The organism is Alteromonas sp. KUL42 (genome assembly GCF_006538325.1).
In the GTDB taxonomy this organism is placed as follows: Bacteria; Pseudomonadota; Gammaproteobacteria; order Enterobacterales; family Alteromonadaceae; genus Alteromonas.
Window position 1 is genome coordinate 173015 of the sequence record NZ_BJKK01000007.1, and the last position, 40496, is coordinate 213510.

Below are 40496 nucleotides of genomic sequence, written 5' to 3' on the forward strand. Positions count from 1 at the left end.
AATTACGGGTTGTCTTGATCCCTGTATATAGCGAAATAGCCAGAATGAAAGCGAAAAAGGTTACTGTGGGTAACCCAAGATAATTTGGCATGAACAAGTAGCGATGAAAATCTCGGAAGAACCGCTGTACGGTAAGAATGGGAATATCACCGGTGACTTCGTATGTGTATTGATCTACATGTATAAAGCGATCTTTCCCATCGGGAAATTGCGCTCTGACTCTGTAAGTAAAGTTGTCGTGGCCCATCGACGAAATAGACTTTATCTTTGCTTGTTCAGCGTTGCGTAAGGCAGCTTGATATATATTTGTCCACTTAACTACTTCATTATCGGTTTCTTGCTCGTTTGGTAAAGGCGTATTGAAAGTACGCATTTCCTCAAACACTAGCCAATCAATTTCATTGGATATTGTTGCGATGGTGCCGGTAGCTAAAATGATAAAAAGTACTATCGACAGTTGAAAGCCCACCCAAGCGTGCAGGTTGTATAATTTCTTTCTGTGTTTTCGTTGCGCTGTATTGTGGTTACTCATGAAGTGCTAATGTTTAAAGTGTAAGAGAGATGCCCAGCCAGGTACTGGGCGTGCGATAAAACTATGTTCTTAAAATTAAAAATCACGTTTAGAACACGTTGTTTGTTACCACTTATAGGTAAACTCTACAAAGCCGTTTCTTGGGTTGCCTGGGAAATGACCTGTGCGCTCGATGAAGCCCGATTCTGCATACTCTTTATTGAAAAGGTTGTCTATTCTAAATAGCACGCTGTAGTTATCTACTTCCCATGTTACTGACGCATCAGCAATGAAATATGACTTAACATTTTGTCCAGACAAACTCAGTTGCTCGTCAACATAATTTCCCCCAATAGCAAAAGCGACATTCCATTCAGGCAACTGGTAGCGGGTCCAAAAGCCAAGCTGGTTTTGAGGAGCATTGGCAAAGCGGTCGCCAACACTGTTTCGAATACCACCGCTACCGTTGTCAGCGGTAATTCGAGCATCATTGTAGGCGTATGCCACGCTCAATATCCAATCTGGAGTGATGTCTGTAATAACCTCTATTTCAAAGCCATCACTGGTGACTTCTCCTACTGGGGCTACATTGTCAATACCATCGCCTTCAGGATCTTCACCAGTAGTTTGAAGAATGTTTTGCCTCGTAATTTGATAAACGGCTAATCGCAGTAAAGTGGTTTCATCAAATAACTCTGCGTTAACTCCACCTTCAATGATATCTCCAGTAGTTGGTTCAAAAGGCCCGCCAGCTTGCTGAGCTTGGTTGCCTACTGACTGAGGTTCATAAGAGTCTGCCCACTGACCATACAGTGATATTGATGGTGTAATTTTATAAATACCCCCTAAGCGATAGGTGATGCTGTTGTCGTCGAATCTTGTGCCGTTGGAATTATCTTCAAATGTATCGTAACGCACGCCCGTTACGAGAGTGAACTTATCCCATGCCAGTTCATTTAGCACATATGCGCCGTTTCTCTCTTGTTCAGTAGCTCGTGGTGCCCTGAATTGAACATTGTATTTATCAGGCTGCGAAGCACCGTAGTTAGGAGAGTTTAATTGAAGCGGTATGATATCTGACTCAAGAGAAGTTCCGTTCAAATAGCGCAGTACAAAGTCAGAATTGAAGGCGGTACCACCTAACAATGCGTCTTCTTTGCCTTTATATAAATCAATTCCAAAAGCAACACGTTGACTGGCACCAAATGCTTGGCCTTCGTACGTGAAATTAGCTCCGAAGCTGAACTGTTGTTGCTCTCGCAGTTGATCTCTAAACTCTCGGCCAACAAGGTCAATAGCACCGTCGCCGTCAGAGTCAATTAAAGCCCTGGGTTCATGATAATTTTGCTCTTGCTCGTTCTCAATATATCGAAGTTTTGTATCATAGGTTATTGATGGCGAAACCTGACCTTCAAGTGAAAATTGTAGAACGTCTGAACGCAGGTTCAAAAAGTCACTTGGCTCATTGTGGTTCCAAGAACGGTTTGTCAGGAAATTACCGTTATCATCCGTAGGAACCCCCCGTAATCTGTTAGCATCTAAGTCTTGAGAATAATGCGTGTATTGCGCCGTAAAAAGGTGATTATTTAAATCGTAGGTATAACCAGTGTCAAAAATGAATACTTCGCTGGCGCTATTGTCGCGAAAGGTACCTTGTTCTTCGTAAAACGCGCCTAATCGTCCGTTTTGGTTATCAGTTAATGCACCAGTTATTTCACCAGAACCTCCTGTACGAGAATGCGAGCCGGCAATGGCGCGAACGTTTGCACTAAATTCTGGCTCTGGCTTTTTGGTTATATAGTTAAACAGGCCACCAGGTGCTCCAGCACCGTAAAGCATTCCTGCAGGTCCTTTAAGAAAATCGAGACGTTCAACATTGAACAGCTGAGGGACATTAAAACCAACATAAGGGTCGCCACGAAGTCCATCGAAGAAGATCTCTTCTTGTCTAAAACCACGGGCCGTAACACCAGCATAGCTAAACTGACTGACACCAGCGATATTGCGATAGATATCTTTCGCGTTTCGCGCGCCCTGATCTCGAATTAAGCTCTCGTTGATCGTGGTGATTTGCTGTGTTGAATTGAGTGGGTCGACACTGAGTTTACCTGTTGATGAATTCCCATTGCGATAAAGGTTAAGCGCTCTACTAGTAACTACGACTCGCTCTACGTGAGCTGATTTCGAGGCTTCGTTTGTATCTTGTAATACTTTTATGTCCTGTGAAAGAGCTGGAGAGGCCAGCGAAGCTGCAATTAACGCGGCTAGATATTTCATTGCAAATACATCCAAGTTTAGTGTGGAGATTAAAAAAATGATAATTACTTTTTATTTAATCTAAATGATAACAGTTTTTATTATTATTTATCTAGTGGAGGGTTAGCGAGTATGAGGGGAAAGTGAGCAGAAGTTAGTACTTTAAGCTATTTGACACACACAGCGAAAACGGCTGCGTACTGTATTTGCCTATGCAGCTAACTTTAGACCAATGTAGATGGAAACTTCGCCATTTTAGAGTATGGTTAAGCTATAGGTTTGATTTGCAACAATACAACGCAGACTCTTGTTGTCTATTATATCTATTTAGCACTTGGGTAATTCTAGTCATTGGGTAGTTAAGGGCGTTACTTTTTATGAGAAAAGTTGTTTATTTATCGCTGGGGCTATTTTTACGCTGTTAGGAATAATAGGCGCATTTTTACCTATCATGCCCACCACGGTTTTCCTCATTGGTGCTTTGTATTGTTTTACCCAATCCTCTCCTAAACTTGAAAACTGGTTATTAACTCACCCCAAATATGGCTCAAGCCTTGTTGCGTGGCGCAAGCATGGCGCTATATCCAAAAAGGTTAAGTGCATCGCGTGTTGTAGCATGCTGTTGAGTTTTATTTTTGTTTGTTTATTTGCCTCTATGCCCATTCCAGCATATATCGGCATAGCTGCGTTTATGGGAATAGGCGCGTATTTTGTAGTTACGCGCCCTAATTTACCGGTTGCAGAAGCATAGTCGCTGTTAAGCGTTCCTAAATTTGTATCGGTTATCTGTTTCTTCCTAGTCGTTCGTGGCTGCTTACCCATTCATCTGCCACCACTGCAGAGGCTAACGATAAGTCGCCGCACAGAACAGTAGCTGCAACAATTTCAGCGAATTTATTTACTTTGCCTTGTCCTGTGCAACCTAGCACATTTAAACACTCGTTTTGTGTTGCCAACCCAGTTCCGCCGCCGTACGTTGCAACGATAAGAGACGGAATAGTGACCGAGAAATAATAGTCGCCGTTAGGTGTAATTTCTGCATAAGTGAAGCCTGCCGAGGATTCGGCCACATTGGCCACGTCTTGTCCGCAAGCAATAAACATAGCGGTAATACCATTGGCAAAGTGTGCACCATTGCTCACACTGCCTGCCATAAGCGCCCCCATGTTGGAATACTGGCGCTGCTTAAACAAGGCTTCGGGCGGGCAATGCATGATCTCTGTCATCAGCTTTTTGGGTAGGGTAACTTCTGCTACAACCCGTTTGCCTCGTGTGTGCAACGAGTTTAAATGAGAGTGTTTCTTGTCGGTATCTAAATTAGCGGCTAATACGAAGTGCTCTACCTTGCCTGGGTAATTCGCCAATATCCACTCACAGCCCGCTTTCGTGGCTTTACTCACCATGTTCTGACCTGCGGCATCGCCACAGGTGTAATTAAAGCGAAGCCAGCGAAGTTTCGATGCTGCGTATTGTTCGATATCTCTTAATCTGCCCACGCTGGTTGTGGCGTCACTAGCGGCTTTAATGCCGTCAAAATGTTGTGTAACCCATTTGCCAAACGCAAGGGCCTCTCTGGCATCGGCGAAGGCAAACATGGGGGCGCGCTGCATGGCATCATCAATTACTGTGGTGGTTACACCGCCGGCTTCTCGTGTTAAGCGCATGCCTCGGCTATAACTTGCCACAAGGGTGCCTTCTGTTGTGGCCATAGGAACGTAGAATTCTCCTTTCGCATGCTCACCATTAACGACCATGGGGCCAGCAAAACCCACGGGAACTTGAGCGACACCAGCAAAGTTTTCAATATTGCCAGAAAGCGTAGCAGGTGGAATTGAATAATGACCTAGGTGAGAGAGCGGTGCGCCTGTTTCAGTCTCAATAAATTCGCGACGAGTCTGGCTCATCTCTTGGGTGTAGTCGTTTTCATTCGAGCGTGGAATTTTAGCCATAGGAGTCTCCTTTTTCTTTCATAGTAGGAGGGCTGGCACGTGAAGGGAACCCGTTGGGCTTTATACTTTTAAATAATTTGTGTGAATATAATGTTAAATTTTTGATAAGTGCAGCGAGGGTTAACTCGCTGCATTATTGGCTGGTTTTTAGCTTTTTTGCGCTATTTTCGCTTCTAGTTGCGCAATTTCTTGTCGTCTTCCTACATCTGCTAATGGGCGTTCTAAGCGTGCTGGCGCTAGCTTTGCCTTTTGTGCATATTCACGCGCTTGCGAATATTTTCCATTGTCGAATAAGAATTCTGCGTAGAAATAGTTTGGATCAATGCCATCAGGGTTAACTTCAAGGGCGTGTTTTAGAAGTTTTTCGGCGTTTTTTATCACTGCCAAAGCTAATCGGCCAGCCGGGAAGCTTGTGATATAAAACACCTAAACTTGTCATTGCCGAGCCTGATAAAGCGTTCTCATCAAGACGCATGGCTTGTTCGAAACTTTTACGTGCTGCTTTGGCAAAATCCAGCGCACCTAAGCCGCCCTTAGCTCCTGCCGTACTCGACTGAATAATACCTTGCCAAATGAGTAGCTCGGCATTGTCTGGCGCTTCATTTACAAACGCTTTTGCTTTTGCAATTAAGGCAATAAACGCGTCTTCTTTTTGGTCATCTTCCAGCTCGTAATTAATGTGTGCCCATTCGTGTTGTAACTGAAGTAAAGGTGTTTGTTCCATTTGCGTTTGCACGTGTGCTAATTCAGTCTGTGCTTTACTGCTCTCATCTGCCTGGGCAACAGACGCTATGGTAAATCCAACACTGGCATATATTAGGGTGGCGGTTGTTAACAGCGTTAATCGTTTCATGTTCATGATACCTCGTATTAAACCAACTTGTTTGATAGCGCTTCGGCATTGGGCGTCTTATCCTCACTTTGACAAGGCTTAGGCTCATCAAACGTAAGGCGCTTTATTGTCGATAGCTTTTTAGCTAATGCATTGTCAACAAGTGCTGGAAACAGTGCATTAAGCTTTGCAAAAAAGCGTTCTGCAAAGCCAAGAGAAAGGCGACTTTTGTCTTTCTCTAATAGTGTTATAAGTGCCTTGGCAACCACCTCTGGTGAGTCTACTTGGTTGCCTAATGCGGTATTCAGCGCAATGGCGCGCTCATCATTAATGGCCGTGTCTGTGGCCCTGGGTGCAAGGTAATGAAAGTGAATATTACTATCGTGATATTCGCGTAACATCGCTTCAGTCCAGCCTTTTATTGCAAACTTAGATGCACAATAAGTACTGTGGGCGGCAAAGCCTATGCTGCCAAATGCCGAACCTACATTAACCACATGAGGGTGTGGGCGCATGGCAAGTAAAGGTAACAAATCCTGTGTTAGCAACATGGGAGAAATAACATTGGTCGAAATTACCGACTCTACTGGTGCGTTATCAAACTGCCCTACATGTGTTGTACCAGCATTGTTAATCAAAATAGACACGGGCCAGCGTTTACACACTTCAACTATTTTATTACGCCCCTCTAAGGTCGTTATGTCTGCCGTAACAAGGGTGTGATCATGCACCAGTTCACGTTGAAGTTGCTTAAGTTTGATGTCATTTCTGCCCGCGAGAATAAGGTGGGCCCCTTTTTCATCGAGGGCTTTCGCCATCGCATTTCCTATACCACCGCTAGCGCCGGTAATAAGAACAACTTGGTTTTGCCATTGCATTGTCATAATGTGCTACCTTCTAAGCTACTTTATTGGCGGCGCTTTAAGCGACTTTAGCAAGTCCGTGCTCAGTGGTTAGTTCACGGAAAATATCGCCGTATAAACGATAGAACATATTCGCACTGTGAATAATCATCTGCTGTTCTGCTGGGTCTGTAATCTTGTTCATCAGCCCTTCAAAAAACACAATATGTTCTTGGTCTAAGGCGCCGTGTGACGTTAAATAGCTAAAAGCCGCTTTAGGTAATGTGAGCTTATCTTTTATCTGCTTCGCGGCAGCATCTGCCAAAGCAATACTCGTACCTTCTAAAACAAAAACCATACCGAAGAAGTAAAGCGGATTTTTACGTGCAATGGCGTCAAATGCATAAGCCACCATAAGCTCTGTTGCGGGGGCAGGGCTGCTTGCGCGCGCTTGCTCTTTGTCTACACCACATGCTGCTAAATCGTTGAGGATCCATTCTTGATGCCCCATTTCTTCTTCAATATATTCGCCAACAGCTTCGCGTAGCCATTCTTTGCTCTCGTCTAGCTTTGCACCAGTCGCCATAAGCAGTGGAACCGTATACTTAACGTGGTGATAGGCTTGTTGTAAGAATGCAATGTAGTCATTAAGCTCAAAATCACCGCTAAAGCAGCGCTGAATAATAGGGGCCTGAAGGAAAGTCTGTCTTGCTTGTTCTGTACTGCTTTGAAGTTGCTGATAAAAAGACATAGTTGCGTCTCCATTAATAATTTGTTGAGTTGATTCGTTTTGAACTTTCTCTATTGGTGCTATCTCTTTTGGTGCTGCCTCTTTTTGAGAGGAATAGAGCGCTGCCAATAGGTTGTCATAATGCTGTAAGGTGTCTGCGCGTTTTATCTTTCCAGTTTCGGTAAGAAGCCCATTTTCGGTTGTACAAGGTTCAATGACCTTAAAGCCATTCACTTGCGCATAGTCTGGGAGTTGTTGATTAACTGCTTCGATAGCTCGTTGTATATCATCACAGCCAATTGCTGGTGAAATTGGTGCAAATAGCGCAACACAGTAAGGTTTAGCTTCGCAATACACGATAGCTTGGCGGAATAAACCCGTACCTAATAAAAGTGATTCAATCCACTCTGGTGAAACGTTTCTTCCAAAGCTATTCACCATGATATTTTTCTTACGGCCAGTGAGCGTTAATACACCATTGTCAATGCTGCCTAAATCTCCGGTTCTAACTTGCGTTGGGTAGAAAGAATCAGGTTGATTTAAATAACCTAGAAAGTGATTGTCTGTAACCACAACTTCGCCGTTATCAATGTGCAGCTGGTTATGGCCTAGTGCTTCACCAGCACTACCAATCATATTCGCTTTGGGGGTGTTCAACGTAGACACAGACACCGCTTCTGACAACCCATAACCTTCATAAACAGGGAGCCCTTGTGCGTGTGCTTGAGCTAGTAATGCTGGTGAAACATGTGCGCCACCTACTGCAATAAACGATAAAGTAGATGGTGGAACCCAGCCTTGACTGCACGCATGTAATAGCACCATGAGTAAATCGGGTACTAATATAATGGATGTTGGCTGCGCCTTTTGAATAAGCGTTAGCATTGCTTGTGGGTTAGTAAGACGGCTACCTTCAAACCCTCTTTCTTTAGATGAGGCAAGCTCAATAGTGCCGCAGTGCAACAATGGTGCATAAATACCAGCGATGTTTTCAAGCAGTGTAGAAAGTGGCAGTAAACAGAGATGATTAACGTCGTCTTGCTCGATAACGCGGTTAAGCGATTCAGCAACTTTCCATTGCGAGTCAGTCGATAAACAAACTCCTTTGGGGGCACCCGTTGAGCCAGATGTGAACGTGATTTTATTGGTTCCGTTTGGCATCTGAACAGAATTTTCAGACGTTAATGCACGTGCATAAATGTCATAGTCACTGGCTATAGCAAGCATAGAAGTTGTGCTTTTTAATGCTATGGCGTCTGAGGTAAGTAAATACTCACACTGGCTTTCTTCTATGATATGACGCTGTTGTGCTTCACTAAAAAATAAAGGAAGTGGTACACAGCATACTTCTGCTTGCTGACAAGCAAGGTCAACGATAACCCATGCAAAGCTATTGTCGAAGGCCATAGCAACGCGCGAAACGTTGTTCTGAATTAACCACGTCGCAACGCACGCAATTGCCTCATCAAGTTCACCATAAGAAAGTGTTGTAGTTTGGCTTTTTGCCTCACTTGGGTTGCTGATGCTGTGTTTTAATGCAATAGCATTTGGGTTATATGCCGAGGCTAATCTCGATTGCAGATATCTAGGCACCTGATTAGGTATTAGACTAGGCAGATCGCCAGTAGAGTGAGTAGATAAATGATTAGGCGACATGCGAAGTCTCCTTTGACAAACAAGATAAATATGCGTTTGTGGAAAGTGCTGTGGCATTCTCACTAATCAACCCAATAGCTTGTTGATAGTAACTATTCAGCGACGCCGAATGGGTAACGTGATGTGTCACTGACTTTAAAGAAATAGCCACCACTTCTGGTGCTGTGTCGTAATAAGTGCCCCAGTTGTTTGCACTTGGTGCTAGTTTTGATGCATCTGCACATGCCAGAGATACCAATTCTATTCCTGCGCCTTGCAATAATTGTTTTAGCTGCGTGGTTGCACTAAAAACCAGGTATTCACTGCCGCATTGTTTCAGCATAAAAAAGAGTGAAAGCAGTAGGGGCAGTGTGTAACGTGAAGAGCTACTAAATAAATTGCCCACTTCTACAATATGCTGTCTTTGAACATTAATGCCTTTGTTTGTAAGGGCTACTTCAACGGGATGTTCAAGGTATTGTTCAATGAAAAGCATTGCCGGCATGTTATCTTCAACACCAAATCGAGCGCCAACAGCTGCTTTTACGCCCTTTACTTCAAGGGCAAAAAGAACTGGCAAAAATGTTGATGGTGACAAAGCTGCGCCGTAATGCGTAGCAAAACCATTGGCGATGAAAGTTTCAATTTGCTTTCTTGCCAAGTGACTGGTGTCAGCAGCAATAAGAGAAAGTGATGAATCTCTTCTGTTGCTAATTGGCGATGTATTTTTAGCCGCTACATTGACTGACGCTAATGACGTGCTTGATGTTAAAACGTGGCTCATACTGTTGCTCTTTGGTTTTGCGATGGTATGAGTATTAAACACGCACCTTAAGTAAACCTTAAGCAAACATAATATTTTTAAATTTTTTCTATCATACTGAATTTAGTGTGTTTTTATGTGTTCTGAATGGCTCGGGGTGAGCACGGGTGGATAAATAGGGCCTGTTGAAGATAACTCACAGGTAGAAAAAGCCGCAGTTTCAGGAATGAGTAACCATTCGTCGCGATGGGCTACGCCCATTGATGCTGCTTTCGACAAGTTAGCACACTGAAATTCATAGTCTTTGGGCGCAAGAATAAAACGCATGGTAGAGGCGGCTCCGGTCCTCGCTGCCGTTAGCCATGCCCACGCGGTGCCGTTTTCAGTGGCCTTGGCGGTATGGTAGCCAAAGTGCGTTATGCCAAATGGCGCGTACAGCAAATACTGTTCTTTGAAATCGACAATCCCTATCTCAATATTTGAAAAATCCAATAGTGGATAAGTCTGCGATATTGCTGATGCTGTTTTATCTAACAATTGCGTAGGCGTGCGAAAACTATTGAGCTGTTGGCTTAGTAGCGTTGATGGAATGATGCTCATGACCATAATCCACAGTACTAATTGCATACCAAGTGGTGACGCCTTCACCGCCATGCTTTGTGTTGGCACAGTTGGATGCGCTTCATTTTGCGGCTTATTTACAACATAAATAATATGGGTGGCTAAACCCAATATTCCTAAAATTACTAATATAACTGCTAGTTGAGTGAGAGTCTCTGCGTCACTGTGATAGCGGGTAATAAGCTTATTAGCCAAAGACTCATTAAAAATGAGCACTACACCCGCGACTGAAATAATTAATGATAAGGAAAAAGTAAATAGGCGTGCCGTTATCGCAAGTATTTTAGGTACACCAAAACGGGCAAGTAATAGCCCCGCAACCATTGATATTGCAGGAAGTGCCGGCAATACATACACACCGCGTTTGCCTGAGCTAATACTGAAGAACGTAGCAACTAAGACAACCCATATGAATAAGGCCATGTAAGGAGGTCTTTCAGTTAATACATCTTTAAGCCGCTTGGCGTTGAAAGCTACAACTAAGACAGCGCTTAACCAAAAAGCTGGGATCACTTCTAACAAATAATAATACCAAGGTTCTATATGATGCCATGCGTTTGCATATCGCTGAGCAGTTTGCTTAAACAAAATGTTGGAGAGGTATTTTTGAATATCTGGGGCATTTTGAATAAAGCCTTGATAAAGCAGTGGACCTAGCCATGTAAATATCACTAACAGCATGACTAACGGGCCAAATGCTGAGCGTTTCTTCCAACTGCCTTTTAATAATTGGCGACGCCATGAAAAATAAGCAATTGGTATAAGCAGTAAAATAGGTAGAAAACCCACCCCTTTAGTGATGATCCCCAATCCCATAAAGGCCCAGACTGTAAAATACCAACGCCAGTTGTGTTGGATAAAAAAGTGCCGGACGAAACCGTAAACACCAATCCAAATGAAGCAGGCGACCATGGCATCAATTTGGGCAAATTTAGCTTGTATAAGAAATTGAGGGCAAAGCAATAAAACAAACACACTCAGTAGTGCTGTTTTTTCATCAGATAGAGAACGCGAAAGACGATATGTGAGCACCAGAGTAACTATGCTGGCAATAGCGTTGGGCAAAAGCATAGCAATTTTCATGTTACCTGTTATTAGGTAAACCAGTGCAATTGCCCACATGAATACAGGCGGTTTATCGGGGTAGATTTCTCCACCCCGCATGGGAATAAGCCATTGCCCTGTTTGCACCATTTCTTTGGCGACAAGCACAAACCTAGGCTCATCAGGTGGCCAAGCATCGCGAAAGCCGATACCTGTTAGAATAATGGTGACAGCGGCGAGAAAGAGCCATAACACTGCGTTGTCTTCACGTAGTTTCAACATTACGTCGTACTGCCCTTACGCGAAAAAACAGTGAGCGAAAGCAGTAAAAATACACTAACAACAAGGCTGGCAATTTGCATAGGTTGCTCAAATGTGTTGATAAAGGTTGAGCCACTACCTAATAGCGAAAACAGCAATGTTTGCGGCAGAAAGCCCAATAAACTGGCACTGATAAAAGGCAAAAACGGAACCTTTAATACACCAGCCAATGCATTGGTTACCAAGTTAGATCCTATTGGAAATAGACGAATAAACAATATATTACGAAAGCTGCGTTGGGCCAGTGCATCCTGAATTGATGTGAGTTTTAGACCGAGTAATTTCATTACCAACATTCGAAGTGGACCAGAAGCCAATAGATAGGCAATACAGGCAGACAGCCCTGTTAGAAGTAACGCAATGATAGTGCCTTGAAATGCACCAAATCCTACGCCACAAAAAAAGCTAACAGCTTGTCTGGGGAAGCCCATGGTCATCAGTACAACAAAGCAACTTAAAATGACGATTAACCATTGAGGTTCAGCTGAAGATATATAGGTCAACAGCCAGTCGGGGTCACTATTGTGATCCCACACTTCTGCCGTTATACGCAAAGACAAATAGCAGACAAACGCCAAGGTGCCAACACTGAGTGTGAATTGGCACAAACGAAGGATTAAATGGCGAGAGTTAAAGCGCTTACTTTTCACTTGAATAACCATCTAAAATATTATCTAGCTTGGTTCGGTACATTAACCAGCGCACGCCCATCATATCGATAAGGCCTGCCCAACCGCGGTTCCACGCTGTATAGTTCGACACACCTTCGGTACGTGGGCGATGATTTACTGGAACGCACACAACCTCCCCCCCTAAGCGTTTAGTAAGTGCGGGGATATAACGGTGCATATGGTCGAAATAAGGTAGTAGCAAAAAGGTACTACGGGGAAGCAGTTTTAAACCACAACCTGTATCGGGGGTATTGTCATTAAGGATCCACTGACGCACATTGTTTGCAATTCTTGATTGGAATTTTTTCCACGCGCTATCTTTGCGCTTTTGGCGATGACCAATTATGCAAAAGTGCGGAGTGTAAGTATGTTGTGCTTTATCAATAAGTTTAGGAATATCAGCTGGGTCGTTTTGTCCATCAGCATCTAACGTGACAATCCATTTTCCTTTTGCCTCAAGCACACCGTGATATACCGATGTACTTTGGCCACAACTTGTAGGGTGAACAATTACGCGACAAATAACGGGGAGTGTTTTGGCAATATTCTCAATAGAGATAAGTGTGTCGTCACTGCTCCCATCGTCAACTATAACGATTTCAGTACGCTTAGGAGAAACTGCATTGGCGATTTCTTTTAACAGGGTCGGTAAATTCTTACCTTCGTTTTTTGCTGGAAGTACAACAGTAACATCGAGCTCTTGTGCCGTTTCAAATGCCTTTTCGGGCTCTCGAGTTAATTTTTGCTCGGCTTCTTGTGTTAATTCTTGCATAGACAGTTAGCATGTTAGGTAAGGAACACGCTAACTTTACAAATTAAACCTTAAGGTAAGCTTAAGAGCATTATTGTCATATCAAAACTGCTCAAACTTTACTGTTGTAAGTGCAAGGCTGCCAGCTAAAGCGGGGGCCTCCAAAACTAGAGCGTTAAAATTCATACTCCAACGACATACGCAATGTATGGTCCTTACTATCGCCGTTTAATCCTGCAATAAAACCAAGCTCCCATTTTAATTGCTTTTGCCTGTCGAAGCGTTTAATTCCCATGAAGGCGGGGCCCACACCAATGAAGTCCTCGGCCACATACACTTCAACGCCCGGTTGAACCTCGGGCAACCAACGGTAACGAAATTTAGCCTTAAATTCACTTTCCCATTCATTGGGTACGGTTTCACCCCATTCGTAAACTAATGTTACATTGGTGGTGAGGCTAAATTGCCCGAACTCCTTTTCTGTTAACAGGCCAGCCTTTACTTCCCAGTCGTTGGTGTTGTGCTGTTTTTCAAGTTCAAACAACGTACCCCAGTCGGCCCAATAGCGACCTTGCTCCGTTATCATCCAACGAAGTTCGAGTTCGTATCCCTCTACACCAAAGTCTTGGTTTTCGTCTCTAGCCCCCACAATATAGGCTTCTAAAATAACGAATTCAGATAAGGCATGACCAAATGAAAAGCGCTGCATTAAAACATTGCCATTATCGTTTTGACGCGATGTAAATCGCCACTCAAACTCCCGTTCAAAAGGCAAAACATAAGGCTGATAAACCTTATCCACCGTAAAGTTATCAGCCTGTGCAGAAGTACACATAGCCATAAATACAACAAAAATAAGGAGAACATGTTTCATCATGCTACCTCCTGAGAACGGTTTGGATGAACTCGTACTGTTGCAAGTAGCCGAAGTGCAATGGGTACGATTAAGGCAAAGCAAAATACACATAAATAGCTCAGTGAAGGAGTGGCTTCGTAGCCAAATAACGCGTTGAATAAATGACCATATTCACTGTTGTCACTAATAATGTTGCTGCTGTCCCAAAGTAAATGAGGGGCAGGGAAAACGTCGGTTTGCTCAAGTAAAAGCGCAATATTGGCAACTTGTGCTGCAACAAACAGCGGCATGATAAAGTACATTACTCTCACACTGACAAAGTTAGTCAGGACAATATTGAGCAAAATTGCAATGCTAATACATATACCTAAGCCAATGGTTGTGCCAAGCAGTAACAATGAGCTGTCGCTGCTTCTGGCGAGTTGGGACACAAAATAAACCAGAAAATGTAAGCTGTTTGGTAAACATATACCCAGCATTAACAGAGAAACGCCGATGTTAAATCGACGGTGAGTAGTCAACACTGGAAGCGCGATCATACACATGCCTAACCAAGCAACGAAAAAGAGGGCTGATTTCAATAGTTCAAAGCCAGCGCCTTCTGCAAGTTGTGATATTGGGCCGAGTTGTAAGTAAAGAACGAACGAAATAACTGCAAGTACCGCAACGCGCCAAATCAAAGACCATCGACTTACACTAGGTAGAGCCAACAATACACTGATCAGTAAGAAAATAGGTAGGGTATCGCGTAAGAAAAGCACTACGGTGTTAATTAGCATGATCGCCCTCCTTTATATCGGCAACGATAACCTTTCCTACCGCGCTATTGGGGTGGAACTCACCAAAAAACGGGTATTCGCCGGGGCGTAACGGCCCGATAAATATAGATCCTTTACTATTCGCAAAAATAACCTTCTCGCGATTTAGTGAAAAACTGTCTATTTCTTCGGGGGAGTCGTCATAATTCACAAAGGTCAGCCGAACTTTTTTCCCCGCAGGGACAACCACCTCTTGTGGGTAAAAAAGGTGATCTTTTATCTCAACCACGACTTCGGGCAAAGCAAAGGCCTTTGGGGTGTGAATAACACAAAACCCAATGATGATAGCCAGTGATGATTTAAAGTATGCAATCATTGTGAAATGCCACTTTGACTTCTAGCCCGCCCAATGCACAATCGTGCAGTGATAGGGTGGCGCCATGAAGTTCAACAATTTGTGCGACAATAGCTAAACCTAAGCCGCTGCCAGTGGTTGATTTATTGGTTGATGCCCGTTGAAACCGTTTTAATACTTCAGCTCTTTGATTAAGAGGAATACCTGGTCCAGAGTCACACACTGCTAACACTATTTCATTACCTTTCTTAGACACTTGAATCTCAATTTGTGCCCCGTTTGGTGAATAATTGCTGGCATTGCTGATTAGATTTTGCAGCAAAGTGTAAAGCATAAAGTGTGAGCTTTGTAGCCACGCATCTTCGCCATCTAATGCCACCTCTTGTTGTTTGTTATCTATTTTTCCATACAAGTCACTGACAACTTCTTGGGCAACACTGTATAAGTTAACCGGTTCTCGTTGTTCAACAAAGGTTTCAGGGCTTGTGCGAGTAAGCAACAAAAACTGGTTCACAGCGTGAATCATTCTATCGGTATCACCTTGAAGTGTATCTAGGGCTTTGCCTTTATCACCCAATGCGTTGGCAATGTTGTGGATATTAATTTTCATCACACTTAGCGGCGTACGCAACTCATGTGCAGCATTAGATGCAAATTGTTGCTCCCGCTCAAAAGCGGAATTCAGGCGAGTAAACATCGAGTTAAGAGTGCGTACAACAGGAGTAAGCTCATTGGGCTCGCGAGATAGCGCAATGGTGGAAAAGTCGTTTCCTTGACGCTTTGCAAGTAAGTGAGACAGCTGCTTTAAGGGTGATAGCCCCCACGAGATACCAAAAAATAAGATGATGGCCAATAGGGGGACGCTAGCGATAAAAGGAGTAATGGCCGCAACGGTTAGCGCATCGGTAAGTGTATAACGGCTGGCAAGGGGGTGCGCTACCATGTACCATCTATTACTATCAGCAGTATATCGAGTGTGTACTCGCCACCGTGTCCCTAACACATTAACCTCTGAAAAGCCCTCTTCAAAGTCTGATAGGGGAGTATTTAAGCTTTCTGTTGAGGTACTCACCAATTGTTCGTCGTGCCATACTTGAAATAGCAGTCGATATTCTTGAGAGCGTTCACCACCATCAAAATAGACCATAGCGCGAGATAATTCGGTGAGGTCGTCATCAAGTAATCTATTTGAAATATCTAACGTCGCGCGATAACCATGCAGCGCCGCACTGAACACAACAAGCACCAATGCGCTGACTAAGGTTAAAATGAGGAAGCGACGAATTGACGACAAATCAATCCCCTGACTTGGAAATACAGTAACCTACGCCTCGAATGGTCTTTATAAAGTTCTCAGGCATTTTTTTACGCAAGTGGCTAATATGCACTTCAATAGTATTACTAGCCACTTCTTCACCCCACTCGTAGAGTTTGCTTTCTAGTTGATGTTTGCTGAGTATACGTCCAGCATTTTCTATAAGCGCTTTAAGTACCATCAGTTCGCGCCTTGGTAAGTGAACTTCGTTGCCATCAATTGTTAAGGTGTGATGCGCTGTGTCAAGGCTGACGTTTTTCACGTTAATTATACTTTGCGAAGCGGTGCCTAAACGTCTTTCAAGTACCCTGAGGCGGGCAAGTAATTCGTCAATCTCAAAAGGCTTGGGTAGATAGTCATCTGCACCAGCGTCTAAACCCGATATTTTATCTAAGGTTTTGTCCCTTGCAGTCAGAATTAGGACTGGAAGCGTGGTTAGACGTTTTCGAATAGACTTTAATACTTCTAACCCATCCATGTCAGGCAAACCAAGGTCCAGTATTACTATGTCATTTTCTCCTGCCTGCAAAGTCACAAGGGCATCATGACCGGTAAACACGCAGTCAACAACATAGTTGGCGTTTTGTAATGACACAGCGAGTGCATTAGAAAGTGGTTTGTCGTCTTCCACTAGAAGTACGCGCATAGGTCTCTCTTAAAAAAATGTCTATTTGAAATAGTGCACAATAAACCTTAAGCGAACCTTAAGTAATATAACTAGAATGAGTTCTGTATTTCGTGCGCCTATTGGATCTAGAGATTTCAAGTTGCAAGGCAATCACCTTATTCTATTTGCTCAATTTCACTATGCAGTGCATTGATTGCCAATAACTTGTTTTTATTCCAACGTGCATAGTTGAGTGTATATGGAATTGAAGGGTTGTCGAGGAAATGCACGCGACGGTGAGGTGAATCAGCAAGTGCTTCCGCTTGAGCATGGCTGTCGAACTGTTGAAAAATAGACTCTAATTCACCCGATTCTAATATTCTGATGAGGCCCAAGCGAAGCCTGTTTGCAAGTGCCTTATCATTGGGTTGTACAAAGAAATATTCGTAATTGGGGTACTCAAGCATATGATGTTTTTCTAACACGATTTGCTTGTCTTTATGTCTTGCCAAATCGCGACGCACTTCGATGATATTGCGGGGAAATGCGTCAACCAGCTTTCTTTCTACTAACGAGTACATCGATTGAAACCACGGGCTCCAGTCTTCGCCAGTTACATTGTATCCATTGAACTCTAGTACTTCTAAATCTGGCCAATCGGCGCCCTGTACATAAGTTAACTGCTTTAACGCTTTAACATCCGGAGTGTGATAAAACGTATACTGATTATCTGGGTGAATAACAAACACGCGATATCCTGCATAGCCTTTTAAAAGGGGAAGCCGTATCGGTATAAGCTTCTTTTCACGTTCACTGTTAGTGACACTCCACATTATATCGGCATCACCCTTTAATAAAGTAAGCAGCTGGCGACTTTGGCTCATAGGGTTAGGGTCGGGTTTGAGATTGGTTGTGCCATATTCGGGGGTTGCATTCAAGGCAGCTTGCAGCACGGCAACGTGGTAATGACCATAACTGTCATCAGCGAACGCGCGAGTAAATGTGATTTCATCCGAGCCGTTAGCGAAAGATACGCTAGAATTCATCGCCAAAACAAACAGTTGTATGAATATGTAGATACTGATCTTCATTCTACTTCTATTTTTTATACTGCCCCACTATCACGTTACCCCAATTTTGTTCACCTGTCATTGTTTGTTAATGGGTTGGGTGATGGATTTTTATTCAATTATTTTGATGTTAGGGGTTCGCATTTACATCAATTCCTGTATAATTCGCGCCCTGCCCAGTTACGCCCACCTTTGGGAAGGTGGAAGAATCGGCCGGCTCGAAGGGGTCATTGTGTTGATTTTAAGGTGATTTCTGGTGTTCAGAAATCAGTAACGACGATATTATTCGGGTGAATTTGAAAATGAAAACTTTTGTTGCTAAGCCAGAAACGGTACAACGTGACTGGTATGTGGTAGACGCCACAGACAAAACTCTAGGCCGTTTGGCTTCTGAAATCGCACTACGCCTTCGTGGTAAGCACAAGCCAGAGTACACACCTCACGTGGACACTGGTGATTACATTGTAGTAATCAATGCTGAGAAAGTGGCGGTAACAGGCCGTAAAGCGCAAGACAAAATGTACTATGCGCACTCTGGTTACCCAGGTGGTCTTAAAGAGACAAACTTTGAAAAACTAATTGCTCACAAGCCAGAAATGGTTATTGAAAAAGCAGTTAAAGGCATGTTGCCAAAAGGCCCTCTAGGTCGCGCAATGTTCCGCAAAATGAAAGTTTACGCAGGTGCAGAGCACAAGCACACCGCACAGCAACCACAAGTTTTGGACATTTAAGGAGCTATTAACATGGCAGATACTCAATACTACGGCACAGGCCGCCGCAAAAGTTCTACTGCTCGTGTGTTCCTACGTCCAGGCACAGGTAGCATTAAAGTAAACCAACGCGCTCTTGACGAGTACTTTGGTCGTGAAACAGAGTGCATGGTTGTTCGTCAGCCACTTGAACTTGTTGAAATGACTGAAAAGTTTGACGTATACATCACTGTTAAAGGTGGTGGTTCTAACGGTCAAGCGGGTGCAATCCGTCACGGTCTTACTCGTGCTCTTATGGAGTATGATGAAGCACTACGTCCAGCACTTCGTAAAGCTGGCTTCGTTACTCGTGACGCACGTCGCGTTGAACGTAAGAAAGTTGGTCTACACAAAGCGCGTAAGCGTCCACAATTCTCAAAGCGTTAATTTTTACGTTTTTTGTATTGCAAAAACCCGGCATATGCCGGGTTTTTTATTGTCTAAAATATATCGCTTAAGAGCTTCAGCCCACTACCTACCTATAATCTCGTATAGATATTCAAAATAACAAAGGTTTAATTTCTACTGTGTATTGGGTTAAAACAGCGGCAAAACCTTGATTTGCAGTATTTCCCAGTTTGATCTTAAATAAAGTTTTCCATTAAATTGTCGCTTAAATATCAGTAAAACCTTGTGTTTATAAGGGCTTTTCTTTTATCATTTGCGGTCGAAAAATTTGTAAACTTTCGTGAATGCGCAAACCAGTGAATTTTCGCTGTTTCGTCATTTTCATGACAAGCCATATGATGCCACGACACAAGCGTGAAATAACCAGTATAAGCTTGTGTTACACATCATAATTATCCAAACCTGGAGAAATGTGGATGAGCAATGTATCTGTAGATGCAACAGAGTCTGCACACAATGAAAACCAGCCAGAAAACAACACCCGTCGTCGGTTCTTGACCGTTGCCACGTCGGTAGTTGGTGGTGTGGGTGTCGTTGGTGCTGCTGTGCCTTTTATTGCGTCCTGGAATCCAAGTGCCAAAGCGAAAGCTGCTGGTGCTGACGTTGAAGTTGATATCAGCGGGATTGAGCCTGGACAACTAGTACGTGTGATGTGGCGAAGCAAGCCTGTATGGATTGTGCGTCGTACGCCGGAAATTCTCGAAGAATTGGGCGCCCACGAAGATAAGCTGAAAGATCCTAACTCTGAAGCAGAGCAGCAACCAGCCTTTGCTCAAAACCGTTTCCGTTCGATGAAGGAAGAGTACCTTATCCTAGTGGGTATTTGTACTCACCTAGGTTGCTCTCCACAGCATCTTAAAGACGGCGCATTCGAAGAAGTGGTGGAAGGCGTTCCTGACGGTTTCTTCTGTCCTTGCCACGGCTCTAAATTCGACATGGCAGGTCGTGTTTTCCAAAACGTACCTGCACCACTAAACCTTGTCGTACCGCCTTATCAGTTTGTTGATGACAAGACTGTTATCATCGGCTCAGAAGCGGAGGTAGCGTAATATGAATGCTTTTCTAGGTTGGATTGAAGAGCGCATCCCAATGATGCGTGTGGCGAACATGCACGCCATTCAATACCCTGCACCAAAGAACATGAACTTCTGGTACGTGTTCGGCTTCCTTGCCACTATTGTTTTGGTTAACCAAATTGTTACTGGCATTTGGCTAACCATGAACTTTGTACCTACATCAGAAGGCGCTTTTGCTTCTGTTGAATATATCATGCGTGAGATTGACTACGGTTGGATCATTCGCTACATGCACAGTACAGGCGCGTCGGCGTTCTTTATTGTGGTTTATCTGCACATGTTCCGCGGTATGATTTACGGCTCCTACCAAAAGCCACGTGAACTGTTGTGGTTGTTCGGTATGTTTATATACCTAGCGCTTATGGCTGAAGCCTTCATGGGTTACGTACTACCTTGGGGACAAATGTCTTACTGGGGTGCACAGGTAATTGTATCGCTATTTGGTGCTATTCCTGTTGTTGGTCCTGACCTTGTAGAATGGATTCAGGGTGACTATGTTATCTCTGGTGCAACACTTAACCGTTTCTTCGCACTACACGTTATTGCGTTGCCTTTGGTTATTGTAATTCTTGTATTCCTTCACATTATTGCACTTCACGAAGTGGGTTCTAACAACCCAGACGGTATTGCTATCAAACACAAGAAGGGTTCATTACCTGAGTCTGAAAAGACGAAGTACGAAATTCACGAGTACTACACAAGCAAGTACGATATTGCTGATGACGTATTGCCGTTCTTCCCACACATCGTATTGAAAGACCTTGTAGCGTTCTGTGTATTCCTAGGTTTGTTTACTTATGTATTGTTCTTCGCGCCAGAAATGGGTGGTAAGTTCCTAGAGCACCCTAACTTTGAAATTGCTAACCCGCTTAAGACACCTGAGCATATCTTCCCTGTGTGGTACTTCACGCCGTTCTACGCCATTCTTAAAGCGGTACCTGATAAGTTGTTCGGTGTACTTGCTATGTTTGGTGCGATTGCTGCGCTGTTTGCATTGCCTTGGTTAGACCGTGGACGTGTTAAATCATGGCGCTATCGTTGTGGGTTACACAGAGTGAACCTTATTGTGTTCGCAATTGTGTTTATCTTCTTAGGTTACCTAGGTGGTACTCCACAAGAAAATTGGAAAATCATCGCGTCTCAAGTAGCGACTGTGATGTACTTCGGTTTCTTCCTTGCGCTGTTCTTGTACAGTAAAAATGAAAAGACTAAACCTGTGCCAGAGAGGATTTCTAAATGAAAAAATTGATGTGCTTTTTAGCCTTCTTCCTACCTGGCGTAGCACTTGCGGCAGGTGGAAACGTACACCTTGATAAAGCGCCTATCGATTTAACCGATAAAGCGTCTTTACAGCGCGGTGCCCAATTGTTTATGAACTACTGCTTAGGCTGTCACTCAATGAAGTACCAGCGCTATCAGCGTTCTTTTAAAGATTTGGGTATTCCTGATGAGCTGGGTCAAGAGTATTTGCAATTTACTGGTGAGAAAGTGTCAGACTACATCACTCGTGCAATGCCTGAAGAAGCGGCCGCAGGTTGGTTCGGTGCTGCGCCACCAGATCTAACGCTTGTTGCGCGTGTTCGCGGTGAAGACTGGATTTACACTTATTTGCGCTCTTTCTATGTTGATGAAAGTCGTCCATTCGGTGTGAACAACACAGTTTTCCCAGAAGTGGGTATGCCGCATGTGCTTCAACCACTTCAAGGTACGCCAACACGTACGCATGAAGAACATATGGTTGACGGTGAAATGGTTGAGCGTTACGTGGGTATAAAGTCAGATGGTACTGGCTCTATGTCTCCTGACGAATATGACCAAGCGGTTGCCGATATTGTGAACTTCCTTGAGTACACAGGTGAGCCTTCAAAGCTTGAGTCTCACAAAATTGGTAAGTGGGTACTTATCTTTATTGCGGTATTGTTTATCTTCGTTTACTTATTGAAGAAAGAATACTGGCGAGAAGTGCACTAATCGCACAGATTTATGTATAATACCAAAAGGGGGCATCTCGCCCCCTTTTTTGGCATTTGTAATTCGCTCATTTATGATGAGCATAAACTTGTTTCTCGACGGAGGAAATTGAATGGCCGTAGCCGCGAATAAACGTTCTATTATGACGTTGTTCTCTGACACAATTGATATTTACAGCCACCAGGCGCGCATTGTGTTGGCAGAAAAAGGTGTGGGTGTTGAAATCAGCTACACAGATCCGAGTAATCTGTCTGAAGATCTGTTGGAGTTAAACCCTTACGGTACTGTTCCAACTCTAGTTGATCGCGAACTTGTACTTTATAAGTCGCATATCATCATGGAATACCTTGATGAGCGTTTCCCGCACCCGCCACTTATGCCGGTATACCCAGTTTCTCGTGGTCAAAGTCGTCTAATGATGCACCGCATTGAGCAAGACTGGTATTCACTCGCAGCACGTATTTTCCGTGGTGAAGGCGATGTGGAAGCTGCGCGTAATGAATTGCGTGAAGCGCTGCTGTCACTAGCTCCAGTATTTGGCGAAATGCCTTACTTCATGAGCGAAGAATTCAGCCTTGTTGATTGTTATCTTGCTCCACTGTTGTGGCGTCTACCAGCATTGGGCATTGAGCTTAATGGTGCAGGCAGTAAAGAAATCAACGCTTATATGAATCGCATATTCTCACGTAGCTCTTTTAAAGCGTCATTGACTGACCAAGAGCGCGAGATCCACAATCCATTATGACATCTATGACGTCGAACCAGCCCTATTTACTTAGGGCTTTTTATGAATGGATTGTTGATAACGATTTGACGCCTTACATCGTTGTAGATGCAACAAACGAGTTGGTGGAAGTGCCCCAAGAGTTTGTGAAGGACGGTCAAATTGTTCTAAATGTGTCACCAAGTGCTTGTGTTAACTTTTCTCTTGATATTGAAGGGTTATCCTTTCAAGCGCGCTTTGGTGGGCAGCCGCGTCGTTTAAGTATGCCCTGTGAGGCGGTCATTGCTATATACGCCAGAGAAAATGGCGCTGGTACTGTTTTTGCAACTGAAGAAGACATCGCTAGTGCTCAGCAGCGCAAAAGTGAGGATAATAAATCTACTTCACAACCCAGTGGACCAACCTCTTTAGAAGAGGCCGATGCAAGTGAGGTTAGCGATGCGCCTGTTCCTCCTAAAAAGGGCAAGCCAACACTTAAAGTCATTAAGTAATTAAGCTGACAACGAAACTAGAGCATTGTTTCTTGCAACGCTTTAAATTGAAAAACGGCCTTACTAAAACAGTAAGGCCGTTTTTGTTTATATAGCCAATGTAACTTAGAACCAAAATATTTTTTAAACAAAATACTTTAAAACCAAAGTACTTTAAAACCAAAGCGCCTTGCTCTAGCTACAACTGGCGTATTTAGCGTGTGCGTGTAATCACGATACGACTGGTTGGATTATCAAAGCGATGAGCTTCACTTAATACCGACATCGCTAAGCCTTCTTTGCTTGCGTCATCACTATTTGCACTTGTTACGACACCACTGTGAAGGCGTACAACATCTGCTAGGTCGTCACGTACTGGGTCGTATCCTGCCGATGCACCACCACCGCCAGCGTTCGCAGCTGCTGGACCTGGTATTGTAGAAAGCGTTTCCGTATTTTTCTCGGTGCCCGCGTCCCACGTTACCGTCATAAACGTCTTAGTTTCACCTACTGTCATATTGCTTACATCAGCTGCATTTAAGCCTGTAAAGCCGTCGTTAGTATTTACTAGCATAGTAGTAACGGTGAGCTTAAGATCATCTGCATCAAGTTCAGGTACTACCAAGGTTTGAATATCACCAACCGACTTTGGAGGTAATACCGCACCAGAGTTAACAGCGTCTAGAAAGTCCGTTGAAGCCATCGCTTCTTCAATAACCATTGAAGGATCGCCTCCCTCAGCCATTACTTCAATACCCATACTTGCTGGTTCGTTATCAACAAATGATTGAAAGCCTGATTCATGTAGGATAACGGCTGCTGGTGCTAATGGTTGGCCATGGGTCAGGTTGGTAATTTGTACTGTATAAACGGCAGAATTACCGTTAATGCCATCTTGACCATCTTGTCCGTCTTGACCATCAACGCCTGCTTCACCTTGTTCGCCTGCTGGGCCTTGAGGACCCCTGTCTCCATCATCGCCACACGCTGTAATAAGGGCAGACATAAGCAAAAGTGTACTGAGCTTAATAATTGAATTATTCATTGTTAACGCTCCTTAAGATGCAGGCACCGTTACTACTACTTTGGCTACGGGGTTCAGCCAGCGGTGCACAGTTGAATCTAAATCACTCGCGCCACCTTCCAAGTCAGTATCGCCAAGTGCATTTCTATGGATGTGAACTGGGCCATCTTCACCGTCTTCAACTTCGCCGTTAACGACCTGAGCTGCAACACCGGTACCGCCCATACCTAAGTCAACTACGCGAGTAGGGGCGCCGCCCCCAGCTACGCCGGGTACGCCATAACCCCCTAGTGCATTGCCTGTTTCGGCTTCAACAATGTCAGTGCGCGCACTATTTAGTTCATCATTGAGTTCAGTACCTGCATCATATGCATTTAAATAATAAGTGTATGTGCCAGGTTCTGTTGGGATGGCAATGCTGTCCATACCGACAAAAGCATCATTGGTAGGAATAAGCATAGATACAAGTGAAAGATATGGCTTATCTAACGCATCAAATTGGAAGCTGTTAGATGACTTAGGTGCAAGTAGCCCATCTACCTTGTGCCACGTATTTGACCCGTTATCAGTATCTGCTGGACCTAACAATGCTTCGAAGTTTTCACCGCTAGATTCTGCACTTTGTTCGTCATCAATAACTCCACCTTCTGCTAGCCATGCCAATGCAGAAGAGGCACTTTCGCCTACTTCAAAAGTGTCTACCGTGTTGTCGTGGGCAACTACTAATCGAGGTGTGAAGCTTTGTGCCTGCGTTAAGTTTGTCACTTCAATATCTAAGGTGACAGCTTGTGTGACTGATATAGTCGCTAGCGACAATAACGTAGCGCTAGCAAGTTTAGTTAATTTCATTGATTTGTCCTTATTTTGACTGAAAGCGGCTAAAAATGTAGGTCAGTCACAAAGGCAATTCATCACACAAGTATCACAAATGTTAGACAGATTTATAGCAGCATATTTGGGGGTGGAAATTGGAAAATATGGACGATGAGTTGCAAAAAATGTACGTATAGCAATGCATAAAATTAATTGCTTAAACAGTCACTAAAAAGGAATATTTTTGCTTAAACCTCCGGTCAACTTTATAGATGGTAGATCAGGAGGGAATTATGATCCTTGTTATAAGTAGTGCTAATCAGCTTCAACAGTTAATGACCCAATGCTTAAGTAAGCATTGCTTTTTATATGATGTGGTGTCTAATTTTGATTCGGCTGAATCTTTGCTGAGTATGCAGAGATATTCACTGATTATTGTTCAGTCTCAGGGTAAAGCTTCTTGCATTGAACGTATTACTTCGCTAATACAGCGTAATCCCGATGTGTGGATAATGGCATTAGACAGTGTGTGTAAAGACGCACAAAGCGCTGAAGTCGACGATGTAGACTACTATGACGCTGGCGTTGATGACTATCTAATGGGACCATTTAATGAACGCGTTTTTATAGCTAGAATAAAGGCTCATATGCGCAGGTGTATGCCAATACTTAGTACCTCGCGCATACAAGGAAGTGAAGCGCAGAGAATCGAAGCTGGACCTTTCAGTGTTGATTTACGTTATCACAGGGCTACTTTAAACGGGCAAACTCTCGAGTTGACTGCGCGGGAATTCAGTCTAATTGAGTATTTTTGTCGCCACCCTAATCAGGTATTTTCACGCATCCAATTACTCAGTGAAGTATGGGGGTACAATCACGAAGGTTACGAGCACACAGTGAACTCTCATATTAATCGCTTAAGAGCTAAATTAGATAGTATCAGTAGTTTTAAAAATGGCGGACAATTAGTCCAGACAGTGTGGGGAGTGGGTTACAAACTCGATGTGACCGGGCACGTTACTAGCGCCCTCAGTGCATGAAACCGAATCACTTGGTGGGCGCTTGCTAGTTGTATTGACGTTTTATACAAGAAACAGTGTTGCTGTTCCTAAGAAGGCAAAGATACCTACAACGTCAGTGATAGTAGTCAGTATAACACTACCGGCCAGCGCAGGGTCTATCTTCAGGCGTTTCATTATCATCGGTAACGTTGCACCTGCCAGAGCTGCTGCAATCATATTGATCAACATTGCAAAGGCAATGATGATGCCTAGCATGTAATCTTGTTTCCACAGTGCAATAACGGATGCTATTAATATTGCCCAAATAGCACCGTTTAAAAAACCGATAGACATTTCTTTGCTGATTAACCAGCGCGAGTTACTCGCGTTTACATGCCCTAGTGCCATACCGCGAATGACGAGTGTTAGTGTTTGGTTACCGGCTACGCCTCCCATACTTGGCACTATGGTGTTTAGAATTGCAAGTACAGCAAGTTGGCTAAGTGTGGCTTCAAACAGATCACTTACCATGGCTGCCATGAGTGCTGTAACCAAGTTCACTGCTAACCAAACCGAGCGTCGCTTTGTACTTTGCATTACTGGGGCAAAGGTATCTTCATCATCATCAAGACCGGCCATACTCATCATTGAGTGTTCGGCGTCTTCACGAATGATGTCAACCACGTCATCAATAGTAATTCTTCCCACCAGGCGATGCTTTTCATCGACAACAGGTGCTGAAAGCCAGTTATACCGTTCAAACAGGCTTGCAACTTCATCGTCGGGCATATTCACCGGAATAGCTTCAGACTCTGCGTCCATCACATCAGATACTTTTTCGTCGGTATCTGCAGTTAACAAGCGTGTTACAGGAACAATACCCACGAGATTGTCTGTTCTATTTACCACATAAAATGTGTCGGTATTTTCAGGCAATTCACCTTTTAAGCGAATGTATCGCAGTACCACATCAATGGTAACGTCTGGACGAAGCGTTATGGTGTCCGTGTTCATGATGAAGCCAGCGGTCTCTTCACCATAAGACAAGGCTTGTTCAGCTCGAACGCGGTCTTGTGCATCCATCGAGTCGAGGATGTCTTGTAACACTTGGTCAGGAAGGCTACTTAGTGTTTCTGCTAGATCATCGGTATCCATCTCCTCCAATGCGTCAACCACATTGGCGGGCAGCATTTTAGTAATAATACCGTTACGTACATCATCAGAGAGCTCTTCCAGTATGTCACCGTGAAAATCGCTATCAATGAGTTCCCACAATTCGTCACGGGTGCGACTTGGGCTTGATTCAAGAATGTGCGCTACGTCAGAGGGGGGGAGTTCAAGCAGAAGTTTACGTACAGATACGAATTGACCGTTAAGCAACGCGCCATTGAGTGCACGTAATTGAGTTTGTACGTATTTAGAAACGAGCGCTTCTGCCATAAATAGCCATTCCTAACCAAGCTAAAGAGTTGTTTTTGCTAAGCCAAAGACTCAAAGGAATTTTGCAGTAGAATATCGCATTAATAATGACACTGTCATAATAAATACGCGTATACCCTTGCTATTATGTCTAAGTGATGATTATTTGGTCAATATCAAGTGTTTGGAATGTGTGAACAAGGTGTCGACGATGCGCCTTACTCATCCTCGTTAAACTTACCTTCTATGAGTTCTTCTATGGCAGCTAATGCAGCCTGGGCATCGATGCCATTCACTAATACATCCACTTGCTCACCTTGATGACTCTCCAGCATCATTAGCCCTAAAACACTACTTGCATCAGCTTCTTTGTCGCCTTTTTTCAACACTATTTTAGCTTCAAATTGATTGGCTAACTGCACAAGTTGAGTTGCTGCTCTGGCGTGAAGACCAAGCTTATTCACAATGGTTAAGGTTTTCTTTATCGTCATTATTGGTTTAGCTCTCGATGGCGAATTTGTACATCAGGGTGAGTATCGCTAAATACTTTGGCCAAATTATTAGCAATGTAGACCGAACGATGCTGTCCACCAGTACAACCAATCGCCACCGTTACATAGCTTCTATTATTTCGCTCTAAATGCGGTAGCCAAGTTGTGATTAAGTTTTGTATTTGCCATACAAACTTAGTTACTACAGGCTGTGAACCTAAAAAAACCTCAACAGGCCCGTCTAGGCCTGTTAGCGGTTTGAGTTCGGGCTCCCAATGTGGATTGGGAAGAAAGCGGGCATCAAATACATAGTCTGCATCTTTGGGAATACCGTGCTTAAAGCCAAATGATTCAAATACTAGCACAAGCCTAGAGCTCTTTTTACCCAGAATTCGCTCGCGAATGAGTTCAGCTAATTGGTGAATGGTAAGCTTATCGGTATCGAGGTATAAATCGGCTCGTTCTACAATGGGCGCCAATAATGCAGATTCAGCCTTGATAGCCTCAGAAAGCGATTTATTCAGTTTTGCCAAGGGATGAAGGCGGCGGGTTTCACTGAAGCGCTTAACCAGTACGTCATCGCTAGCGTCAATGTAAACAATTGTCATAGACCATGAAGAAGGGAGGTAATCGAGGATCTCCACTAAATCTTCAGGGTTCTTAGGTAAATTTCGAACATCAATACTCACTGCTACCTGATCGTACTCATCGACGACCGTGTGAGTTAATGTTGGCAGTAAGTTTACAGGAATATTGTCAACGCAGTAGTAACCCAAATCTTCGAGTGCGCGAAGTGCCACTGATTTTCCCGACCCAGAGCGACCGCTGATAATGATCAGTTTCACTTAAAATCTCCCTATGTATATCGAGTTGTGGTGCGTTGTATTGTTCGGCCTTGGTGAAGTGACTGTTGCTAGGCCAAGGCACTTAAAATATCGTCACTGGTGGCGGCGCGTCTTATTGCCTTAACCGTCTCCTTATCACTAAGTTTGCCTGCTACGCTCGCTAGCGTCTGTAAATGGCCTTCTGTTTGTTCTTCGGGCACTAACAAGGCAAAGAAAATATCAACCGGTTTCTCATCTAGCGCATCAAAGTCAATTGCTGGGTTGCTAGTCACGATAATGGCCGTGAGTTTTTTCTAAGCCCGCCAGACGACCATGAGGTAGTGCAATACCATTACCAATACCTGTACTTCCCATGCGCTCTCTGGCAAGCAAGCTATTAAGTACTGTGGCTTGGTCGATATCAGCGTTATTTTTTGCAGCAATGTCGGCGATAATTTCTAAAATTCGCTTCTTACTATTGCATTGGACTGCACACTCGGTGCAGTCCAGACTTACTATGGCTTGTATATCCATACTTAATTAACTACTAGTGCCTAATGCTTTTTGAGTTTTTCCTTATGCTTGATTACTTGCCGGTCGAGTTTATCTACCATGCTATCAATCGCCGCATACATGTCGGTATTTTCTGAGGATGCGAAGACTTCAGCGCCACTTAAGTGCATTGTTGCTTCGGCTTTTTGATTTAATTTTTCAACGTTCAGGATGACATGCACATTGGAAATGTGATCAAAGTGACGTTCAAGTTTGCTGAACTTCGTATCGACATAATTACGCAAAGAGTCGGTGATTTCGACATGATGACCAGTAAGGTTGATTTGCATATTTCGTCTTCCTTATATTATGTAGTCTATTAAATAAGACTTTTTCGCTGGTTAGACGGCGGGATCGACAATGATTCCCGGTACTTTGCTATTGTCCGCCGTGCCACTTTTATACCTTGGTCGGCCAACAATGTAGCAATTTTGCTATCACTCAGTGGCTTGCTGGGCTTTTCAGCTGCCACCAGCTTTTTGATCAATGCACGAATAGCCGTTGATGAACATTCTCCGCCAGATTCTGTAGCTACGTGGCTTGAGAAAAAGTACTTCAACTCATAAATACCGCGAGGTGTGTGCATGTATTTTTGTGTTGTGACACGAGAAATAGTCGATTCGTGCATATCTACCATTTCTGCGACATCATTTAGCACCATTGGTTTCATCATTTCTGGGCCGTGCTCAAAAAATCCCATCTGTTGCTGAACAATACAGTTAGCAACTTTCATTAAGGTTTCGTTGCGTGATTCCAAGCTTTTGATGAACCACTTGGCTTCTTGCATATGTGAACGGATGAATTGAGAGTCACTACTGTTTTTTGCTCGGCGACTCATGGCTGCGTACTGCTGATTAACGCTCAACTTCGGCAGGCTATCAGGGTTCAACTCTACCACCCAACGACCATTTTTCTTGGTAACTGATACATCAGGAATAACATATTCAGGCTCTTTAGTAACTAAAGCACTACCTGGGCGAGGATTCAAGGTTTGTAGTAAACGCATTGCTTCGCGAAGCTGATCTTCTTTCAAACGGCTCTTACGCATTAGGGTGCGATAGTCTTTGCTACTCAAAAGATCAGAGTACTCAGCAATCAGTTGCTTTGCTTCAGCGAGCCAAGGGGTATCTTCAGAAAACTGGCGAAGTTGTACCATCAAACACTCTTGAGGATTTCGCGAGCCTGAACCAATTGGGTCAAACATTTGAATGCGTTTGAGGACACATTCAACTTCATCCATTTCAATGAGTTCTTCTTCATCGTCACCAATCACATCTTGCGCATTCACTGCTTCTAGAATGTCATCCAGTGACACCGTCAGATAACCAGACTCGTCAATAGAGTCGATGATAGCCATTGCTATGGCGCGGTCAGTATCTGAAAAATGGGTTAGACGCATTTGCCACAAAAGATGCTCTTGTATATCTTCTGTAGTTTCACCTTGAAAAATCTGTTCGTCATCACTTGCAGGGCCTGGCGCTGGGGCGGATGAGGCCGAGTAGTATTCATCCCACGTACTGTCTATAGGAAGCTCATCAGGAAGATCGTTTTTCTCCAGTGCATCACCGGCTTCTAACGTATCGCTTGAGGCACTAGCTGATATATCAGCTGCGCTATCGTCATTGTCGATATTGTTTTTTTCTAACTGAGGCTCGTCGTGACCTTCCTCTATCTCTAACAGTGGATTTGAGTCTAACGCTTCTTGAATTTCTTGTTGAAGATCAAGCGTAGAAAGCTGCAGCAACTTGATAGCCTGCTGAAGCTGAGGTGTCATGGTTAGTTGTTGGCTAAATTTTAGCTGTAAAGATGGTTTCATCTACGTCTTATTTAAAATGCTCTAATTGGTATATACCCAAGCAAAATTGAAAAAGTATTCATTCAGTTACTGTAACTATAGCCTGAATTGCTCACCTAGGTATACATCCCTCACTTTTTGATTACTCAAAACCTGCTGAGCAGTTCCCTGCGCAATAAGTTCGCCATGACTCACAATATACGCTTTTTCACAAACATCTAATGTTTCTCGTACGTTATGGTCGGTAATAAGTATGCCTATCCCTCTGTCTCGAAGGTGTTGAATTATCTTCTTTATATCATTAACAGATATAGGATCAACACCAGCGAAGGGCTCATCCAATAAAATAAATTGTGGTTTAGCGGCAAGTGCTCTAGCAATCTCTACACGACGGCGTTCACCACCTGACAAACTCATCCCCGTACTATTACGTATATGGTTAATATTAAATTCATCAAGTAGTGCATCGGCTTCTTCTTCTTGTTGCTGTGAATTTAAATCTTTACGGGTCTGTAAAATGGCCATGATATTTTCATGTACCGTCAGCTTTCTAAAAATGGATGCTTCTTGAGGAAGATAGCCTATTCCGCGGCGTGCGCGCTCATGCATGGGTTGATGAGTCAATTCGTTGTCATCAATTTCTATCTTGCCTTTATCTAGTGGTACTAAGCCAACTATCATGTAAAACGTAGTGGTCTTACCAGCGCCATTAGGTCCAAGTAAGCCTACTATTTGACCCGTTGAAACAGTCAAACTGACATCCCTTACGACTTGACGAGATTTATAGGCTTTAGCCAAGTTTTGTGCGCTCAGTGTTGCCATTACTATTGGTTATCCTCACGCTCTTTCTGGTCTGATTTAGATGTGTTCTTGCGAATGGTTTCAGGGGTAAATACTGTGGTTACACGTCCATCGCCGTCGCTATTTTTGCCACCTGTCGCTAATAGTTGCTCGGTGATCATGTCAAACGTAATGCTATCACCTTGTACCATGCTGGTGTCTTGCTTTAACTCTGCGCTACCTGTTAACGAAATAGTGCGGCTTTCCACCTCATAGCGAATTTCATTGGCTTTTGCAGACACTGGAGTGCCATCTTCAAGTTCTTGCGAATAGCTCGCAGGCGTTCCGCGAGCAACAAATACTTCTTTACCTTCGCCATTGCTCGCAATTACTTCAACTTCATCTGCATTGATGGTTAACGAACCTTGGATAATGCGCACATCGTCCTTAAACAGTGATTTCTTGTTTTTGCCATCAACGAACTGAGATTTAGCATCAACTTTTATAGGCTGAGAAAAATCATCTTCCGTTGCCGATACTGTAGCGCTAGCAAACACTAAAAGTAAACTAGTTGCTAGGGGAATAAGTGGTTTGTACATGATCGATAAGCTCATATTCTTGGGTGCGCAAGTTTGCATTAAACCCATTACTTTGGATGACATATTGGGTTCCGAGTATTTCTACCATTTGATCCGAGGTCATCTGCTTGGTGTCTAAATTAATTTGAATGTATTCGGTTGTAATGCTTTTGACAAAGTCATCTGCAGTTTGGTTCTCAATAACCACGCTATTCTCAAGTTGAATAAGCTCATTACGGTACAACGCACCTTCTTGCGCAGTAACAACCCACGGCGATGACGCGTTGTCGGTATAAAGTGTATATCTGGGCTTTTGAAAAAGAACAAACCCCAACTGGTCATAATGCTCCATCGATTGAGCAAATACTTTGTGGTTAAGCTGTCCGTCTTGATTGTACAATGTGGTGGTTAGGTTCTTCGCTTTATAAGCCGGTTTTAGGGCGTCTAATTCTTGTTTACTTTGTTCTACAGGAGGCTCTTCCATCCATGATGGAATGTACATCAATAGCGCTAAAATAAATAGCGCAGAAATACTCAATCCTAACCGGTTAAAGCCAAATAGGCTCATACACTGGCTCCGAATATGCCGTTAGTTATCCCTTTGGCCTGTAAAATGGTATCTGAAATCTCACGAACGGCGCCAAATCCGCCTGGTAGTGTGGTTATCCAGTTTGCTTGGCTGCACACTGCTGGGTGTGCATCGGCAACCGCAATGCGCACGTCAACACGTGAAAACATGCCTGTGTCGGGCATGTCATCTCCAACCGCTGCAACCTCATTTGAGGTTAAACCTAGTTTTGTCATAAGCGCTTCTAATGCAGCAGATTTATTTTCTTCGCCTTGAATAATATGTCCTACATGTAGTGAGGTCATTCTGTTTTCGACAATTGCAGAGCGTCGGCCGGTTATTACCGCTACGCTAACGCCATGGTTTACTAGTGCTTTTACCCCATAGCCGTCTCTTGTGTGGAACGCTTTAAGCTCTTCACCGTCATTGCCTAAATAAATTCTACCATCGGAGAATACGCCATCTACATCACACACAAGCAGTTTGATGTCTTTTAAACGAGCATACAACGTATCGTCGATTTCGGTATATAAGGTTGTAATCACTTATAAAACTCCTGCCTTCAACAGCATGTGCATATTAAATGCCCCCACGGGCTGTCCTTGGGAATTCGTAACCATAAGCGCACTAATTTTATGCGTTTCCATAATGTTTAATGCCTCAACCGCAAGTTGATCTGCAGTTGTTGTTTTTCCGCCTTTGGTCATGACGTCGTTAACGGTTGCGCTGTGAAGGTCAATTCGTGCATCTAATATGCGGCGCAAATCACCATCAGTAAAGATACCTATTAGCATATTGTCATCAGTAACAATACCCGTCATTCCAAGCCCTTTTTTGGAGATTTCGAGTAGGGCATCAGCTACGCTCGCATTGGCATTGGTCAATGGAATATCGTCGCCGCTTAGCATGATATCACTAACTTTGAGCAACAATTTACGCCCTAAGCTACCACCTGGGTGAGACAATGCAAAATCGTCAGAAGTGAAACCCTTGTGATCAAGCAGTGCTACGGCAAGCGCATCGCCCATAACAAGAGTCGCAGTAGTACTTGAGGTTGGTGCCAACCCTAATGAGCAAGCCTCTTTATCAACACTGATATTAAGGACGACATCTGCATGCTGGCCCAATGAACTGCTGGCACTGTTGGTCATGGCCACTACTTTGATACCTAACCGCTTGACTACCGGTAACAGGTTTACTAACTCGTTGGTTTCACCAGAGTTAGAAATAGCGAGAAGCACATCGCCCTTGCTCAGCATACCTAAATCGCCATGGTTCGCTTCACCAGGATGCATGAAGAAAGCGGGAGTGCCCGTACTGGCAAGGGTTGCTGCTATTTTATTGCCAATGTGACCGGATTTCCCCATGCCTGAAACGACTACTTTACCTTCGCAAGCATAAAGAATGTCACAGGCTGCAACAAACGTGTGATCTAATCGCGTTGATAGGTTAGCAATGGCTTGTGATTCTATGTCAATTACACGTTGTGCAGAGGCAATGTAATCGGCTTGTACGTTGTTCTTTGTCATTATCCAAACAGCCAAAATTGGTAGCCAATAAAACAGGCTAAAAGTAAAAATCCGTTGGTACGTGAAATAGTACGTTTACCAATTAGGTCGAAGCTAAATAAAAATAGCAGTAGGGTCAAACCTAACATGACATACATGTCACGGTTGTAAACGTCTGGGTCTAACAAACCTGGTGCGATAAGCCCTGGCATACCTAATACGGCAAGAAGATTGAATATGTTGGAGCCAATAATGTTTCCCAGTGCAAGGTCATCCTCACCCTTTAATACACCCGCGATACTCGCGGCTAATTCTGGCAAGCTGGTTCCCAATGCAATAATGGTCAATCCGATGATGAGGTCGGATATACCTAAAAAGCGTGCAATCTCCACGGCGGAGTTCACAAGAAAGTGAGCGCTTAATGGCAAAATGACCAAACCTAAACCAATCCAAAGTAGCGCTGATGTATTTGAAACGTCTTTTGGAATTTCATCTGCGGTTTCTGCTACAAGGGGGTCTTCTTTATCAACTTGCAATGATAACCACGCCATCATGGCCAGCACAAAGATGAAAAGGCCTAGCAGGATAATACCTTCATATGACTTGAGTTTACCATCGAACATAAATGCGATAGCAATTAGCGAGATGATAAGAAGTGCAGGCAGCTCCCGCTTTAAAGTGGTCGATGATACTAAAAGGGGCTTAACTAAGGCAGTGATCCCAAGCACCAATGCAATATTGGTGATATTGGAGCCTAATGCATTGCCAACGGCGGTATTCATGTTGCCGTTGGCCGATGCAATGGCTGACACCACAATTTCTGGCGCAGACGAGCCCATAGCGACAATGGTTAGACCTATCATCATTGGTGAAATGCCAATGTTTTTCGCCAGAGCGGACGCGCCATAGACAAAGCGGTCAGCACTCCAACTTAAGACGACTAATCCAATGATGAAAATGACAATGTTCAGCAGCACAACAATCTATAATAAAAAAGTATTTCAAGGGATTGTCGCAAAATCGTTGCCATTTGCCTATGGGCGTGTCGTTTTATTTTATCAGTTGCGTGGTAAAGGTGCGCGATAACAAGTCAATTATGACGTTATTCAGTTTCAGTTAATGAGATTCGGCGTAGTATTTGAACCATTCGTCTTCATCGAACATAACTTGTAACTTTTTGACTTTGGCGGGGCACTTGAAAAAGCGTACAATGCCATCAAATTACACTGCCCAGTAAACTTTTTCGATATTGTGCCTCTAAGCATAGAGAACGGACGAGTTTAGTGTTGAATATATTCAAAGAATGTTCGCTGGTAAAAAATGCAGCGAAACTTCGCAACATCAAGGGTCGGTAAGCTTACGCTACCGACATTTTAGATAAATATGGATCATCTAGTTGAAGTAGACAACCTTACCTTCAAGCGAGCCGAACGTATTATTTACGATGGCATTTCGCTGAAAGTACCAAAGGGAAAAATTACGGCTGTCATGGGACCAAGTGGTATTGGTAAAACCACACTGCTGCGTCTTATTGGCGGACAGTTAACGCCTGATGAGGGCGATGTAAGATTTGATGGGCAGTCTATTGTTTCAATGTCGAGAAAGTCGTTGTACGAAACAAGGCGCAGAATGAGCATGCTTTTTCAAAGTGGCGCATTATTTACAGACATGAGTGTTTTTGACAATGTGGCGTTTCCATTACGAGAGCATACAGAGCTATCTGAAGATATTATTGCAACGATTGTCGCTTTAAAACTGCAAGCGGTTGGCTTGCGTGGTGCGGCGCAGTTAATGCCAAGTGAGTTGTCAGGTGGTATGGCACGACGAGCAGCTCTTGCGCGCGCTATCGCACTTGATCCCGACCTAATCATGTACGATGAGCCATTTGCAGGACAAGACCCTATCTCAATGGGGGTATTGGTAAAGCTTATACGTGAACTCAATGATGCGTTAAACCTAACGAGTATTGTAGTTACTCATGATGTAACGGAAGTGCTTACTATTGCTGATTACATATACATACTCGCTGACAAGCGCGTAATTGGTGAAGGTACTGCACAGGAAATTAAAGAAAGTGATTCTGAACTCGTGCAGCAGTTCTTAAAGGGCAAGGCTGATGGTCCTGTACCTTTTCATTATCCTGCACCAGATTTGAAAGCCAGTTTTTTGGGAGCCGATAAATAATGCAGTTTTTCCAATCAGTTGGCGCTAATACTATTGGTAAAGTTACCGCTATAGGTCGTGCAGCCATCATGTTGTTCGGCGCTTTAGTGGCGATGCCTCGTCTTAAAAACGTGCCTTTAGTTATAAAACAACTTTATGTGGTAGGCGTGCAGTCATTGCTCATCATAATGGTGTCGGGGTTGTTTATCGGCATGGTTATGGCGTTGCAAGGTTATACTATTTTAGTTGGCTATGGCGCTGAAGGCAGCCTAGGCCCCATGGTTGCATTATCTCTGCTGCGTGAATTAGGACCTGTTGTGACTGCACTGTTATTTGCCGGTCGAGCAGGCTCAGCGCTAACCGCAGAAATTGGCTTAATGAAAGCCACTGAGCAGTTAAGCAGTTTAGAAATGATGGCGGTTGACCCGCTTCGTCGTATCGTTGCTCCGCGTTTTTGGGCGGGTATGTTGGCAATGCCCATGTTGGCGCTTATTTTTAGCGCCATTGGCATATTAGGCGGGCATTTGGTTGGTGTTGACTGGCTCGGCGTTGATGCCGGAAGTTACTGGTCAATAATGCAGTCTACGGTTGATTGGAACCAAGATGTTATAAACGGCGTAATTAAAAGCCTTGTTTTTGCCTTGGTTGTGACCTGGATTGCCATATTCAAAGGTTATGATTCAATCCCAACGTCGGAAGGGATCAGTAAAGCGACTACTGAAACAGTAGTCTATTCATCATTAGCAGTATTAGGGCTGGACTTCGTGCTAACCGCCCTTATGTTTGGTATCGAGTAGGGGATTGGTATGAATAAGTATAAAACGGAAGTAATGGTTGGCGTGTTTGTTATGCTCACCATCGGTGCATTGTTACTCTTGGCATTAAAAGTTGCGAATCAAACCGTCGCTACTGAAGGCGATACCTACACGCTTTACGCGAAGTTTGACAATATCGGTGGTTTAAAGCCACGCTCTGCAGTGAAAGTGGGTGGTGTAACCGTTGGGCGAGTCACTTCTATCACCCTTGACCAAGACGATTTTACACCCGTTGTTGAACTATCTATTTTGAATGAATACAACGGTTTTCCAGAAACCAGTTCGGTCTCCATTCTTACATCGGGTTTGTTGGGCGAACAATATGTTGGTTTCCAGCCGGGCTTTTCTTTCGACGGTGTAGCGAACTTACAAAACGGCGACTATTTACAAGACACTAAGTCAGCGCTGGTACTTGAAGACTTGATCGGCCAGTTCTTGTTTAATCGAGGCAATGAAGAGGATTGATCAGCGAATAAGACTGGTCAAAAAAGAAAATTAGTCGTTTGGGTGGATATAATTAGAAAGATTAGGAAGTAATGAGTAGTCAGGTGAAAGTTATTGATACAGCGTCTGGTCTGCTTTTTAAGAGATGTTATAGGAGAATTACGGTGAAGAAAATCTTAGCGACAATAGGCATTGTAATGATGTCGCTTGTAGGCGTAGCTAATGCACAAGAAGTGAATGAGCAAAACCCATACGAACTTGTTCAAAATGTAGCTAATCGCACATTTGAGCGTATTAAAGAAAATCAAGCGTCAATAAAAGCTGACCCTGAAATGCTGCGCACAATAATGGAAGAGGAACTAGTCCCTCACATCGATTATAAGTTTGCCGCGTTTATGGTGTTAGGTAAGCATTTTAAGTCCGTACCTCAAGAAAAGATGGGTGAGTACATTAGCGTGTTTCGTCAATACCTCATTACCACCTATGCGGTAGCGATGGGTTATTATGATGATCAACAAGTACTGTTTGAGCCTGAGTCTGATTTTAGCGACAAGAAGTCGGTAACAGTTCGTGCTGTTGTTCAAGACCCTAATCGTCCAGAGATTAAGATTGCGTTTAAAGTACGTAAAGACAACAAAACCAACGAATGGAAAGCATATGACATGGTGGCAGAAGGGATTAGCATGTTAAACAGCAAGCGCAGCGAGTTTGAGTCTATCCTTCGACAAGATGGAATTGATGCTGTAATTGCATTGATGAAAGATAAAATTGGTAAACCAGTTGAACTTAATCAAGATGAGACGGTTGCCGTTGAGGGAGAGGCTGAGTGAGCCTGTTCGAGGTAAACGATAAAGGGAATATTGTTGTTCACGGTCATCTCGACCGTGACACCTTGCGTAAAAACTTGTGGGAAAGCCTCAGTCAAAGTGAGCGGAACGCACTACAACAGCGCAAATCGTGCACTGTTGATTTGAGTGATGTTGAGCGTGCAGACAGCGCCGGTCTGGCGTGGCTCATAAATGCCGTTAGGGATGCCAAGCAAAATGGTGTTAGCATGATGCTTTACAAAATGCCGGAAAAGCTACACAAACTCGCAAAAATTAGCGACGCTGATAGCTTTTTACCAGTAGAATAACCCCCATTTAGCGAAAGTAAGAAGTAAGTTATGGAATTGTCGGAAATAGAAAACATATTGAAAGAAGCGTTAGATCTTCACGAAGTGCACGTAAAAGGTGAAGGTTCACATTTCAATATTATTGCCGTGAGCGATGCGTTCAATGAAATGAGCCGCGTGAAGCGTCAGCAAGCCGTATACGCGCCTTTGGCTGATAAAATTGCCGACGGTAGTATGCATGCTATCACTATTAAGACGTTCTCAGTGAAAGACTGGGAGCGCGAGCGTCAATTTCATATTCCTCAATAATAGGCGATATACGTGGATAAACTTGTAATCAAGAAGAGCCCCGCTTTGCAGGGGACAGTACGTATTTCTGGCGCTAAAAATGCGGCGTTGCCATTATTGATGACCAGCTTGTTAACTGATGCTCCTTGCCGCTATACAAATGTTCCTCGTTTGCGTGATATCAACACTACTACTTCGCTTTTGAGAGAGCTTGGTGTTGAAGTCGCTCAGCCCGCACCTAATGACATTTTAATTGATGCCAGCACGCTTGAAAGTGTGACGGCATCTTATGAATTAGTTCGCACTATGCGCGCTTCTATTTTGGTTCTTGGCCCGTTATTGGCAAAGCAAGGCAAAGCGAATGTATCACTGCCTGGTGGATGTGCAATTGGCGCTCGCCCAGTGAATTTACACCTTACTGGCCTTGAAAAAATGGGCGCCAAAATTGAGGTGGATGAAGGCTATATTCGCGCAGAAGTAGACGGGCGGCTAAAGGGCGCACGTATCTTTATGGATATGGTAAGCGTAGGGGCGACTGAAAACCTATTGATGGCTGCTGCGTTAGCTGAAGGAACGACTGTGCTTGAAAATGCCGCGCGTGAACCTGAAATTGTTGATTTGGCTAACTGTCTAATTCAAATGGGCGCAAACATCAGTGGAGCAGGTAGCGACAAGATCACCATTGAAGGGGTAGAAACCTTAAAAGGGTGTGACTACGCTGTGTTGCCTGACCGCATTGAAACCGGCACGTTCTTGGTGGCCGCCGCTGTCACAGGTGGTAAGATTCGCTGTACGCATGCAGCGCCAGATACCCTAGATGCAGTTTTAGATAAGCTCGAACAAGCCGGTGCGAAAATTACCACTGGTGAAGACTGGATTGAACTAGACATGCACGGGCAGAAGCCTAAAGCGGTGCGTGTTAAAACGGCGCCACATCCGGCTTTTCCTACCGACATGCAGGCCCAGTTTGTTACGTTAAATTGTGTTGCAGAAGGCACAGGTGTGATTACAGAAACCATTTTTGAAAATCGTTT

44 protein-coding genes and 3 pseudogenes (1 of these 47 cut by a window edge) are annotated in these 40496 nt (G+C 43.8%); 16 read left to right on the forward strand and 31 right to left on the reverse strand.

Features of this window, described 5'->3' with window-relative positions; translation table 11 throughout:
• Positions 1-532, reverse strand: the 5' portion of a protein-coding gene (locus tag EYR97_RS11835; RefSeq protein ID WP_131094016.1) for a PepSY domain-containing protein. It extends 677 nt beyond the left edge of the window; only the first 532 of its 1209 coding nucleotides appear in the window; its start codon is at positions 530-532; its stop codon lies off the left edge, out of view.
• Between the two features lie 105 nt (positions 533-637).
• Positions 638-2788: a TonB-dependent siderophore receptor gene (locus EYR97_RS11840; protein WP_131094017.1), complete on the reverse strand. Its 2151-nt coding sequence runs from the start codon at positions 2786-2788 to the stop codon at positions 638-640.
• Positions 2789-3101: 313 nt separating this feature from the next.
• Between EYR97_RS11840 and EYR97_RS11845 the strand changes: the two genes are divergently transcribed.
• Entirely contained in the window at positions 3102-3518 is a 417-nt protein-coding gene (locus EYR97_RS11845; protein WP_131094018.1) for a YbaN family protein, read from the forward strand.
• A gap of 31 nt (positions 3519-3549) precedes the next feature.
• On the opposite strand, the gene EYR97_RS11850 is transcribed toward EYR97_RS11845, so the two are convergent.
• The 15 genes and pseudogenes from EYR97_RS11850 to EYR97_RS11915 all read right to left on the reverse strand — a co-directional run bounded on the left by EYR97_RS11850 (position 3550) and on the right by EYR97_RS11915 (position 17908).
• Complete coding sequence (locus EYR97_RS11850; RefSeq protein WP_131094019.1) at positions 3550-4716, reverse strand: hydroxymethylglutaryl-CoA reductase; 1167 nt, start codon at positions 4714-4716, stop codon at positions 3550-3552.
• Between the two features lie 147 nt (positions 4717-4863).
• Positions 4864-5440 (reverse strand): annotated as a pseudogene (locus EYR97_RS22700) (tetratricopeptide repeat protein).
• A gap of 146 nt (positions 5441-5586) precedes the next feature.
• The gene (locus EYR97_RS11860) at positions 5587-6432 is read right to left on the reverse strand and encodes an SDR family oxidoreductase (RefSeq protein WP_131094020.1); all 846 of its coding nucleotides are present in this window, start codon (positions 6430-6432) and stop codon (positions 5587-5589) included.
• Between the two features lie 37 nt (positions 6433-6469).
• A complete protein-coding gene (locus EYR97_RS22035) occupies positions 6470-7141 on the reverse strand; it encodes a TenA family transcriptional regulator (RefSeq protein WP_207308058.1) in 672 nt (223 codons plus the stop codon).
• Between the two features lie 564 nt (positions 7142-7705).
• Positions 7706-8833, reverse strand: a pseudogene (locus tag EYR97_RS22040) (AMP-binding protein); the annotation flags it as partial.
• Complete coding sequence (locus tag EYR97_RS11870) at positions 8766-9539, reverse strand: thermostable hemolysin (RefSeq protein WP_131094022.1); 774 nt, start codon at positions 9537-9539, stop codon at positions 8766-8768. The gene EYR97_RS11870 and the pseudogene EYR97_RS22040, both read right to left, overlap by 68 nt.
• A 102-nt stretch (positions 9540-9641) precedes the next feature.
• On the reverse strand, positions 9642-11465 hold the full coding sequence (locus EYR97_RS11875; RefSeq protein ID WP_131094023.1) for a glycosyltransferase family 39 protein: 1824 nt from the start codon (positions 11463-11465) through the stop codon (positions 9642-9644).
• Positions 11465-12154 (reverse strand): TVP38/TMEM64 family protein, encoded by a 690-nt coding sequence (locus EYR97_RS11880; protein WP_242635005.1) that lies wholly within the window; start codon positions 12152-12154, stop codon positions 11465-11467. Before EYR97_RS11880 ends, EYR97_RS11875 begins: the two co-directional genes overlap by 1 nt.
• On the reverse strand, positions 12144-12947 hold the full coding sequence (locus EYR97_RS11885) for a glycosyltransferase family 2 protein (RefSeq protein WP_131094025.1): 804 nt from the start codon (positions 12945-12947) through the stop codon (positions 12144-12146). The genes EYR97_RS11880 and EYR97_RS11885 overlap by 11 nt, the downstream gene beginning before the upstream one ends.
• 154 nt (positions 12948-13101) lie before the next feature.
• Positions 13102-13800, reverse strand: a complete 699-nt coding sequence (locus tag EYR97_RS11890) for a hypothetical protein (RefSeq protein ID WP_131094061.1) — start codon at positions 13798-13800, stop codon at positions 13102-13104.
• Entirely contained in the window at positions 13800-14561 is a 762-nt protein-coding gene (locus EYR97_RS11895) for an FTR1 family iron permease (protein ID WP_131094026.1), read from the reverse strand. The genes EYR97_RS11890 and EYR97_RS11895 overlap by 1 nt, the downstream gene beginning before the upstream one ends.
• Positions 14551-14916, reverse strand: coding sequence for a cupredoxin domain-containing protein (locus tag EYR97_RS11900; RefSeq protein ID WP_131094027.1), 366 nt, complete (start codon positions 14914-14916; stop codon positions 14551-14553). Before EYR97_RS11900 ends, EYR97_RS11895 begins: the two co-directional genes overlap by 11 nt.
• On the reverse strand, positions 14900-16189 hold the full coding sequence (locus EYR97_RS11905; protein WP_131094028.1) for a HAMP domain-containing sensor histidine kinase: 1290 nt from the start codon (positions 16187-16189) through the stop codon (positions 14900-14902). Before EYR97_RS11905 ends, EYR97_RS11900 begins: the two co-directional genes overlap by 17 nt.
• A gap of 1 nt (position 16190) precedes the next feature.
• Positions 16191-16856, reverse strand: a complete 666-nt coding sequence (locus tag EYR97_RS11910) for a response regulator transcription factor (protein WP_131094029.1) — start codon at positions 16854-16856, stop codon at positions 16191-16193.
• A 137-nt stretch (positions 16857-16993) separates the two neighbouring features.
• Positions 16994-17908 (reverse strand): hypothetical protein, encoded by a 915-nt coding sequence (locus EYR97_RS11915; protein ID WP_131094030.1) that lies wholly within the window; start codon positions 17906-17908, stop codon positions 16994-16996.
• A gap of 281 nt (positions 17909-18189) precedes the next feature.
• Here EYR97_RS11915 and rplM point away from each other — a divergent pair, with 281 nt between their 5' ends.
• The 7 genes from rplM (at position 18190) to EYR97_RS11950 (ending at position 23306) form a co-directional block, all read left to right on the forward strand.
• Positions 18190-18618, forward strand: coding sequence for a 50S ribosomal protein L13 (gene rplM / locus EYR97_RS11920; RefSeq protein ID WP_014948329.1), 429 nt, complete (start codon positions 18190-18192; stop codon positions 18616-18618).
• A 12-nt stretch (positions 18619-18630) separates the two neighbouring features.
• A complete protein-coding gene (rpsI, locus tag EYR97_RS11925; RefSeq protein ID WP_014948330.1) occupies positions 18631-19023 on the forward strand; it encodes a 30S ribosomal protein S9 in 393 nt (130 codons plus the stop codon).
• 437 nt (positions 19024-19460) lie between these two features.
• Positions 19461-20093: a ubiquinol-cytochrome c reductase iron-sulfur subunit gene (petA, locus tag EYR97_RS11930; RefSeq protein WP_131094031.1), complete on the forward strand. Its 633-nt coding sequence runs from the start codon at positions 19461-19463 to the stop codon at positions 20091-20093.
• A gap of 1 nt (position 20094) precedes the next feature.
• Positions 20095-21360, forward strand: a complete 1266-nt coding sequence (locus EYR97_RS11935) for a cytochrome b N-terminal domain-containing protein (RefSeq protein WP_131094032.1) — start codon at positions 20095-20097, stop codon at positions 21358-21360.
• Positions 21357-22091, forward strand: a complete 735-nt coding sequence (locus EYR97_RS11940; protein WP_131094033.1) for a cytochrome c1 — start codon at positions 21357-21359, stop codon at positions 22089-22091. Before EYR97_RS11935 ends, EYR97_RS11940 begins: the two co-directional genes overlap by 4 nt.
• Positions 22092-22203: 112 nt before the next feature.
• Positions 22204-22836, forward strand: coding sequence for a stringent starvation protein SspA (gene sspA / locus EYR97_RS11945; RefSeq protein WP_131094034.1), 633 nt, complete (start codon positions 22204-22206; stop codon positions 22834-22836).
• Complete coding sequence (locus tag EYR97_RS11950) at positions 22833-23306, forward strand: ClpXP protease specificity-enhancing factor (protein ID WP_131094035.1); 474 nt, start codon at positions 22833-22835, stop codon at positions 23304-23306. Before sspA ends, EYR97_RS11950 begins: the two co-directional genes overlap by 4 nt.
• 193 nt (positions 23307-23499) lie before the next feature.
• Here the strand turns inward: EYR97_RS11950 and EYR97_RS11955 are convergent, their stop codons facing one another.
• Positions 23500-24330: a spondin domain-containing protein gene (locus EYR97_RS11955; protein ID WP_131094036.1), complete on the reverse strand. Its 831-nt coding sequence runs from the start codon at positions 24328-24330 to the stop codon at positions 23500-23502.
• A 12-nt stretch (positions 24331-24342) separates the two neighbouring features.
• Positions 24343-25158: a spondin domain-containing protein gene (locus tag EYR97_RS11960; protein WP_131094037.1), complete on the reverse strand. Its 816-nt coding sequence runs from the start codon at positions 25156-25158 to the stop codon at positions 24343-24345.
• Positions 25159-25415: 257 nt separating this feature from the next.
• On the opposite strand from EYR97_RS11960, the gene EYR97_RS11965 reads away from it, so the two are divergent.
• Positions 25416-26162: a response regulator transcription factor gene (locus EYR97_RS11965; RefSeq protein ID WP_131094038.1), complete on the forward strand. Its 747-nt coding sequence runs from the start codon at positions 25416-25418 to the stop codon at positions 26160-26162.
• Between the two features lie 42 nt (positions 26163-26204).
• Here the strand turns inward: EYR97_RS11965 and mgtE are convergent, their stop codons facing one another.
• From mgtE to EYR97_RS12025, 12 genes and pseudogenes are all read right to left on the reverse strand, one after another.
• Complete coding sequence (gene mgtE / locus EYR97_RS11970) at positions 26205-27563, reverse strand: magnesium transporter (protein WP_131094039.1); 1359 nt, start codon at positions 27561-27563, stop codon at positions 26205-26207.
• A 197-nt stretch (positions 27564-27760) separates the two neighbouring features.
• Positions 27761-28033, reverse strand: a complete 273-nt coding sequence (locus EYR97_RS11975; protein ID WP_131094040.1) for an HPr family phosphocarrier protein — start codon at positions 28031-28033, stop codon at positions 27761-27763.
• Positions 28033-28878 (reverse strand): RNase adapter RapZ, encoded by an 846-nt coding sequence (rapZ, locus tag EYR97_RS11980; protein ID WP_131094041.1) that lies wholly within the window; start codon positions 28876-28878, stop codon positions 28033-28035. The genes EYR97_RS11975 and rapZ overlap by 1 nt, the downstream gene beginning before the upstream one ends.
• A gap of 68 nt (positions 28879-28946) precedes the next feature.
• Positions 28947-29391 (reverse strand): annotated as a pseudogene (ptsN, locus tag EYR97_RS11985) (PTS IIA-like nitrogen regulatory protein PtsN).
• A 20-nt stretch (positions 29392-29411) separates the two neighbouring features.
• On the reverse strand, positions 29412-29699 hold the full coding sequence (hpf, locus tag EYR97_RS11990) for a ribosome hibernation promoting factor (RefSeq protein WP_044056088.1): 288 nt from the start codon (positions 29697-29699) through the stop codon (positions 29412-29414).
• A 29-nt stretch (positions 29700-29728) separates the two neighbouring features.
• The gene (locus tag EYR97_RS11995) at positions 29729-31225 is read right to left on the reverse strand and encodes an RNA polymerase factor sigma-54 (protein WP_131094042.1); all 1497 of its coding nucleotides are present in this window, start codon (positions 31223-31225) and stop codon (positions 29729-29731) included.
• Between the two features lie 75 nt (positions 31226-31300).
• Positions 31301-32026, reverse strand: coding sequence for an LPS export ABC transporter ATP-binding protein (gene lptB / locus EYR97_RS12000; protein WP_131094043.1), 726 nt, complete (start codon positions 32024-32026; stop codon positions 31301-31303).
• A gap of 2 nt (positions 32027-32028) precedes the next feature.
• On the reverse strand, positions 32029-32583 hold the full coding sequence (gene lptA, locus EYR97_RS12005) for a lipopolysaccharide transport periplasmic protein LptA (RefSeq protein ID WP_131094044.1): 555 nt from the start codon (positions 32581-32583) through the stop codon (positions 32029-32031).
• Entirely contained in the window at positions 32552-33130 is a 579-nt protein-coding gene (lptC, locus tag EYR97_RS12010; protein WP_131094045.1) for an LPS export ABC transporter periplasmic protein LptC, read from the reverse strand. The genes lptA and lptC overlap by 32 nt, the downstream gene beginning before the upstream one ends.
• On the reverse strand, positions 33127-33675 hold the full coding sequence (gene kdsC, locus EYR97_RS12015; protein ID WP_131094046.1) for a 3-deoxy-manno-octulosonate-8-phosphatase KdsC: 549 nt from the start codon (positions 33673-33675) through the stop codon (positions 33127-33129). Before kdsC ends, lptC begins: the two co-directional genes overlap by 4 nt.
• Entirely contained in the window at positions 33676-34659 is a 984-nt protein-coding gene (locus EYR97_RS12020; protein WP_131094047.1) for a KpsF/GutQ family sugar-phosphate isomerase, read from the reverse strand.
• Positions 34659-35615, reverse strand: a complete 957-nt coding sequence (locus EYR97_RS12025) for a calcium/sodium antiporter (protein ID WP_131094048.1) — start codon at positions 35613-35615, stop codon at positions 34659-34661. Before EYR97_RS12025 ends, EYR97_RS12020 begins: the two co-directional genes overlap by 1 nt.
• 406 nt (positions 35616-36021) lie before the next feature.
• Between EYR97_RS12025 and mlaF the strand changes: the two genes are divergently transcribed.
• The 7 genes from mlaF to murA all read left to right on the forward strand — a co-directional run.
• The gene (gene mlaF, locus EYR97_RS12030; RefSeq protein ID WP_131094049.1) at positions 36022-36822 is read left to right on the forward strand and encodes a phospholipid ABC transporter ATP-binding protein MlaF; all 801 of its coding nucleotides are present in this window, start codon (positions 36022-36024) and stop codon (positions 36820-36822) included.
• Positions 36822-37598, forward strand: a complete 777-nt coding sequence (mlaE, locus tag EYR97_RS12035; protein ID WP_131094050.1) for a lipid asymmetry maintenance ABC transporter permease subunit MlaE — start codon at positions 36822-36824, stop codon at positions 37596-37598. Before mlaF ends, mlaE begins: the two co-directional genes overlap by 1 nt.
• 9 nt (positions 37599-37607) lie before the next feature.
• Positions 37608-38081 (forward strand): outer membrane lipid asymmetry maintenance protein MlaD, encoded by a 474-nt coding sequence (mlaD, locus tag EYR97_RS12040; protein ID WP_131094051.1) that lies wholly within the window; start codon positions 37608-37610, stop codon positions 38079-38081.
• A 176-nt stretch (positions 38082-38257) separates the two neighbouring features.
• Positions 38258-38890, forward strand: coding sequence for a phospholipid-binding protein MlaC (locus EYR97_RS12045; RefSeq protein WP_404840965.1), 633 nt, complete (start codon positions 38258-38260; stop codon positions 38888-38890).
• On the forward strand, positions 38887-39195 hold the full coding sequence (locus tag EYR97_RS12050) for a lipid asymmetry maintenance protein MlaB (protein WP_131094053.1): 309 nt from the start codon (positions 38887-38889) through the stop codon (positions 39193-39195). The genes EYR97_RS12045 and EYR97_RS12050 overlap by 4 nt, the downstream gene beginning before the upstream one ends.
• A 30-nt stretch (positions 39196-39225) precedes the next feature.
• On the forward strand, positions 39226-39483 hold the full coding sequence (locus EYR97_RS12055) for a BolA family protein (RefSeq protein ID WP_131094054.1): 258 nt from the start codon (positions 39226-39228) through the stop codon (positions 39481-39483).
• Between the two features lie 12 nt (positions 39484-39495).
• A partial coding sequence (gene murA / locus EYR97_RS12060) for a UDP-N-acetylglucosamine 1-carboxyvinyltransferase (RefSeq protein WP_131094055.1) occupies positions 39496-40496 on the forward strand: 1001 nt, incomplete at its 3' end.

What these genes read in the sequence shown, in the direction of transcription:
- EYR97_RS11900 (WP_131094027.1), bottom strand. Translation starts at nt 14,916, where the DNA reads ATGATTGCATACTTTAAATCATCACTGGCTATCATCATTGGGTTTTGT.
- EYR97_RS11860 (WP_131094020.1), bottom strand. Translation starts at nt 6,432, where the DNA reads ATGACAATGCAATGGCAAAACCAAGTTGTTCTTATTACCGGCGCTAGC.
- EYR97_RS11975 (WP_131094040.1), bottom strand. Translation starts at nt 28,033, where the DNA reads ATGACGATAAAGAAAACCTTAACCATTGTGAATAAGCTTGGTCTTCAC.
- lptC (WP_131094045.1), bottom strand. Translation starts at nt 33,130, where the DNA reads ATGAGCCTATTTGGCTTTAACCGGTTAGGATTGAGTATTTCTGCGCTA.
- lptB (WP_131094043.1), bottom strand. Translation starts at nt 32,026, where the DNA reads ATGGCAACACTGAGCGCACAAAACTTGGCTAAAGCCTATAAATCTCGT.
- mlaF (WP_131094049.1), top strand. Translation starts at nt 36,022, where the DNA reads ATGGATCATCTAGTTGAAGTAGACAACCTTACCTTCAAGCGAGCCGAA.
- sspA (WP_131094034.1), top strand. Translation starts at nt 22,204, where the DNA reads ATGGCCGTAGCCGCGAATAAACGTTCTATTATGACGTTGTTCTCTGAC.
- EYR97_RS11840 (WP_131094017.1), bottom strand. Translation starts at nt 2,788, where the DNA reads ATGAAATATCTAGCCGCGTTAATTGCAGCTTCGCTGGCCTCTCCAGCT.
- hpf (WP_044056088.1), bottom strand. Translation starts at nt 29,699, where the DNA reads ATGCAAATCAACCTTACTGGTCATCATGTCGAAATCACCGACTCTTTG.
- mlaE (WP_131094050.1), top strand. Translation starts at nt 36,822, where the DNA reads ATGCAGTTTTTCCAATCAGTTGGCGCTAATACTATTGGTAAAGTTACC.
- rpsI (WP_014948330.1), top strand. Translation starts at nt 18,631, where the DNA reads ATGGCAGATACTCAATACTACGGCACAGGCCGCCGCAAAAGTTCTACT.
- rplM (WP_014948329.1), top strand. Translation starts at nt 18,190, where the DNA reads ATGAAAACTTTTGTTGCTAAGCCAGAAACGGTACAACGTGACTGGTAT.
- mgtE (WP_131094039.1), bottom strand. Translation starts at nt 27,563, where the DNA reads ATGGCAGAAGCGCTCGTTTCTAAATACGTACAAACTCAATTACGTGCA.
- EYR97_RS11935 (WP_131094032.1), top strand. Translation starts at nt 20,095, where the DNA reads ATGAATGCTTTTCTAGGTTGGATTGAAGAGCGCATCCCAATGATGCGT.
- EYR97_RS11940 (WP_131094033.1), top strand. Translation starts at nt 21,357, where the DNA reads ATGAAAAAATTGATGTGCTTTTTAGCCTTCTTCCTACCTGGCGTAGCA.
- mlaD (WP_131094051.1), top strand. Translation starts at nt 37,608, where the DNA reads ATGAATAAGTATAAAACGGAAGTAATGGTTGGCGTGTTTGTTATGCTC.
- EYR97_RS12045 (WP_404840965.1), top strand. Translation starts at nt 38,258, where the DNA reads ATGATGTCGCTTGTAGGCGTAGCTAATGCACAAGAAGTGAATGAGCAA.
- EYR97_RS12055 (WP_131094054.1), top strand. Translation starts at nt 39,226, where the DNA reads ATGGAATTGTCGGAAATAGAAAACATATTGAAAGAAGCGTTAGATCTT.
- EYR97_RS11995 (WP_131094042.1), bottom strand. Translation starts at nt 31,225, where the DNA reads ATGAAACCATCTTTACAGCTAAAATTTAGCCAACAACTAACCATGACA.
- EYR97_RS11850 (WP_131094019.1), bottom strand. Translation starts at nt 4,716, where the DNA reads ATGGCTAAAATTCCACGCTCGAATGAAAACGACTACACCCAAGAGATG.
- EYR97_RS11910 (WP_131094029.1), bottom strand. Translation starts at nt 16,856, where the DNA reads ATGCGCGTACTTCTAGTGGAAGACGACAAACCACTTTCTAATGCACTC.
- EYR97_RS11965 (WP_131094038.1), top strand. Translation starts at nt 25,416, where the DNA reads ATGATCCTTGTTATAAGTAGTGCTAATCAGCTTCAACAGTTAATGACC.
- EYR97_RS11890 (WP_131094061.1), bottom strand. Translation starts at nt 13,800, where the DNA reads ATGAAACATGTTCTCCTTATTTTTGTTGTATTTATGGCTATGTGTACT.
- EYR97_RS11870 (WP_131094022.1), bottom strand. Translation starts at nt 9,539, where the DNA reads ATGAGCCACGTTTTAACATCAAGCACGTCATTAGCGTCAGTCAATGTA.
- EYR97_RS22035 (WP_207308058.1), bottom strand. Translation starts at nt 7,141, where the DNA reads ATGTCTTTTTATCAGCAACTTCAAAGCAGTACAGAACAAGCAAGACAG.
- EYR97_RS11955 (WP_131094036.1), bottom strand. Translation starts at nt 24,330, where the DNA reads ATGAATAATTCAATTATTAAGCTCAGTACACTTTTGCTTATGTCTGCC.
- EYR97_RS11885 (WP_131094025.1), bottom strand. Translation starts at nt 12,947, where the DNA reads ATGCAAGAATTAACACAAGAAGCCGAGCAAAAATTAACTCGAGAGCCC.
- lptA (WP_131094044.1), bottom strand. Translation starts at nt 32,583, where the DNA reads ATGTACAAACCACTTATTCCCCTAGCAACTAGTTTACTTTTAGTGTTT.
- EYR97_RS12020 (WP_131094047.1), bottom strand. Translation starts at nt 34,659, where the DNA reads ATGACAAAGAACAACGTACAAGCCGATTACATTGCCTCTGCACAACGT.
- EYR97_RS11875 (WP_131094023.1), bottom strand. Translation starts at nt 11,465, where the DNA reads ATGTTGAAACTACGTGAAGACAACGCAGTGTTATGGCTCTTTCTCGCC.
- EYR97_RS11915 (WP_131094030.1), bottom strand. Translation starts at nt 17,908, where the DNA reads ATGAAGATCAGTATCTACATATTCATACAACTGTTTGTTTTGGCGATG.
- EYR97_RS11895 (WP_131094026.1), bottom strand. Translation starts at nt 14,561, where the DNA reads ATGCTAATTAACACCGTAGTGCTTTTCTTACGCGATACCCTACCTATT.
- EYR97_RS11960 (WP_131094037.1), bottom strand. Translation starts at nt 25,158, where the DNA reads ATGAAATTAACTAAACTTGCTAGCGCTACGTTATTGTCGCTAGCGACT.
- petA (WP_131094031.1), top strand. Translation starts at nt 19,461, where the DNA reads ATGAGCAATGTATCTGTAGATGCAACAGAGTCTGCACACAATGAAAAC.
- EYR97_RS11950 (WP_131094035.1), top strand. Translation starts at nt 22,833, where the DNA reads ATGACATCTATGACGTCGAACCAGCCCTATTTACTTAGGGCTTTTTAT.